This is a genomic window from Azospirillum brasilense (genome assembly GCF_008365405.1).
Classification (GTDB): Bacteria; Pseudomonadota; Alphaproteobacteria; order Azospirillales; family Azospirillaceae; genus Azospirillum; species Azospirillum brasilense_D.
The window spans coordinates 110,349-165,928 of the sequence record NZ_QOKV01000010.1 but is presented as its reverse complement, the minus strand read 5'-3'; the positions used below and the strand labels follow the sequence as shown (position 1 = coordinate 165,928).

Genomic DNA, 55,580 nt, shown 5'->3' with positions numbered 1-55,580 from the left:
AGCGCCCGGAGTTCCAAGCGTCAAGCAGCAGGCGCTCGGCGTCGTCATGGCCGGTCAGTTCGGGGTTGCGGCGCGGGGCGAGGGCATCCTCCTCCGCGACCGGTTCTGGCGCGCGGGCGCGGCTCACCTCAGGAGGCTCCCAGGCGACGGGTCACTTGGTCCAGAATGGCCGCCTGTACCGTTTCCACGGGGTGTCCGGCATCGACGACCGCGCAGCGCTCCGGCTCGCGTGCGGCGATGTCGAGGAAGCCGTCGCGCAGGCGGTGGTGGAAGGCGACGTCCATCCGCTCGTAGCGGTCCTCCCCGCCGCGGCGGGCGGCGGCGCGGGCCAGCCCCTCCTCCACCGGCAGGTCGAGGATCAAGGTCAGGTCGGGCCGGAAGTCGCCCAGGGCCGTGGCCTGGAGCGTGGCGACCAGATCGCGCCCCAGCCCGAGCCCATAGCCCTGATAGGCCATGGTGCTGTCGAAGAAGCGGTCGCAGATGACCCAATGGCCGGCCTCCAACGCCGGCCAGACGGTGCGTTCCAGATGGTCGCGGCGGGCGGCGGTGTGCAGCAGCGCTTCGGTCACCGGACCCCAGCGGCCAGTCTCGCCCGACACCAGAAGGCCGCGGATCTCCTCGGCGCCCGGCGAGCCGCCGGGCTCGCGGGTCAGCACGACCCGCTTCCCCCAACCGATCAGCGCGTCGGCGAGCAGGCGGATCTGGGTGGTCTTGCCCGCCCCTTCGCCGCCCTCCAGCGTGATGAACCGCCCGCGCGTCATGGTCTGCTCCCGATGGTGATGTGGCCCGCCGCGTTCCGGATTCCGGCGGTGACGGGCCGGCTTACACCAATCAACTCGCCCCGAAAATGAGGAACTTCGCCGCCGCCAGGGCGCGGCCGACGAAGCCCAGCTTCTCCACGTCCTGGGCGGCGACCACCGGGAACTCCTTGCCTGGGAAGCCCGGCGCCGACACCACCACCTTGCCGACCACGTCGCCCTTCTTCACCGGCGCCGCGACCGGGGCGTTGCTGACCAGCGACACCTTCATGCCGCCGCGGTCGGCGCGGGCCATGGTGACCTTCATGTCCTCCGGCACGGTGACCGGCACGCTGTCCTGAGCGCCCAGCCAGAGCGGCACCTGATCGACCGTCTCGCCCGCCTTGAACAGGGCGTAGGTGGCGAATTCTCGGAAGCCCCACTCGATCAGCCGGGCCGACTCGTCGGCGCGGGCCTGCATGCTCGGCAGGCCGTTGACCACCAGGACGAGACGGCGCCCCTCCCGCTCCGCCGAGGCGGTCAGACCATAGCCGCCGGCCTCGGTGTGGCCGGTCTTCATGCCGTCGACGTCCATGCCGCGGTAGAGCAGCGGGTTGCGGTTGCCCTGGTTGATGCCGTGGTACTTGAACTCCCGGATCGAATAATAGTGGTAGTATTCCGGGAAGTCCTTGATCAGATGCTCGGCCAGGATCGCGAGATCGCGGGCGGTCATGTAGTGGTTCGGATCGGGCCAGCCCGTCGCGTTGGTCAGGTTGGTGTCCTTCAGCCCCAATTCGCGAGCGCGCTTGTTCATGCGCTCGGCAAAGGCCGATTCGGAGCCGGCGAGACCTTCGGCGAAGACGATGCAGGCGTCGTTGCCCGACTGCACGATCACGCCCTTGATGAGGTCATCCACCTTGATGTTGTTGTGCAACTCCACGAACATCTTGGAGCCCTGCATCCGCCACGCGCGCTCCGACACCGGCAGCGTGCTGTCCAGCGTCACCCGGCCTTCCTTGATCGATTCAAAGACCATGTACATCGTCATGATCTTGCTCATCGAGGACGGCGCCATGCGCTGATCCGGGCTCTTCTCGAACAGCACGGTGTTCGAGGTGATATCGACCAGGATCGCTTGCTTGGCGATGGTTTCGATGCTGGCGGCGTGAGCCACCGGCCCCACCCCCGCCGCGAACAGCGCGACCGCAAGGCCCATGGCGAAACGGGTGCGGGCAACGCGGGTGCGGACGACAGCGACCATGACAACTCCCTTCGAAACGCGGACTGGACAAGACGTGAAACGGAACGAGGCCCGGTGCCGGGCCAAGCTTGGACTGGGCTCGCGGGTGATCAATCAACCACGATTTTGGCGTCGGTAAGGCCGGCTTGGAGGATCTGGTTCAAAACGGCGTCGGCGGATTCCACACTGGCCAGCGGCCCCACCCTCACCCGCTGCAGCCGCTGCCGACCGGCGACCGTCTGGGTGACCTGCGCCTGCTGGCCGAGCGAGGCCAGGCGGGCGCGCACGCGGGTGACGTTGTCCGGACTGCCGAAGGCGCCGACCTGGACATAGATCTGCTCGTAGGGCTTGACCGGCAGCTCGGCGACCACCGGGGCCGGAACGAAGCGGCCGTCCACCATGTCGCCGGCCACCGTGGTGGGCGGCGGCACCGGGGCGCGGGCGACCGCGGCGGAAATGGCGCGGGCGGCGCCGTTGACCTCCACCGCGCTGCGCGGGGCGGCCTTTGGCGACGGGCCGTCCAGCTCCGCCAGCATCGGGGCCGGCGTGCCCTGGCGGGCCGCGGCGGCGACCGCGCGGCTTTCCTCCGCCAGAATCTGCACGCGCACCTTGGCCGTGCCTGTGCCTTCGAACCCAAGCAATTGCGCGCCGCGCCGCGACATGTCGATGATTCGCCCGTTGGCGTAGGGGCCGCGGTCGTTGATGCGAACCACCAACGACCGGCCGTTGTCGAGATTGGTGACGCGCACGAGGCTTGGCATGGGCAAGGTCTTGTGCGCGGCCGTCAGCTCATTTTGGTCGTAAACCTCGCCGTTGGCGGTGACCTTTTGGTGGAATCCCGGCCCATACCAGGAGGCGATCCCGGTCTCGCTGTAGGAGTAATCCTCGGTGGGATAATACCAGACGCCGTTGACCTGATAGGGCTTGCCGACCTTGTAGACGCCGCTGCGCGGCAGTCCGGACGAGGATGGCGCGGGCGGCGCGGTCGCACAGGCGGCGAGCGTCAGCGCTCCTGCGAGCACGGCCGCCCCCCTCAGCATATGCGCGCGTCGCATGGCCCCACCCCGCTAAATCTGGTGGGGCCACTCTAGCCGAGTTACCTCCCCGCGCCAACCGCGCAACACCCGTCAGGATCCCGCCTGTGCTGCATCGCGGTCATGGGCGGGCCCCGGAAACAGCGAATCGGTCCGCCCCATCAGGCGGTAGGCGACGAGGCCGATCCACTCGCGGACCGGGTCCTGGAGCGCGTCGATCTGCTTGTCGAACTCGAAGCGGACGAAGGGGCGCCCGCCGAACCGCGTGCGGTAATCGACCGGATAGGGAATCACCTCCCAGCCGACCTGCCGGAAGATGCCGACCGACCGCGGCATGTGCATGGCCGAGGTCACCAGGACCCAGGTCTCCTCCGGCTTCGGCCGGACGAGCCGCTGGCTGAACAGGGCGTTCTCCCAAGTGTTGCGGGACTCGTTCTCGTAGGTCACGCGGTCTGGGTCGATTCCGACCTGCCGAAGCGCGCCGCGGACGGCGAGGTCCTCGCGCAGGTCCAGGGCGTCCTGCCCGGCCAGCCGCCCCGAGCCGCCGGTGAACACCGCACGCGCTTGGGGGTAGCGGCGGATCAATTCAGCGAAGCCGAGAACGCGTTCCGCCGCGTCGTTGACGGACGGCTCGCCGCGGTCGCGGGTGATCGGCGGGTTCACCGCCCCGCCCAGCATAATGATGCCGTCCACCCGCTCCGGCAACTCGGGGCGGGGAAAGCGCTCCTCCAGCGGCAGCGCGACCCATGAGGCGATCGGCGTGACCATGACGATGACGAAGCCGACGGTGACCGCCACGACCAGCCGCCGCCCCCAATGGGCCAGACGGCGGGTGAACAGCAACACCGTCCCGGCGGTGAGGATCAGCACGAGCAGGTTGCCCGGCGAGACCAGGAGCCACAGCAGCTTCGACAGCACGAAGGACAACAGCCGACCTCCCCTTTCGATTTCCAGCGGTTTCTAGATACGGGCGTTCACCATGAATGCCCAGAGGCGACGGCACGGTAACGAATCCGCCATCAATCCGTAACAGCGGCGTCTTCGGCGGCGGGTAAGGTCCGCGGCGCAACCAAGGATTTACCGCATATGCTGTCGAACATTTCCATCGGCACGCGAATCGCGCTGCTGGTCGCCGCGTCCGTGGTCACCTTGGGCCTTCTGGGCGGGACGGTCACCGTCGGCGCCCAGCGCATGTTCGAGGCGACCGCCGAACTGGACCAGTTCCGCGACGCCTATGAGCACACCGCCGCGATCGAGCGCCGGGCCAGCCGCCTGCGCTTCCAGGCGCTGCGCTTCGTGGCCGACCGCGACGAGACGGCGGCCGAGGCCTTCGCGAAGAACGCGGAGGAAGCCTCGCGTCTGCTGGACAACCTCAAGGAACGCGGTGTGGAGCGCCTGCCGCCGGAAGAGTTGGACCACCTGTCCCAGGGCATCGGCACGCTGAAGGAGCGCTTTTCGTCGGTCGTCGCGCGGGCGAAGGAACTGGGTCTGTCCGACGACAGCGGTCTGCGCGGCGTCCTGCGCGCCTCCGCCCGCGCCATCGAGGACGAGTTGAAGCAGTGGCCGAACGCCGACAAGCTGACCGGCCGCATGGAATCCATGCGGAAGATGGAGAAGGACTTTATCATCTACAGCGACGAATCGCTGCTGTCCGGCCACCGCAAGGCCTTCAACGAGTTCACCTTCTTCCTCGCCGATTCGGGGCTGGACACGGCCACCCAGACCAAGCTGGAGAAACAGGCCCGCACCTACCGCACCGACCTCGGCCGCTTCGTCGACGCCACCAAGGCCTTCCGGGCCGAGGTGCAGACCTTCAACGACGCCTTCCAGGCCATGGTGCCGCGTTTCGAGGCGCTGCTGGAGTCGGCCAACGCCGGCATGGCCGGAGCGGTGGAGACTCAGAACCGGGTGCGCGGCGAGGTGATCGCCAACGTGCTCCAGGTCGGCTCCGTCCTGCTGGTCGGCTTCGCGATCATCAGCCTGCTCGTTGCCCGCAGCATCACCCGGCCGTTGCGCCTGATCGAGGGCGTGATGGAACGACTGGCCGGCGGCGACCGGACGGCCACCGTGCCGGAGACCGGGCGGCGCGACGAGATCGGCGCGATGGCCCGCGCCGTCAGTGTGTTCAAGGAGAATCTTCAGCGCACGCATGAGCTGGAGCAGGAATCCCGCCGGGCCGAACGGCGGGCGGAGGAGGAACGGGAAAACGCGCTCCGCGCCATCGCCCACGACTTCGATTCGGCGTTCGGGCGGGTGCTCCACACGGTTGATCACGCTGCCGACCAGATCCGCAACGGCGCGCACATCCTGCGCGACACCGCGGAGAAGATGAAGGAGCAGGCCCTGGACACGTCGGAAAAGGCGGAGCGGACCTCGGAAGTGGTCGGCATCGTCAACAACGTGTCGCGCACCCTCTCCGCCTCGATCGGGGAGATCGGCGGGCGGGTGACCACCTCCAGCACGGCCATCCGCCGCGCCGTCGATCACGCCCGGCAGAGCGACTCGGCGGTGGCGGCGCTGGCCGACAGCTCGCAGCGGATCGGGGAGATCGTCCGGCTGATCAACGACATCGCCGGACAGACGAACCTGCTGGCGCTGAACGCGACCATCGAGGCCGCCCGCGCCGGCGAAGCCGGCAAGGGCTTCGCCGTCGTCGCATCGGAGGTCAAGGTCCTGGCCAACCAGACCGCCAAGGCGACCGAGGACATCGCCGGTCAGGTCGGGGCCATCCAGGAGGCCACCGGCTCCGTCGTCGAGGCGATCCGGGCCATCCGGACCACCGTGGAGGAGGTCGCCCACCTGTCGGAGGACGTATCCGCCGCCGTGCGCGACCAGCTCGAACAGACCGAGGAGATCGTCGGCGCGGTGGGCCGGGCCAACGACAACACCCACGAGGTGACCGAGAGCGTCAGCACCATGGCGATCACCGCCGCGGAGACCGGCAAGTCGGCCATCGAGATGATCTACTCCGCCGCCCAACTGGCGGACGAACTCCGGCAGCTCGAAGCCGACGCCGACCGCTTCGTGTCCTCGATCAAGATTTGAGTCCTCAGACCGTCATACGGCCGGCGCATGAAGAGTTCCATGATCGACCGGCCGTATGACCCTTTCGCACATGGCTGCGCCATGTGCTGCCGGGTTTGAACCGAAGGCGTTTGATGGAGGCCATCAAACGCCTTCGGTATCAGGCATTCTTCAGACAAAGAGAAAGGGCAGGAACCGAAGCCCCTGCCCTTGCTCACTTTTGGGGTCTGGATGACCAGCCTTACGCGGCCAGCATCTCCAGCGCCTTCTGCAGCTTGTCGCGGGCCTGCGCCGCGGTGTCGCGGCGGTCGCGCTGCTCCTCAATCACCTCTTCCGGCGCCTTGGCGACGAACTGCTCGTTCGACAGCTTGGCGTCGATTTTCTTGATCTCGCCGGACAGCTTCTCGATCTCCTTGGTCAGGCGCGCCCGCTCCTTGTCGAGGTCGACGATGCCTTCCAGCGGCAGGATCAGCGTGGCCTCGTCGAGCACCGCCTGGACGGCGCTCTTGGGCACCGGGCCGGACAGCGGCTCGACGCTGGCCAGACGGCCCATGCGCAGGACCAGGTCGCGGTGCGTGTCCAGCCGCTTCAGGCTCTCCGGACCGGCGTCCTTCAGCTTCAGCTCGATCTGCGCCGCGGGCGGGACGTTCATCTCCGACCGCATGGAGCGGACCGAGGAGATCGCCCGCACCACCCAATCCATCTCGTCGCGGGCGGCGGGGTCGATCAGCTCCGCGCCATGCTCCGGCCAATGGGCGGAGATCAGGCGGTTCGCCCGGTCGTCCGAAAGCTGCTCCCACAGCTCCTCCGTGATGAAGGGCATCAGCGGGTGGAGCATGTGCAGGATCTCGTCCAGCACCCAGGCGGTGGTCGCCCGCGTCTCGGCGATGGCGGCCTCGTCCGAACCGTTCAGGATCGGCTTGGTGAACTCCAGGTACCAGTCGCAGAAGGTGCCCCAGGTGAAGGCGTAGGCGGTGTTGGCGGCCTCGTTGAATTTGTAGGCCTCGATGGACTCGCCAACCTTCTTCGCCGCCTCCGCCAGAGCGCCGACGATCCAGCGGTTGACCGTCTGGGTCAGCCCGACCGGCTTGAAGCCGGGGACCGGGGCCACCCCGTTCATCTGGGTGTAGCGCGCGGCGTTCCACAGCTTCGTCGCGAAGTTGCGGTAGCCCTCGACGCGGCTGACCGCCAGCTTGATGTCGCGGCCCTGGGCGGCCATGGCCGTCAGGGTGAAGCGCAGGGCGTCGGTGCCGTACTGGTCGATCAGTTCCAGCGGGTCGATGACGTTGCCCTTGGACTTCGACATCTTCTGGCCCTTCTCGTCGCGGACCAGGGCGTGGATGTAGACCGTCCGGAAGGGCACGTCCTTCATGAAGTGCAGGCCCATCATCATCATCCGGGCGACCCAGAAGAAGATGATGTCAAAGCCCGTCACCAGCACGTCGGTCGGGTAATAGCGCGCCAGCTCCGGCGTCTCGTCCGGCCAGCCCAGCGTGGAGAAGGGCCACAGGGCCGACGAGAACCAGGTGTCCAGAACGTCCTGGTCGCGGGTCAGCGCCACATCACTGCCGTAATGGGCCTTGGCCGCGGCGATGGCCGCCTCCTCGGTCTCCTCGACGAAGAAATGGCCGTCCGGGCCGTACCAGGCGGGAATTTGATGGCCCCACCAGATCTGGCGGCTGATGCACCAGGGCTGGATGTTGCGCATCCACTCGAAATAGGTGTTCTCCCACTGCTTGGGTACGAACACCGTCTTGCCGGTCTCCACCGCCTCGATGGCCGGCTTGGCGAGCGTGGCGGCGTCGACGTACCACTGGTCGGTCAGCCAGGGCTCGATGGCGACTCCGGAGCGGTCGCCGTGCGGCACCATGTGGGTGTGCGGCTCGATCTTCTCCAGTAGGCCCAGCGCCTCCAGCTCGGCCACGACCTTCTTCCGCGCCTCGTAGCGGTCGAGCCCGCGGTAGGCCTCGGGGACCTCGTCGCCGGTGATGCGGGCGTCGCGGTCCATGATGTTGATGGCCGCGAGGTTGTTGCGCCGCCCGACCTCGAAGTCGTTGAAGTCGTGCGCCGGGGTGATCTTCACCGCACCCGAGCCGGTCTCCGGATCGGCGTACTCGTCGCCGACGATGGGGATCCGGCGGCCGACCAGCGGCAGGACGACGTTCTTGCCGATCAGGTCCTTGTAGCGCTCGTCCTCCGGATGCACGGCGACGCCGGTGTCGCCCAGCATCGTCTCGGGGCGCGTGGTGGCGACCACGATGAAGCGGTCCGCCTCGCCTTCAATGGGATAGCGGAAGTGCCAGAGGTTGCCCTTGATCTCCTTCTGCTCGACCTCGAGGTCGGAGATGGCGGTGTGCAGCTTGGGGTCCCAGTTGACCAGCCGCTTGTCCTTGTAGATCAGACCCTGCTTGTGCAGTTCCACGAACACCTTGCGGACGGCGCGGCTCAGCCCCTCGTCCATGGTGAAGCGCTCGCGCGGCCAGTCGGGCGACGCGCCCAGCCGGCGGAGCTGGCGGGTGATGGTGCCGCCCGATTCGGCCTTCCACTCCCACACCTTGTCGATGAAGGCGTCGCGCCCGAAATCGTGGCGCGTCTTGCCTTCCTTGGCGAGGTTGCGCTCCACGACCATCTGGGTCGCGATGCCGGCGTGGTCGGTGCCCGGCTGCCACAGGGCGTCGCGCCCGCGCATCCGGTTGTAACGGGTCAGAACGTCCTGGAGCGTGAAGGTCAGCGCGTGGCCCATGTGCAGGCTGCCGGTCACGTTCGGCGGCGGCATCATGATGGTGTAGGGCTTGCCGTTCGACTCGGTCTTCGCCGCGAACGCGCCCGTCTCTTCCCACAGCCGGTAGTGCTTTTCCTCGACCTCGGCGGGCCGGTACGTCTTTTCCAACATCACCAGGAACTTTCGCTTACGAATTCAAACGGAATGCGTGGCGGGCGTGGCGCCGCTCAGAATTTTTGGGAGCGCCGGATCATCCGGTCGATTTCCTGCTGCACCAGCCGTTCGACGATGGTCGGCAGATTCTCGTCCAGCCACTCCTTCAGCAGCGGCTTCAACAGTTCGCGGACGACTTCCTCCACGGTGCGGACGCCGACGGGCATCGGGCCGATGGACAGGTCGTCGCCGAGCTGGCGCGCCAGATGCGTGAAATGGTGGGACGATTCCTCGGCCACCCGGCGGGAGATCAGCCCGTCATCGAGTCCCGACGGACGAATGCGTGGTCGCGGCGGAGGCGGCTCGTCGTCGTCGAAATCGTCGAAAGCCGGCGCCGGACGTTTCGCGGTCGGTCGCGGCGGCGGGGGCGGCGGTTCGGGGTCCGGCGCATGATACGCCGGCTCCGGATCGGCCATGCCGCCGAAGGACGGCTCGTCGCGCCACGGATCGGGCTCCGGCTCGTCGGGCTCGTCCCTCCCCTCGTCCTGGAGCATCTGGGTGAGTTCCAGAACGTCATCGTCGTCATCCTCCATGGGAGGCGGCGGCGGGGGCGGCGGAGGAGGTGGTGGTGGCGGGGGTGGCGGCGGGGGCGCCGCTTCCGCCTTCGCGGGTTCGCCATCCTCCGAGATGATGCGGCGGATGGAGGCGAGGATCTCCTCCATCGACGGTTCTTGCTGGCCTTTATCGCTCATCGTGGCAAACCCGGAGACGTCATCCTGACGCGGACACTAGGGCAGGACTGGGTAAAAAGCCACCAGACAAAAACGGCCCGCCGAGGCGGGCCGTTTCGATCATCCGGGGACGATCACCCTTGAAGGGGCGCTCAAGTGCGTTCACTCCGGCACGCCGGTTCCGATCCACTTGTTCCGCACCTGCTTGTAGTGCGTGTCGGCGTCGTAATACTGGACCGGCAGGTTGAGCTGCCGCGCCGTCAACTGGCCGATCGCGCCGAGGACCGTGAAAGCCTGGACCATCTCGGTCCGCTGGGCGCGGACGAGGTTGACGCGGGCGTTGAGCAGTTCCTGCTCCTGGTTCAGCACGTCAAGCACGGTGCGCGATCCGACCTGGGCTTCCTGGCGCACGCCTTCCAGCGCGATCTCGGCGGCCCGGATCTGGGAGTTGTAGGACTCAATGCTCGCCCGCGCGGCCTGCAGCCCCTGCCACGCGCTGATCGCCGCCTCAACCGCTTGGCGACGCGTGTCGTCGATCTGCAGGCGGGCCTGATTCGCCGTGTGCTTCGCCTCGCGGGTCAGCGCTTCCGGCAGGCCGGCCTGATAGAGCGGGATGGTGATCTGCGCGGTGAGCTGAGCGCCGTCCTGCCGCTTGATGTCGATGCCCGACGAACGGCCGGCGTCGATGGTGCGGTTGGCCTGCGCCGACAGGTTGGCCGACGGGAGCAGGCGGCCGAACTGCTGGTCCACCGCCTCGCGCTGCGCCGCTTCCGTGTAGGTTGCCGACAGCACCGACGGGTTGTTGGAGCGGGCCATCTCGACGACTTCGTCGAGCGTCCCCGGCAGCTTGAACTTCGGCTTCGGCGCCTTCAGCTTGCCCGGCATCGAACCGACGACGCGCTCATAGGTCGCGCGCGATGCCTGCAACGTGCCTTCGGCGGAGATGCGGGCGGCGATGGAGGCGGCCAGACGCGATTCCGACTGGCTGACGTCGGTGCGGGTGTATTCGCCGACGCGGAAACGATCGCGCGCGGCGTCGAGCTGGCGGCGCAGGACCTGCTCGTTGTTGGCCTGCAGCTCCAGCACCGCCTGATTCTGCACGACGTCCAGATAGGCCGCCGCGGCGTTCAGCAGGATCTGCTGTTCGTTGGCGAGCACGGTGGCGCGCTGGGCTTCGACGGTACGCTCGGCGCGGCGGACGGCCGGACCTACGGTCGCGTCGTAGAGCGGCTGGGTGGCGGTGACGCCGACGCTCTTGGCGTTGTTCTCGGCGCCGGTTTCGCCACCCTGAAAGGTGCTGTTGGTGGCGTTGCGGGTGATGCCCGCGGTCGCCCGCACCGTCGGACGGTAGCCGGACAGAGCCTGCGGGACGCTTTCGTCCACGGCGCGCTGGCGCGCGCGCTGGGCGGCGAGCGCCGGGTTGTTGGAATAGGCCTGCGCTAGCGCGTCTTCGAGGGATTGGGCCGACGCGGTGTCGATGCCCCCGACGAAGGCAACCCCCAGCGTGAGGGCGGTCGCCATCAAATGGCGCGCGAAACGGCTTCGCACAGTCATGTTCAATAGACCTTCATGTTCGGGTCGATTCGGCGCGCCCAGGCATCCACCCCGCCATTCAGATTGGTGGCGCGGGAAAATCCCTGGGAACGCAACCACATGGTCACCTGCGCGCTGCGTCCGCCGTGATGGCAGACGACCACGATGTCGCGGTCCCGCGGCAACTCCCCGACGCGGGCGGGCAGCGCCCCCATCGGAATGTGGAGGCTGTCGGGAAGGGCGCAGATAGCCACCTCCCCCGGTTCCCGTACGTCGAGCACCAGCGGATCGCCACCCGATGTCCGGATGCGGTCCAGATCCTCGACGTCCATGTCAAACGGCGCCGGCATGCCTTGATTCTCCGCTGCGGGCCGCAGGACCGCGGCCGGTGAAAGGCAAGGTGACAGGCTGGGGGACAAGTCGAAAAGGGCCGAAGCCCCTGGGATCACTCACTCAGAAATCAGAATACGAATTTCGGCTTGGCTTCGAAACCGGGCAGCGGGTGCGTGTGCGCCTCGAACAGCGTGCGGGCCGAGGTGACTCCGCCGCTGCGCTGATACAGCTTCACTTCGCCGACCCCGCGGTCACCGAGAACGGCGGCGACCAGCCGGCCGCCCTCGCCCAGCTGGGCCAGGATGCCCTCCGGCACCTCCGACACCAGTCCCTCGATCACGATCACGTCGTAGGGGGCCTGCTGCGGGTAGCCTTCGGTCAGCGGAGCGGTGATGACGACGGCGTTGTCGACGCCGACCGCGCTCAGCGATTCCGTCGCCTGCCGGGCCAGCTCGGCGTCGGACTCGATGCCAACCACGGTGGCCGCGAGCCGGGCCAGCACGGCGGTCGAATAGCCGGAGCCGCTGCCGATGTCGAGCACGACGTCGGTCGCGTCGATGCCCACTTCCTGGAGCATGCGGGCGAAGACCATCGGCTCCATCAGATAGCGGCCGTTGCCGATGGCGAGATCCTCGTCCACATAGGCGATGCCGCGCGCCGCCTTTGGAACGAACTGTTCACGGGGAATGTCGAGCATGGCATCGACCAGGCGCTGGTCGGTCACCTTGTTCGGTCGGATCTGCCCTTCGACCATGTTGAGACGGGCGGCGGCGTATTCGGACATGGCGGTCGCTTACAATCTGGTGGACGGAGCGCGGCGCCAAGCCGTAGTGCGCGGCCTCGCTGCCTCGTCGCGTATATATCTTCAAAGTCTCACGAACACAACGCCGCACCGGATCATCGAGATAACGCGACGAAGGCGCTTGACCACCCCCATGAACCGCAGTATACGTCCGCTCCCACGCCGCGGCGCTCCCGCTAGGGGGTGCCGGACGCAAGGATGGCGCGGTGGCAGAGTGGTGATGCAGCGGACTGCAAATCCGTGTACGTGGGTTCGATTCCCGCCCGTGCCTCCATCCTTGACCGTTGGATACCTTAGGGTTTTCAGCCTTTCGCCCTGAAGCCCGATGGCCCAGGGCACTCGATTTTCTCCCATTGCTCCCATTGCCCCCAAGGTTTCGGCCTTGCCCGGAGGTGGCCGTTCGTGGTTTGAACCGTCACCCAACGAAGCCCTTTTTCTGCCCTGCCGACTCGCCGTAGTCCTGCCCCTATCCTTCCGGGCGCGAATGGCGGGCTGGGGGTCTTGGGAGCCGAATCCGGGACGGTGCTACACTGCCCCCCTCCCTATCAATTGTGGCTCTTGCCACAGTGTCCGAGTCTGGGGGCGGTAGGCGGGGGATGCCAGCGGCGAAATTCCCGACGCTGCAAGCCGGAACAACAACGAACGACCGACCTTTGCCCCATTCTTTAAAGAAACGGGAAAGAAACGGGGCCTTCAGGAAACCCGGAGCGGTTTTGTCAGTTTGGCTAGCGGCCCCTCCCCCGCAGAAGTAAGCTGCGTGGACAAGAACGCTGGGAGGATTCCCATGGCCCGATGGATCGCGTTGTTCACCGATACGCCGGAGATGCTGGAGGTTCGTCAGCAGCATGGCGCCGCCCATCTCGCCTACCTTGATGCCAACCGCGATAAGATTTTGATCGGTGGCGGTCTCCGTCCGGAATCGGGTGCGCCCTTCGTCGGAGGCTTGTGGGTGCTCGACGTCGAGAGCCGGGACGAAGCGGTGAAACTGGTCGAGGGCGATCCCTACTATCGGCCGGAATTCAGGCGCTACGAGTTGCTGGTTTGGGGCAAGGCCATCGATCGACCGGTCACGTTGTAGCGGTTGCGAGCTGCGCTGACCTCTCCATAGACAGCGTGCTCGTGCCGGAGCGTGCATCACGCGACCGCCATCGCTTTGGCCGCCTGTGACCCGAGCCACGCCCGCACCGCCACACCTCGCCGGTGTATGCAGCGCTATGGTCAGCCCCCCACTGCTGCGCCCAATTCGCTTGGCTTGGGCCTGCTCAACCATGTTGGCATCGACCGTGTTGGCCGTCAGCCACCCGAGGTTTCATGCTCCGCGATGGTGGAGAAGCGGCAGCGTTGGAGCGCCCGCCGCAGGGCGGACACACGAATCGTAAGGCGCTCGGCTTCCCTGCCCCGCTCCGGCCGTCTTTTTTTGCCATCAAAAGACTTGGCAAGCATTGGATGGTCAGCTATACAGCCGCACACGCCGGACGTTGCATCTCGCAAGGCCGGTCAGACTGATCCCGGTTAGCTCAGTCGGTAGAGCAGCGGACTGTTAATCCGCGTGTCGCTGGTTCGAGTCCAGCACCGGGAGCCACTTCGATGAAAAGGCCGAGTCCCTGTGGGCTCGGCCTTTTCTCATAGCGGAATTCTTCTCCACCGCTTCCGGCATCATCCGAAGGAACGAGCGTTCCGACCGAAGGCCTGATGCCGCCGCATGCCTCCCGGCGTTACACTTTCATAGAATACCCTTCGAGTCGGGATTGCGCCTGTTCAGCGGTGGAGGCGACCCATGACCATTTTCCCACTCAACTTTCATTTCCTCGCGCCGAAGGACGGGACTTCACAGTCCGATGGCCGGCAAGGAGGCGGTGGCTGGGTCGGCGCGGTGGCGATCATCGCCCTGTCCATGGCGGTGGCCGTCGCCCTGCTGAGCGTCGATTGGAATCGGATGCTGTTTCGTGGCGAGGCGGTCTTGCCGGAAAACCAGCGCTCCATGGTGGTCACACCGATGCGCCGCTGAACCGAAGCGCAGAAGGGCAACCGACACCAATGCAGCCCCGTCCCGTTCGCCTATCGGGGTTGCGGGTCATCGTAGATCAGGCGGTTGTCCGCGGCCTCGCCGGCGGGGTCGCCGATGTCACGTTTCCATTCGCCGCACCAGTCGGTGGAGAGGGTGATCGGAAAGCGTCCTTCCGTATCGCGGGGGGTCACCTGCGGTGGAAAGCGGCGGCACAGGCCCTTCGGTCCCCTCTGGCGGATGCCCTGCCCTTCCCAGAACAGGCAGGTGTAGCAATTGTCGATTCGCTTCATCGTGGGGACGCGCTCCTTCCTTCAACGGCGGCGTCCCGGGGCGGCGATCCGGCCCGGGAGCGGCGGCAGTGTCGGTCAGCCGCCCCCTCCGCGTCGATGAAGAAATGCGCGCCGGTGTCGGCGGCAGCGCGTCACTCGTGCCGTGGCTTGCCTTTGCGCATGTCATCGGAGTGCTGGACGTAGAAGGCCTTGATCTCCGCATCCAGTTCGAGTTTCCGGCGCTCGCCGGGCGAACCGGCTGGCTCGTCGGCGAGACGCTGAAATTCCTCCACCGCCTGTTCGAGTTCGCGTTCGCTGTTGATGGGCATCGTCCCGTCCTTCGTGGTGTCGCTGATACGGGTAACGTTGCGCGGCGGGCGGAGGTTTCACGGACCGGTCAGAGAGGCTTCGGTCGAATCGGGGAACCCCTTGATGGAAGCGCCCCGACGCTCATGTTTAATCCGGGGATCGAGCAATCCGGCGTCCGCCCGACTCGACTCCGCCAAGGGAGGGAAAAATGACGGGTCGCTGGCGCCGCATCCCCCGGACGATGACCTTGTTTGCGACCTTCTTTGCGGCCTTCCTCACGGTGCTTCTTCCCATCCCTGCGGCGCGGGCCGACCAGCTCGACGCGGCGAAGCTGTCGGGCGCCCTGGTCCGCATCTCCGCCACCATCCTTCCCGACAGCCAGAGCGCTCGCTCGCTCGGCACGGAGCGCGAGGGGACCGGCGTCGTCATCGACGGGGCCGGACTGATCCTCACTATTGGCTACACGATTCTGGAGGCGGCGCAGCTCCAGGTCACCACCGGCGAGGGGCGCGGCTATCCCGCGGAGTTCGTGGCCTACGATCAGGCCAGCGGCTTCGGGCTGCTGCGCGCCGGCATGGGGTTCAGCGCCGCACCCGTCCGGCTCGGCGACTCCGACGCGATCAAGGAGGGGGAGCGCGCCATGGTGCTCACCCGGCAAGGGTCCACCGGGGTGCAGCCGGTGCTGATCGCCGCGAAACGCGAGTTCGCCGGTTACTGGGAGTATCTGCTGGACGAGGCGATCTTCACCACACCACCGATCATGGGTTTCAACGGCGCCGCCCTGATCGACCGCAAGGGCGAACTGGTCGGGATCGGCTCGCTGATCGTGCGCGACGCGGTTCCGGCCCATGGCGGCATTCCCGGCAACATGTTCGTTCCGGTCTCCGCCCTAAAGCCGATCCTGGCCGACCTCCTGGCGTTCGGACGGCGGCAGGAACCCGCGCGGCCGTGGCTGGGCGTCACGCTGCGCGAGGAGCAGGGCCGCCTGATGGTCGAGCGGGTCACCCCACAGAGCCCCGCGGCGACCGTGGGAATCCAACCGGGCGACATGATTGTCGGGGTCGCCGGCCAGCGGCCAAAGGGGTTGGCGGATTTCTATCGCAAAGTCTGGGGCCTGGGCCCGGCCGGCGTCACCGTGCCGCTGGAGCTGCTGCGCGGCCCCAAGCTGGAGCCGGTCGCCGTCCCGTCCGCCGACCGCTACAGCACGCTGAAGCTGAACCCGACCTTCTGAGGGAAAATCCCCGGTCGCCTCGCCCCGGACGGGCGGATGCGCTACATCCTTGGACCGTGCACGCCCCGCAAGCCAAGGAGCCCCGCCCGTGGATCATCCGGACATCGAGGTCCAAGAGAAGAAGAGAGTCTACGACGGCTATCTCAAGGTCGACGTCTACCGCCTGCGCCACAGGAAGTTCGACGGCTCCTGGAGCGGTGTCCTGCCGCCGCGGGAGGTCTGCGTGCGCGGCGAAGCCGTGGGCGTGCTGCTTTACGATCCGGACCGCGACAGCGTGGTGCTGATCGAACAGTTCCGGGTCGGCTCGGCTTCGGCCGGCGGGCGGGGATGGCTCACGGAAATCGTCGCCGGCCTTCTGGACGAGGGCGAAACGCCCGAGCAGGTGGCGCGGCGCGAGGCCATGGAGGAGGCCGGTTGCACCGTCCAGGACATCGAGACGATCTGCGACTACTATCCCAGCCCGGGCGCTTACGACGAGCATGTCACCGTCTTCTGCGGACGGGTGGACAGCCGGGGCCTCGCCGCGACGGGCGGCTGCGCGGACGAGCATGAGGACATCCGCATCATGGTCGTCCCGGCCGACGAGGCGATCCGGCGGCTCGACGAGAACACGCTCAACAACTCCATCGCCATCATCGCGCTGGGATGGTTCGCGCGGAACCGTGACCGGCTGCGTGCCCAGTGGATCGGAAAATAGAGAGGGCTGGGAAGTAGAAAGAACGAAGAAATTTCGTTCAATGCTGCATTTCACAAGCCGACCTTGAATTCCCTGGTGCGCAATCCGATAGTGTTGCCCGGTTCATCATTCGATTCGGGAGACAGTCCGTGGACATCCGCACCGGCTTCATCGGCTCCATCGGCAACACGCCGCTGATTCGGCTGGAAGGGCCGTCGAAGGCCACGGGATGCGAGATCCTGGGCAAGGCGGAGTTCCTCAACCCCGGTGGGTCGGTGAAGGACCGCGCGGCCCTGGCCATCGTCCGCGACGCCGAACGCCGGGGCCTGCTGCGCCCCGGCGGCACCATCGTGGAGGGCACGGCGGGCAACACCGGCATCGGACTGGCGCTGGTCGGCAACGCGCTCGGCTACCGCACCGTCATCGTTATGCCGGAGACGCAGAGCCAGGAGAAGAAGGACATGCTGCGCCTCGTCGGCGCCGACCTTCGTCTGGTGCCGGCGGTGCCCTATTCCAACCCCGACAACTACGTCCGCTATTCGGGGCGTCTGGCCGAGGAACTGGCGAAGACCGAGCCGAACGGAGCCGTCTGGGCCAACCAGTTCGACAATGTGGCGAACCGCGAAGGCCATCGCCTGACCACCGGTCCGGAAATCTGGACCCAGACCGAGGGGCGGATCGACGCCTTCACCTGCGCGGTGGGCAGCGGCGGCACGCTGGCCGGCGTCGGGCTGGCGCTGAAGGAGCGCAATCCGGACGTCCGCATCGTTCTGGCCGACCCGATGGGTGCCTCCCTCTACCATCACTACGCCCATGGGACGCTGAAGGCCGAGGGCAGCTCGATCACCGAAGGCATCGGCCAGGGCCGGATCACCGCCAACCTGGAGGGCGCTCCGGTCGATCAGGCGCTGCAGATTACCGACGAGGAGGCCCTGCCGGTCATCTTCGACCTGATCAAGTCGCAGGGTCTGGTGTTGGGCGGTTCCAGCGGAATCAACGTGGCGGCGGCCACCCGAATCGCCAAGGAGATGGGGCCGGGCCACACCATCGTGACGATTCTCTGCGACGGAGGGCAGCGCTACCAATCGAAACTCTTCAATCCGGCCTTCCTGCGTGAGAAGAATCTGCCCGTGCCCGATTGGCTGGATTCGTAAACGCACCCGAGGTTCCATGGAACTGATCTTCCGCGAGGACGCCTACGCCACCTCCTGCACCGCCACCGTGACATCCGCGGACGAGCGGGGCATCCGGTTGGACCGGACGGTCTTCTACCCCAACGGCGGCGGCCAGCCCGGAGACACCGGGCTGCTGCGCATCGCCGGTGCCACACTGCGTATCGTGGACACGGTGAAGGGCGACGGGCCGGACGACGTCATCCATGTGCTCGAGCCTGGGGCGCCCCTGCCCGCCCCCGGCACGCCAGTGGAAGCCGAGATCGACTGGGACCGCCGACATCGCCACATGCGAATGCACACCGCGCTGCATCTCGTCTGCGCGGTCCTGCCCGGCGCCTCGATCACCGGCGCTCAGGTCGGGGCGGAGCGCAGCCGCGTCGATTTCAACGTCCCGACCGAGGGGCTCGACAAGGAGGCCATCGCGGCGGCCCTGAACCGGCTGGTTGCCGCGGACACGCCGGTCGGCTCGCTGTGGATCACCGACGAGGAACTGGACGCCAACCCCGAGTTGATCCGCACCCTGACGGTGAAGCCGCCGCGGGGTCACGGCCGCGTCCGGCTGGTGGACATCGCCGGGGTGGACCGCCAACCCTGCGGCGGCACCCATGTGAAGCGTCTGGGCGAAATCGGCGGGCTCGACGTCGTGAAGATCGAGAACAAGGGCAAGCAGAACCGGCGCGTGATCGTCGCGCTGCGTGATTGAACGGGGAGATACTTCATGACCGAGTCGCAAACCACGCTCACCCTCCCCGGCCCGATCGTCCCGACGGCTTGGCTGGCGGAACGGCTGGGCCAGCCGGGCCTGCGCGTCCTCGACGCCTCCTGGTTCATGCCCGGTTCCGACCGCGACCCGGGCGCCGAGTTCCTGGAGCGGCACATTCCCGGCGCCGTGCGCATCGACATCGACGACGTGGCGCAGCCGGACACCCACCCCCTGCCGCACATGGTGCCGGACGAGGCGACCTTCGCGGCCAAGGTCGGGGCGCTCGGCGTCGGCAGCGGCGACACGGTGGTCGTCTATGACAGCGCTGGCATGGCCACCGCCGCCGCGCGTGTCTGGTGGATGTTCCGCCTGTTCGGGCACGGCCCCGTCGCCGTTCTGGACGGTGGCCTGCCGAAATGGATCGCGGAGGGCCGTTCCCTGGAAGCCGGCCCGGCCGACCCGGCCCCGGCGGCGTTCACGGCGGCGCTGCGGCCCGGCTTGCTGCGCCGAGCCGACGACGTGCTCGCCAACATCGACTCGCAAGTGGATCAGGTGGTGGACGCCCGCGGCGCCAACCGCTACGAGGGCGCTGTCGTCGAGCCCTGGCCGGGCCGCCGCAGCGGGCGCATCCCCGGCAGCCTGAACCTGCCCTTTACGGACCTGATCGACGCGGAGAGCAAGACCCTGCTGCCGCCGGAAACCATCGCGGAGCGGGCGAAGGGCGCCGGTCTCGACCTGGAGCGTCCCATCGTCGCCTCCTGCGGCAGCGGCGTGACCGCCTGCGTGCTGGCACTCGGGCTGGCCGCGGCCGGCAAGGAGGACGTGGCCGTTTATGACGGGTCCTGGGCGGAATGGGGGCTGCGCAGCGACCTTCCGCTTGAAACCGGGCCGGCGAAGCGGTGAGCGGTGCGCTGAGCATCCGCCATTATGAGGCGGCGGACCGCGACGACGTGGTGGCGCTGTGGACCGCCTGCAACCTCGTGGTCCCGTGGAACGACCCGGTAGCGGATATCGAGCTCGCGGTATCGAAACCGAACGCCACGATCCTGATCGGCCGCGACGGGGACCGTACCGTCGCATCCGTCATGGTCGGTCATGACGGACACCGCGGCTGGTTTTACTATCTGGCGGTCGATCCCGCCTGTCGCGGGCGCGGCCATGGCCGGGCGATGGTCCGGGCGGCGGAGGGCTGGCTTGTGGAGGCAGGCATGCCCAAGGCGCAACTCATGGTGCGCGCGACGAACCACGCCGTGGTGGCGTTCTATGAGCGGCTGGGCTATGCCACCGGTCCCGTTACCGTGATGCAGAAATGGCTGAAGACCGATTCTCCCTGACGCCGCCTCCCCGGACGTCCCTGTCGCACTCCCAGCTCGCGGCGCCGGCGCCGCCCGGCTGCCTGTCCGTCATCGTCACCTATCTGGAGATGACGACGCCACCGGCCCACGCGGCGCTGCCCCGCCCGGCGGGCGACGTGGCGCTGGTGCGGGCCAACCCGCCGACCGCCTCCTACTACCGCTATCTCTACGACACGGTGGGCGAGCCCTGGCTGTGGCACGAGCGGCGGCGGATGCCGATGCCGGAACTGGGGCGTGTCGTCACCGACCCGCGGGTCGAGATCTGGGTCCTCTACGTGAACGGCACGCCGGCCGGCTACGCCGAGATCGACCGGCGGGAGGAGGACACCGATCTGGCCTATTTCGGGCTGATCCCGGACTTCATCGGCCTGAAGCTCGGCCCCTGGCTGCTCGACACGGCGATCCGGCTGGCCTGGCAGGGCGGGACGACGCGGCTTCTCGTCAACACCTGCACCTTCGACCATCCGAAGGCGCTGCCGCTCTACCAGTCGATGGGGTTCGTGCCCTACCGGCATGTGACCCGCGAAATCCGCGATCCCCGGCTCCTCGGCTGGCTGCCGCGGACCTCGGCCCCGCACATTCCGATCAACGAGTGACGGGCCGTCCAGGTTCGCTCTTCGCCGTTCCGAACGCCGGGAGTCCGTCGCCATGACGAAGGGCATTCTGTTCGCGTTCCTGGCCTTCGCCTTCTTCGCCTGGGGCGATGCGCTGGTAAAGGCGATCGGGCATGGGCTGGACCCCTTCGAGGTCACGTTCTTCGCCTACATCCTGCCGTTGCTGCTCTCCCCGGTCTTCATGACCAGGGGCGACCGGGTCGGTGATCTGCTGCGCTGGAACCGGCCCTGGCTGATGACGGTGCGGCTGGTCTTCGTGGCGGCGTCCACCCCGCTCAGCGTCATGTCGTTCCGAAGCCTACCCTTTGCGGAAGCCTTCGCGATGATCTTCCTGATGCCCAGCCTCGTGACGCTGCTCTCGATCGTCGTGCTGAAGGAGCCGGTGCGCTGGCGTCGGCGGCTGGCCATCGGGGCGGCCTTCATCGGCGTGCTGATCGTCGCCCGCCCCGGCTTCCGCGAACTGCTGCCCGGCCATTTCGCGGCGCTCGGCTGCGCCTTCAGCTCCGCCGTCGTGGTCATCACCGGGCGGATGATTGGGCATTCCGAGAAGCGCTTCACCCTGATCGGGACGGTGTTCCTGTCGACCGCCGTCGCGTCCGGCCTGCTGATGATCCCCGGCTTCGAGTGGCCGACGCGGGAGCAGTGGATTCTGACGGTGGGCTTCGCCACCACGACCTTCGCCGCCCAGGCCCTGTTCACCCTGGCCGCCGCCTTCGCCCCGGCCGACCGGGTGGGGGCGGCCCAGTACAGCCAGATCCTGTGGGCGCTGGCCATCGGGGCGATCTTCTTCGACGAGTGGCCGGACCTGCTCTCGCTGGTCGGCATCGTCATCGTGGTCGGTTCCGGGCTGTTCATCTTCGCCCGCGAACACGCCCAGCATCCAGATCCTATCCCTGATCTCATCCCCGAGCCGGTTCCCGGCGAGGAGCCGGAAATCAGTTCAGAATCTCTCCCAGAGCCGCGACCAGAGCCCGGTTTTCGTCCTCCCGCCCGACCGTGATGCGCAGGCAGTCGGCCAGCCCGTAATCCTGGGTGGGCTTCACCAGGATGCCGCGGCGCGCCAGATGGTCCAGCACCGCCTGGACGCCGAGCGACGGGTCGGTCGGGATGCGCGCCAGGATGAAGTTGCAGACGCTGGGATAGACGCGCACGCCGAGCTGCTCCAGCTCGTGGCTCAGCCAGGGCAGCCACGCGCTGTTGTGGGCGAAGGTCGCCTCCTCATGCTCGATGTCGGCGATGGCGGCCTCCGCCGCGGCCTGGGCGGCGATCCCGACGTTGAAGGGGCCGCGCGTCTGGTTGACCGCCTCGATCACCCCCGCCGGGCCATAGGCCCAGCCGACGCGCAGCCCGGCCAGCCCATGCAGCTTGGAGAAGGTGCGCACCATCAGGACGTTGTCGGAAGACTCGACGATCTCCGTCCCGTTGCTGTAGTTGTCGCGGCGGCAATAGTCGGCGTAAGCCGAGTCCAGAACCAGCAGAGTGTGCGACGGCAGGCCGGCGCGCAGCCGCAGGACCATGTCCGACGGAATGTAGGTGCCGGTCGGGTTGTTCGGGTTGGCGAGGAAGCAGAGCTTCGTCTTCTCGTTCGCCCGGTCGATCATCGCCTCGACATCGACGACCAGATCCCGTTCCGCGGCGACGACCGGGGTCGCCCCGGCGGCGCGGATCGCCTTCATGAAGCCGCGGTAGCCGTGCTCGTGGCACAGCACTTCGTCCCCCGGCCCGGCGAAGGCCTGGGTGACGAGGTGGATCATCTCGTCGGAGCCGTTGGCGCAGGTGATGTGGCCGGCGTCCAGATCGTAGCGCCGGGCGATCGCGTGGCGCAGGCGGTCCTGCGACCAGTCGGGATAGCGGTGGATTTGCGCCGCCACATGGCGGTAGGCGGTGAGCGCCTTCTTGCCGGGTCCCAGCGGATTGACCGTCAGCGACAGATCGACCCAGGCGGCCCCGTCCTCCGGTGGTCGGGCGGGACGGTAGGGCTTGATCTGGCCAATTCCGGGACGGGGACTCAGCAGCTCCATCAGGCAGGCTCCGTTGTGCATAGCGGCAAACAGCACGAACGGACTGCATTCAACCCGAAACCGGCACAACCCGCCAGCGTTCGTTGCGGGTTGCGCTGGTTTACCGCGCCGGAACAAGCCACTCCGACGCGGTCGGCGGGTATCAGTGGTTCAGGATCTGGCTGAGGAACAGCTTCGTCCGCTCCGACTGCGGGCTGTTGAAGAACTCGTTGGGCGTGTTCTGCTCGACGATCTCGCCGCGGTCCATGAAGATGACGCGGTCGGCGACCGACTTGGCGAAGCCCATTTCGTGCGTCACGCAGAGCATGGTCATGCCGTCCTCGGCCAGACCGATCATGACGTCCAGCACCTCCTTCACCATCTCGGGGTCCAGCGCGGAGGTCGGCTCGTCGAACAGCATCACCTTCGGGCTCATGCACAGCGAACGGGCGATGGCCACACGCTGCTGCTGCCCGCCGGAGAGCTGGCCAGGGTACTTGTGCGCCTGCTCCGCAATGCGCACCCGCTTCAGGTAGCGCATCGCCATTTCCTCCGCCTCGGCCTTCGGCTTCTTGCGGACCCAGATTGGGGCGAGCGTGCAATTCTCCAGCACGGTCAGGTGCGGGAACAGGTTGAAGTGCTGGAACACCATGCCGACTTCGCGGCGGACCAGCTCGATGTTCTTCAGATTGCCGGTCAGCTCGATGCCATCGACGACGATGGAGCCCTTCTGGTGCTCTTCAAGCCGGTTCAGGCAGCGGATCATGGTCGACTTGCCGGAGCCGGAGGGGCCGCAGATCACGATCCGCTCCCCCTTGGCGACCGACAGGTCGATGTTCTTCAGGACGTGGAACTCGCCGTACCACTTGTGCACGCCCCGGCACTGGATGATCGGCTCCCCCTGGGGGAAGCTGCGCGCGGCGCCGGCGGTTTGGGCCATGGTCATCTCTTTTCCCTTTCCCTCAGCGACGGTGACCGCGATGCAGGTCGCGTTCGAGCTTTTGGCTGTATTTGGACATCGAGTAGCAGAACACCCAGTAGATCACGCCGATGAACAGGTAGGCCTCGCGGTAGAAGCCGCGCCACGCCGGGTCGGACAGCGCCGCCTTGGCGGTGCCCAGCAGATCGTAGAGGCCGATGATGATGACCAGCGACGTGTCCTTGAAGAAGCTGATGAAGGTGTTCACCAGCGGCGGGATGGAGATGGCGAGCGCCTGCGGCAGGATGATCTTGCCCATCGCCTGCCAGTAGTTCAGGCCGAGCGCGTCCGCCGCCTCGTACTGGCCCTTCGGAATGGCCTGAAGACCGCCGCGGATCGCTTCCGCCATGTAGGCGGCGGCGAACATGATGAAGGCGATCTGGGCACGCAGCAGCTTGTCGAAATTCACGCCGGTCGGCAGGAACAGCGGGAACATCACCGAGGCCATGAACAGCAGGCTGATCAGCGGCACGCCGCGGATCAACTCGATGTAGGTCACCGAAATCACGCGGATGGCCGGAAGCTGCGAGCGCCGACCGAGCGCCAGCAGGACCGACGCCGGGAAGGCCACGGACAGGCCGACCACCGAGAGCATCAGCGTCAGCGGCAGGCCGCCCCACAGCGTGTTCTCGACATAGGTCAGGCCGAGCACGCCGCCCCACATCAGCACGCCCACCGCGGTGAGGCCGGCGATCCAGACGAGGGCAAGCCAGGGCTTCCAGAAGCGGCGGTCGCAGCTCGCCAGCACCAGCGCGATGATGATCACGATGGTGATCAGCGGCCGCCACTGCTCCTCGTACGGGAAGGTGCCGAACATGACGAAGCGCAGCTTCTCGCTGACGAAGGTCCAGCAGGCGCCGCCCTCCTGCCGGCACACCTGGGGCGGCGTGCCGAAGCTGTTGGCGCTGAAGATCAGCCAGTCGAGAAGCGGCGGGATCGCCTTGAACAGCAGCCAGGCGATCAGGATGGTCAGAAGCGCGTTGTACCAGGTGTTGAACAGGTTGTTGCGCAGCCACGCCACGGGGCCGACGGTGTTGGACGGCGGACGCTCGTCGGGGATGCTTCCGGTGGGGACGTTGCCGGTATGGACGTTGTCTGTCATGGCCGTCAGCGCTCCACCAGCGCGATGCGCTTGTTGTACCAGTTCATGAAGATCGAGATGCCCAGGCTGATGACCAGATAGGTGCCCATGATCATCGCCACGCCCTCGATCGCCTGACCGGTCTGGTTCAGCGTCGTGTTGGCGATCGACACCAGATCCGGATAGCCGATGGCGAGCGCCAGCGAGCTGTTCTTGGTCAGGTTCAGATACTGGCTGGTCAGCGGCGGCACGATCACCCGCAGGGCCTGCGGCAGAACGACGAGCCGCAGCGTCTTGCCGCTGTCGATGCCGAGCGCCCTCGAAGCTTCCGTCTGGCCCCAGTTGACCGCCAGGATGCCGCTGCGCACCACCTCGGCGATGAAGGCGGCGGTGTAGACGACCAGCCCGACCAGGATCGCGAAAAACTCCGGAGTGAGGACCACGCCGCCGACGAAGTTGAATCCCTGCAGCTTCGGCACGTCCAGCGCCGTCGGCGCGCCGCCGGCGATGTAGGCGATCAGCGGCAGGCCGATCAGCAGACCCAGGGTCGCCGATCCGATCGGGAAGGGTTGACCCGTCCGCTCCTGCCGGGCCTTGGCCCAGCGCCGCAGGAAGATCACGCCGATCACCGCGATGGCGAGCGCGAAGCCCATTGTGCCCCACACCGGGTCGGCAGAGGGCACCGGCACGAACAGGCCGCGCTGCGACAGGAACACGCCGGGAATCGGGTTCAGCGCCTGCCGCACCGGCGGCATGCTTTCCGAGACCAGCGCGTACCAGAAGAAGAGCTGGAGCAGCGGCGGGATGTTGCGGACGATCTCCACATAGGTGGAGGCCAGCTTGGCGATCAGCCAGTTGCTGGACAGGCGGGCGACGCCGATCAGGGTGCCCAGCACGGTCGCCAGCACGACGCCGATGATCGACACCTTCAGCGTGTTCAGCACGCCGACCAGGAAGGCCCGGCCGTAGCTGTCCCGCGGATGATAGTCGATCAGGCTCTCACCAATGCCGAAGGAGGCCTCGCGGTCCAGGAATCCGAATCCCGTCGCGATGGACCGCTTCGACAGGTTGTCGAGCGTGTTGTGAATAAGGAACCAGCCGACCGCGATGACGATGCCGACCACCAGAACCTGGTAGAACACGGCACGGACCGTCGGGTCGCTGAGGGAAAATGAAACACCGCCAGGCGCGCTTGGGCGCGCGGTGTCCCGGGTCTCGCTGGCCACGGTTCTCTCCCCTCACCAGCATGGCGTAAGGGCGTCGGCCGCCTCCCGAACGTCCGCCGCAACTTGCGCCACGTATATCGTCTCCCAAACGGGCCTGCGGCACGGGCATTGATTCTTGTCGCCCTGTGGCCGCCCCGCCCGTCGTCAAAAAAGGAAGGACCGCGGGCCTCCCTGTGGTCCGCGGTCCCCCTTTCCGTCCTCAGCGGATCGGCATCGCGTACTGCAGACCGCCATTGGTCCACAGCGCGTTCAGGCCGCGCTCCAGCTTCAGCGGGGTCTTCATGCCGACGTTGCGCTCGAAGATCTCACCATAGTTGCCCATGGTCTTGATCACGTTGTAGGCCCACTTCTCGTCCAGGCCCAGCGCCTTGCCCATGCCCGGTGAGGTGCCCAGGATGCGCTGGATCTCCGGGTTCTTGCTGTTCACGAACTCGTCGACGTTCTTGGACGTGATGCCCATCTCTTCGGCCTGGATGGTGGCGTAGACGGTCCACTTCACCACATCGAACCACTGGTCGTCACCGTGGCGGACGGCGGGGGCCAGCGGCTCTTTGGAGATGATCTCCGGCAGGATGACGTGGTCGTCCGGAACCGGCGCCACGCCGGCGCGGGTGCCGGCCAAGCCGGAGGCGTCCGTCGTCAGCACGTCGCAGCGGCCGGCGAAGTAGGCGGCGTTCACCTCGTCGTTCGACTCGATGACGACCGGGTTGTAGGACATGTTGTTGGTGCGGAAATAGTCCGCCAGGTTCAGCTCGGTCGTGGTGCCGGCCTGGACGCAGACGGTGGCGCCGTTCAGCTCCTTGGCGCTCTTCACGCCGAGCTTCTTGTTCACCATGAAGCCCTGGCCGTCATAGTAGGTGACCGGGGCGAAGTTCAGGCCGACCGAGGTGTCGCGGGTCAGCGTGACGGTGGTGTTGCGCGACAGCAGATCGACTTCGCCGGACTGGATGGCCGGGAAGCGCTGCTGGGCCGACAGCGGGGTGAACTTGACCTTGTTCGGGTCGTTGAACAGCGCAACCGCGACCGCGCGGCAGTAATCGACATCGAGACCGGTCCAGTTGCCCGAGCTGTCGGGGTTGCCGAAGCCCGGAAGGCCGGCGTTCACGCCGCACTGGACGAAGCCGCGGCCCTTGACGGCGTCCAGCGTCGGACCGGCCTGCGCGCCGGTGACGGCGCCGAACACCACGGCCGCGGCAGCAGCGGCGAGGATTCCCGATTTCATATTAAGCTCCACCCTGTTCTTGCGTTTTTACGCTTAGGTTCATGCATTGCGCGCCCCGCATGGCGGACACGCGCGTGTGACAAGAGTGCACCAACCGCATCCGGCTTGTCGAATCATCCTTAAGCCGTGCATTTGGCTTGGTTATCCCTTACAGAGGCTTTGGGAAAAGAAATCTTTGGTGGCCGGGTCCATCTTGGAATGTCGGGATACGGGCGCCATCACTGTTGTTGCGGGAAGACCCATGAACGACGCACGAAAAGATACGATCCTCGGGCACGCCGGGCGCAGCCCGCGCGAGAATCACGGAATCGTGAATCCGCCGGTCTACCATTGCTCGACGGTGCTGTTCCCGACGCTGGAGGAGTTGGAGGCGAGCGACCGCACCCCCTTCGACAGCATCAACTATGGGCGCGTCGGGACGCCGACCACGCTGGCCTTCGAACAGGCGGTGGCGGAGCTCGAGGGCGCCTATCGCGCGGTCAACACCGGCTCGGGCCTGAACGCCATCGCCACGGCCTTTTTCGCCTTCAGCAAGGCGGGCGACCATGTGCTGATCACCGACAGCGCCTACGGTCCGACCCGCCGATTCGCCAACGACACGCTGGCGCCCTACGGCGTGGAAGTCGAATACTTCGATCCCACCATCGGCGCCGGGATCACCGCCCTGCTGAAGCCGAACACCAGTGTCGTGTTCCTCGAATCGCCGGGCTCCCTGACCTTCGAGGTGCAGGACGTCCCGGCGATCGCCGCAGCGGCCAAGACGGTGGGCGCCACGGTGATGATCGACAACACCTGGGCCACCCCCCTCTTCTTCCAGCCGCTGCGGCACGGGGTGGATGTTTCGATCCACTCGGCCACCAAATACATCGTCGGGCATGCCGACGCGATGCTGGGCGTGATTTCCTGCGCCAACGAGGCGCAGTGGCTGGCGGTGAAGAAGGCCGCGACGCGGACGGGCACCTGCGCCGGACCGGACGACATCTATCTGGGTCTGCGCGGCCTGCGCACCCTCTCCGTCCGCCTGAAGCAGCACGAGGCAAGCGCGCTCGCGCTGGCCGGTTGGCTGTCGAAGCAGCCCGAGGTCACCCGCATTCTGCATCCGGCCTTCCCCGAGTGCCCGGGCCACGCGCTGTGGAAGCGCGACATCGGACGCTCCTCCGGTCTGTTCTCCATCGTCATGAACGCGGTGCCGAAGCCGGCCCTGTCGGCCATGCTGAACTCCCTGGAGCTGTTCGGGCTGGGGTACAGTTGGGGCGGGTTCGAGAGCCTGATCCTGCCGGCACGCCCCGCCGCCGTCCGCACGGCGACCCGCTGGACCGATCCCGGCACCGTCCTGCGCCTGCACGCCGGGCTGGAGGACGTGGACGATCTCATCCGCGACCTGGACGGCGCCTTCACCCGCCTGAGGGCCGCCCTGTAACGGGCGGGTCCGGACACGCGGCACACACGAGGATTGGACATCATGACGGACGCCACCGCGTTCGAGCCTGCATTTGAACCCTCATTCGAGGACGTGATCGCAGCCATCGCCTTCAACGCCGACGGGCTGGTCCCGGCCATCGCACAGGCGGAGGGAAGCGGCGAGATCCTGATGATGGCCTGGATGAACCGCGAGGCCGTGCTGGAAACGCTGCGCACCGGCCGCGTCTGCTACTGGTCGCGGTCCCGCAAGGGGTTGTGGCGCAAGGGCGAAACCTCCGGCCAGATGCAGAGGCTGAAGGATTTCCGCGTCGATTGCGACGGTGACACCCTGCTGATGATCGTGGAACAGGACGGCGTGGCCTGCCACACCGGACGGCGCAGTTGCTTCTACCGCGCGCTGCGTGATGGGAAACTCGAAGTTATCCAGGATGTCGAGACCGACCCCTCGGTTCTCTACGGACACACGCATAAGTAAGACGCTAAACCTTCGCTGCAATGCGAAAAGTGTTTGATCTATGTCAACGTAGCTTGGGGCGGGAAGAGGTAGAAAGCTCTTGTCTCTAACCCTCCCTGTATTCGCCTATGCCGGGGGTTCCAATGGAACCCTCGGCTATTTTTTTGCCCAAAGTCAAAGCCTGTCCGGTTGCAGCGCATCGATAAAATTATCGCAGATTGATGCAGATCAACGAAGCAGGTCGCCCGAACAGTTAAACAGATCTTGTCTCTAACCCTCCCTGTATTCACTTAGCCGGAGATTCACTGGATCTCCGGTTTTTTCTTGTACGGACGGCGGAGATTGGGATTGCGTTACGGACGGTGCCGCGTGCGGGTCCAGCGCATGACGGCTCCGATCACGGACAGAGGGACGACAATCACCGCTCCGATCAGGATGTAGGGCAGCGCCCAATGGAACATGTCCGCGGCGAGCCGGGCGATGTCCTGGATGGTGGCCCAGCTGTTGGTCAGGATGCTGGCCGGATTGATGTCCAGAAAGGACAGAGCCAACCCGACCACGAAGCACAACAGAAGCGTTCTGACGACCCAACCCACCAAGACATCACCTCGTGCTGACGCCGAACGGCGTGGGATTGATCAAGCGCCCCATGAAACGTCACCGGCACGGAGGCCGTTCCTTGCGGTAGATGGTTATGGTGGTGGCGCATGAGAACGCCTTGCTCCCGCCTCGCGCAGGTGCTTTCGGGTTATCCCCATTTTCTGTGGATAACTTTGTGGATGAGTCTTCAAGCCTGTTGGAGGGGCGGCGACTTGCCATCATGCCCCCAAATTGGGCATGGTCATCACGTGGCGAAACCATTGGATACACTGCAAATCGTCAGCGTTGTGCCGCAACCAAAGGCTTTGCCACCCCTTCGCCTGCGACACACGGGATATGGGGATAACTGTGTTGAGCGTTTTTGGAATCGGACCTGAGTCCGCCAATGGTGTCCAGCGGACCCACAGGCCGATGATGAGCAAACGATACTGCAGAGAAAGGTGGCGACCCCAGCAGGATTCGAACCTGCGACCTATCGCTTAGAAGGCGATTGCTCTATCCAACTGAGCTATGGGGCCCCGGTCCGGATCAGAAGCGCGGACGATCCATACGGAAATTGTCGGCGTAGTTGCGCGGACGGACGCGGCGCACCGGCGCATCCTGAACCGTATAGTCCCAGCCCTTGCGCTGGGCGAAGGCGACCGCCTCCTCCGACGTCTCGAAACCGATGCGCACCTGGTTCAGCGTGTCGCCGGAGCTGATCCAGCCCATCAGCGGCTCCGGACGGCGCGGGGTTTCGATCTCGTATTCGAGCAACCAACGATGCGTCTTGGCACGCCCGGACTGAGTGGCCGCTTTGCTCGGCTGGTAGATCCGGACCTTCATGACGCGGCATCTCCTCTGATACGTGCGTGGTGCATCGTTCGAATTTCGTTGGTCGGGGCGCCCGGATTCGAACCGGGGGCCTCCAGTACCCAAAACTGGCGCGCTGACCAGACTGCGCTACGCCCCGACGTCGCGCAGTGGAATACACGAACCCTGAGCGGACGGCAAGACGCTGCCGCATCTATCCCGCAGGGTGGACCTTTCGTATGATGCCGCCCCTTTCGACCGCGCCGATTGCTCCCTCCGTGAACGCCACCTCCTCGTCCCCTCCCCGTCTCGCCGTCTTCGTGTCCGGTCTGGACGACACCCCGGCCGGGCGTGCCGCCGTGGCTCTGGCCGATGCCCTGCGGCGGCGAGGATATGGGCTCGATGTCATGGCCCCGATGGGGGGAGGATTGTTGCGGGCGGCGCTGCACCCGGGCATCGGCCAGATCGACCTCGCCAAGCGCCACACCGGCACTTCCGTCCTCGCGCTTGCGCGGATCGTCGCGGAGCGGCGGCCGGCCGGCCTGATCGGGGTGGGAGGGGACGCCGGACTCGTCACCCTTGGCGCCGTCCGGCTGGCGCGGCAGGGCACGCCCGCGGCGGTGCTGGAGGACCAGCCGCCGTCCGTCGGTGGGGTGCGGCGCGCCTTGCGGAGGTGGCTGCACCCGCGCGCCTGCATCGTGGTGAGCGGCGCCGCCACGCCCCCTGAGGAGGCGGCCCGGCTCGTCCTGACCGCCTTCGGGTTGCCCGATGAGGCTCGTTAGGGCCGCCGCGCCGTCACTTTGCGGTGCCGAAGACCGGGTGCACCACGCGGTCGCCCGGGCGGATGCCCAGTCGCGCGCTCATACCGCCGTTGATCTCCAGAATGGCCTTCACCGGACCGGCCGAGTTCACCGCGTCCAGCGATCGCGGCACGGCGTTGGCGTGGATGTTCACGATCCGGCCGTCCGTGCCGATGAAGATCATGTCGAGCGGGATCAGCGTGTTCTTCATCCAGAAGCTGGCCGGCTGCGGGCGGTCGTAGATGAACAGCATTCCGGAGTCGGCGGCCATCTTCTCGCGGAACATCAGCCCCTGCGCCTGCTGCGCCGGGGTTTCCGCCAGTTCCACGTCAAAGCGGTACTTGCCGCCGCCGGCCGTCTCGACGGTCAACGAGGAGCGCGCGAAATTCTCCAACGCCGACGCCGGCAAGGCCGGCAGCAGAATTGCGACCCCCATCAGAAACCCGCCCAAAAGGCCACGCACAGCCCGTCCGATCATCGCGACCAACCCATTCCATGACATCCAGAGCTGGGACGATGCCGTCGCGACGTGCGGCTGTCCAGCAGGCTCTTCGACGGAGTCACGCCGCCGTCCGGTCGGTGGCGGTGGTGTAAATGTCCTTGGTCAGCGGCTTGATCTGCTTGATCTGGTAGCCGGGGCGGGCGCTGAAGCGGCGGATGGCCCGCTCCCCGGCTTCCCGGTCGCTCTCGGCCCAGACCAGATAGTCGCGGCCGCGCGCCCATTCGACGGCCAGCGGGTGCAGGGCGTCGATCTCGCCGATCTGGGTGTTGACGACGGTCACCAGCCATTCCCTGTCGTTCGGATTGCGCCGGTCGGTCAGGATCAGGAGTTGGGGCCGCTGTTTGGTCTGCGCCTCGGACAGGCGCCGCTGGATGTCCGACTGCTTGCGGCGCGCCTCGACGGTGTCGGCCATACACTCCTCGATCTCCTTAACGATGTGCTCCTCCTCATGCTGAAGCCGGCGGATCGTCGCCTCCAGCTTGCCGATGGTGTCCTTGGCGGCGCGCATCCGGCTGCGGCTCTGCGCAACCTGCGAATCGACCGCAAGCAGCACATTGCCCAGCCACGCCCCGATGGCGATGATCCCCAGGATGATGAGGAAGTTGATCATCATGATGAGGGCGCCTTGATGCGGGCGGGGTTGAGGCGGCCCTGCGTCTTCTGGAACGTCTTGGTGAAGCCCATCTTGAAGGGGAACGCCACCTCGACGAGTTGCTTGGCCTCCTCCGCGTTGGACGCCCAGACCTCCGCCACGTTGGCGCAGCGCCAGATCGGGTTGACCTGGGACTTGTCGCCACCGGAAGAGGCCTTCTCCTGGGCGACGTTCACCATGAACTTCGACAGGCCGGCCTGAGGGTCGCCCACCTCGTGCACGAACACGGGCGGCTGGAGGGCGATTTCCGCGATTGCCCGCTCCATCTTGCGGTTTTCGGTTTCGGCGCGGTGCTTCTCGGCGGACGCTTGGTTGCGCCGCTGCACCTTGCCGTTCACCCGGTCCTGAAGTTCGTGGATCTCCGCATGCAGGACGTAGATGCGGTTCTCAAGCTGGTCGATGCCTGCGGAGCGATGAAGAAAGTCGGGCAGGAAACGCTTCAGCATCATGGCGACCGGCACCGCGGCCAGCATCATCGCGGCGATGGTCAGCAGGAGCAAGGTGGTGTTGGACATCGGCGGCCTGCCCCTCTCCCTCTCCGGCTCCCGGCATGGCGTGATTCATCGAAATGACCAGCGGACAGCGCGAGTCGCGCAAATCAGGCTGTCCGATTCGTCCCAATACGTCAACTGCGTGACATACGTGAATGAAAAACTTTCCAAAGATTATCCAGTGCGGACCATCTTCGTGATTGCCGCAGCGGCAACGCGACGCACCTCGTCGCGCAGCGGACCGGGACGCGGCGCGTCGGCCAGGGTGGTGAACCAATGCGCCGGCGGATTGCGCCCGGCGGCGCGCGACCAGGACAGCGCCCGCAGCACGCCCTCGGCCTCCGGCGTCGGCGGCACCGCCGGGTCGATGCCGTTCAGCACCGCCCAGATCCCGGCCCAGCAGCGTCCGACGGACCAGGGATTGTAGCCCCCGCCCCCAACCACCATCAGGCGCGGCGCCAGCCCCATCAACGCCCTCACCGCCTGCCACAGCGCGCTGTTCGACAGCTCCAGCCGGCTCAGCGGGTCTTCGGCGAGCGCGTCGGCCCCGGTCTGAATGACCAGCGCCTGGGGGCGGAACGCCTGTCCCAGCGGCAGGATCACCGTCTCCAGAAGGTAATCCATCTCCGTGTCGTTGAACGCCGGCGGGACCGGCAGATTGAAAGCCAGAGCGCCGGGCCGATCCTCGGCCTTGCCGGTGAAGGGCCAGCGCCCGTCCTCATGGACCGACAGGGTCAGCACACGATCGTCGTCGGCGAAGGCGTCCTCAACCCCATCGCCGTGGTGGGCGTCGAGGTCCACGTAAAGCACCCGTTCGATTCCGGAATCGAGCAGAGCCAGAATGCCCAGCACCGGGGCGTTGAGGTAGCAGAAGCCGCTGGCCCGCCCCGGACGGGCGTGATGGGTGCCGCTGGCCGGGCTGTAGACGATGCCGGCGGGCGCCTCCGCCAGCAGGCGCCCGGCCAGGACGGCGGCACCGGTGCTGATGGCGGGACGGCGGTACATCTCCGGAAAGACCGGATTCTCCATCCGGCCGAGGTTGTAGCGCTCCCCTGTTTCGGCATCCACCCGCTGATCCGCCTCTGCGCGGTGGAGGGCGGTGATGTAATCCGGGGTGTGGAAGCGGCCCAGTTCCTGCGGCGACGCCAGCGGGCTGTCGCGGTAGACCGCGTCGGGCAGCCATCCCATGGCACGGCTGAGGTCGATGGCGGTGGACACCCGCGGAATGGCCAGCGGGTGCTTCGCTCCATAGCTGGAGCCCCGGTAGATCTCGCTGCCCAGGAACAGCGGGCGGGCGGGAAATTCGTTCGGAGAATCGGTCGGCATGGGGTGGAGAGGTGGAGCGGCGACAACCGTCCGTCAACGTCTTGTGCACAAGGCCCCTTGTCGTGGCCTCATGGCGATCTCTTTTCTTGAGGGGGCTTGGCCCTTGGGGTCTGGGACATCCGCGGGGGGAGGCACGGCATGGACGGTGCGTGGCGTCTGGCGGGGATGGCCGCCGCGGTTCTTGTCGTCGGCGGAGCGGGCGCGCCGGCCCAGGCCGACACGCCGGTCGATCTGGAATTGGTGCTGGCCGTGGACGTGTCCGGCAGCGTGGACGCGGAGGAAGGCCGCCTCCAGCGGGAGGGTTACGTCGCCGCCCTCACCGACGCGAAGGTCCAGGCGGCCATCCGTGGCGGCCCCTATGGGCGCATCGCCGTCACCTATGTCGAATGGGCCGGGGACAGCTTCCAGCGCATCACCGTGCCCTGGACCCTGCTGAGCGATCACGGCAGCGTCGAGGCCTTCGCCTCCTCCGTCGCCGAATCTCCCTATCTCAGCGCGCAGTGGACCTCGATCAGCGCGGCCATCGACTTCAGCGTCCGCCTGTTCAACGACAACGGGTTCGAAGGGGCGCGGCGGGTGATCGACGTGTCGGGCGACGGGGTCAACAACCGCGGGCGCCCGGTGCAGTGGGCGCGCGACGAGGCGGTCGCCGCCGGGATCACCATCAACGGCCTGCCGATCCTCAACGACCGGCCCAATCCCTGGGGCGGGGCGGCGCCGACGAATCTCGACGGCTATTACGAGGAGCATGTGATCGGTGGGCCGGGCGCCTTCCTGGTGCCCGCCGTCAGCTTCGAAGCCTTCGCCGACGCCATTCTGAGCAAGCTGCTTCTGGAAATCTCCGGCCTTCCTCCCGGACACGGCGTGGGCGGACGCACAGGCTTCGCCAGCCGCTAGCCGGGTCGTTGCCAGATTGGCTCAACAAACATTACCTATGGAGTGCCGGTCATCCGGTTCGAAACCTGCGAGCGAGACCATGCCGATCAAGACGATCCTGCTGCACATGTCGAACGACGACCGCCATTCCCAGCGGCTGGCGGTGGCCGCCATCCTCGCCAAGCGATTCTCCGCCTTCGTCGAGGTGCTGTTCGTCGCCACGCCGGTGTCCATGCCCGCCGCGGTGACCGGACGCGCCGCCTCCTACGCCTACATCGCGGAGGCCACGGCCATTGCCCACGAGAAGGCCGAGCAGATCGAGCAGGAGGTGCGGCAGACGCTCAAGGACTGCTCCTACTCCTGGACGATCGAGGAAGGCGACCATGTGGAGTTGCTGGCCGCCCGCGCTGTCTACGCCGATCTGGCCGTGGTGACACAGAGCCACGACGACGAGCGCGGCGACCGGGTGGCACTCCAGGTGCCGGACCGGCTGCCGCTGACCAGCCCCTGCCCCACGTTGGTTCTGCCCTACGCCGCTCCGCCCACCGCGGCGATCGGGCGCCACGTCGTGGTGGCCTGGAAGAACACGCGGGAGGCGGGTCGTGCCGTGCGCAACGCCCTGCCCTTCCTGAAGGAGGCGGAGAAGGTCACGGTGGTCACCATCGACCCGCCGGGCCACAGGCTGGACAGCGGGCGCGATCTGATGATCTGGCTGGAGCGCCACGGCGTGCGCAGCCAGCATCAGGCGACCATCTTCCAGGGCGGCGACGTCGGGGACGTCCTGATCAGCTCTTGCCGCGAGTTGGGCGGCGATCTTCTGGTGATGGGGTCCTACGGCCATTCCCGCCTGCGCGAGATGGTCCTCGGCGGCGCCACCCGAACGGTTCTGGCGAATCTGGACGTGCCGGTGCTGATGTCCCACTGACGGGGAAACGCCGGGCGGCGACGGGCCGCCCGGCATCCGAGCCCAGATATCCGGGGCTAGAGGAAGAACACCCAGGTCACCAGGACGAACAGCGGCACCAGGATGCCGAAGGACCACAGCATGTAGCCGAAGAAGCTCGGCATCGCCACGCCGCGCTCCTCCGCGATGGCCTTGACCATGAAGTTCGGCGCGTTGCCGATGTAGGTGTTGGCACCCATGAACACCGCGCCCGCCGAAATGGCCGCCAGGGTCACGGCAAGGTCGGTCATCAACACCTGCGCGTCGCCGCCCGCCGTGTTGAAGAAGATCAGGTAGGTCGGTGCGTTGTCGAGGAAGCTGGACAGGATGCCCGCCGCCCAGAAATAGGCCGCCGGGACCGGCTGGCCGTCCTGGTTCACCGCCGCGATGATGGCGCCCAGCGCGCCGTCGGTGCCCGCCTTCAGGATGGCGATGGCCGGGATGATGGTCAGGAAGATCGCCGCGAACAGCTTCGCCACCTCCAGGATCGGCCCCCAGGTGAAGGCGTTCAGGCGGCGGCTGCGCGCGCTGGTCAGCACCAGCGACAGACCGGTGATGCCGAGAAGCAGCAGGTTGCTCACGATCGTCTCCAGCGGCACGTGGATGTGGTAGATCTCCACCCCCACTCCCGGATGCCAGACGCCGCTCAGCAGCACCGCGCCGACGATGGCGACGAGGAGGAGCAGATTGACCGCCCCCTCGATGCGCACCGGCTCCCGCTCATGCACGCCCTCGATCAGCGGATGCTTGCCGGGGTCCTTGGTGTGCAGGTAGAGGTCGACCAGGAAGTAGATCGCCAGCAGGCAGCCCGCCACCAGCACCATCGGCCAGAACAGGTGCACGGTCGGCCAGAAGAAGCCGACCCCCTTCAGGAAACCGAGGAACAGCGGCGGATCGCCCAGCGGCGTCAGCGAGCCGCCGACGTTCGACACCAGGAAGATGAAGAAGACGACGGTGTGCACCTTGTGCCGCCGGTGCTCGTTGGCGCGGATCAGCGGCCGGATCAGCAGCATCGAGGCGCCGGTCGTTCCCATGAGGCTCGCCAGCAGCGTGCCCAGCCCCAGCCCCAGCGTGTTCGCCAGCGGCGTTCCCACCAGGGTGCCGCAGATCCGCACGCCGCCCGCCACTGTGAACAAGGCGGTCAGCAGCACGATGAAGGGAATGTATTCGAGAAGCAGGGTGTGCAGCAGCTCGTAGGTGGCGAGCCCCGCCCCGAAGGTCAACGCGAAGGGCAGCAGGAAGGCGATGGCCCAGCCGGCGGCGACCTTGCCGAAATGATGGTGCCAGAAGGACGGCGCCAGCAGTGGCATCAGCGCGATGGACAGCAGAATCCCGACGAAGGGAATCACCCAGAAGACGTTCAGGTCGCGCCCGTCGAGATGTGGTGCCCCCGCCGCTTCCGCCGCCAGGGCCAGCCCCGGCACTCCGGCGACAGCGAGGCCTACCAGGGGAGCGGCAAGTGAACGGGCGAGGCGATGTCGGGTCGGTCGGGCGTCGGTCATAACACGCATTCATCTGTAATATCAGTTACCGAAGTATGCGTCTCCGAAAGGGCTAAGCCAAGCCGGAACGCCCCTTCGGGATTCCCTTATCGGCCGTGCGTGAATAACGTGTCTCTAGCCGCAGGGCTTCAGTTCGAGGGGACTCGGCATCGGCCCGCCGATCCAGCCGTGGAGCGGACGGCAGGTCCCCTCCACGCACAGTTCGTGCTCCGGCGTGAAGGAGGAAGCGGCCAGAACCACCCGTTCCAACGGCGGCACCGCCGGCACCCAGACCCACCAGCCGGCGGCCAAGCGGGCGCCCGCGGGCGGCTCCATCCCGGCGCCGCCCCCCTTCACACGGGCTTCGGCCAGGACGAGACGTCCGTCCTCGATGCGCCATTCCTCCCGCCATTCGGTCTTCTCCACCGAATGGGTCCAGGAGAGCGAGAAAGCGGACCCTGGCAGGGCGGCGAGAACCGCCCCGCCGAGCGCCGACAGGCATAACGCTGCACTCATGCCGGGGCGCTGCTCCGCCGCACGCGGCGCAGGCGATGGCGCTGCCACAGCAGGAAGGCCGCCGTCATGACGAATCCGGTCTCGTCGGTTACCGGAAGCGCCACGACGAACAGGAAGGCGGCCGCTGCCGCGAACACCCGCTCCGCCAGGTTGAGAGGCGTCCAGAAGAAGCCGATGGTCGCCGCCCCCCACAGCCCGATGGCGATCAGCGCCTTGATCAGGACATAAGCGACGGCCAGCGGATCGGTGGTCTGGAGCATCAGCGCGGGGGAATAGACGGCCATGAAGGGCACGACATAGCCGGCCATGGCGATCCGCGTGGCGATCCAGCCGACCTGCATGTGTCCTGCCCGGCAGATCGACGAGGCCGCCAGCGCCGCCAGCGCCACCGGCGGTGTCAGGTCGGCCATGATGCCGAAGTAGAAGACGAACATGTGCGAGACGATCAGCGGAACGCCCATCTGCAGCAGGGCCGGCGCCGCGATGGCCGCCGTGACGATGTAGTTGGCCGTCGTCGGCAGTCCGGTGCCCAGCAGGATGCAGGCCAGCATGGTGAGGATCAGCGCGACCAGCAGGTTGCCGCCGGAAAGCTGAACAATCGTGCCGGCGAAGCTGGAGGCCAGACCGGTCAGCGTCAGCATGCCGATGAGCACCCCCACCAGCGCGCAGGCCACGCCAACGCCAACGGCGTTCTTGGCGCCGTCGGCGAGGCTGTTTACAAGCACGGCCAGAGTCTCCCGCCCGCCTTTCACGATCAGGCAGGGGATGACCAGAAGCCCGACGATGGCGAAGGCCAGATGCTCCGTCCGCCAACCCATCCGCCACAGCGCCGCCGCGACGAGGCCCAGCACGACCCAGAAGGCGACGCGCAAGGCCATCGGCCCGATGGAGCCGACGATCCTGGTGCCGAGGATCAGCGCGATGGTCGACGCGATGCCGATCACCCCCGCGAACAGCGGCGTGAAACCGGAGAACAGCAGGTAGACCAGCGCCGCCAGCGGCAGGATCAGGTACCAGCCCTCGATCAGCGCGCGCGACACGCTGGGGCACTGGTCCTTCGGCAAACCGACGAGGTTGCGCTTGCCGGCTTCCAGATGGACCATCCAGAAGGCGCTGCCGAAATAGAGAATCGCCGGGATCGCCGCGGCGATGGCGATGTCGCTGAAGGGGACGCCGATGGTCTCGGCCATGATGAAGGCCGCCGCCCCCATGACCGGCGGCATGAGCTGCCCGCCCATGCTGGCCGTGGCCTCGACCGCTCCGGCGAAGGCCGGGCGGTAGCCGAAGCGCATCATCAGGGGAATGGTGAACTGGCCGGTGGTCAGCACATTCGCCACGCCCGAGCCGTTGATCGTCCCCATGAAGCCGGAGGAGATCACCGCCACCTTCGCCGGCCCGCCCTTGGCATGGCCGACGAGGCCCAGCGACACGTCGTTGAACAGCTTGATCATGCCGGCGCGCTCCAGGAAGGCGCCGAACAGGATGAACAGGAAGATGAAGGTCGCCGACACGAAGGTCGGCGTGCCGTAGATGCCCTCGGTCGACAGGTACAGGTTGTCGATGACCTGATCGATGTCGTAGCCGCGGTGGGCCAGCCCGAAGGGCAGGTGCCGCCCGAACAGTGCGTAGGGAATGAAAACGCCGCAGATGATCGGCAGCGCCCATCCCATGATCCGTCGTGCGCCCTCGAACACCAGCGCGATGGTGATCGCGCCGACGATCAAATCCGTGGTGTTCGGATCACCCGCCCGCTGGATGAGATCGACCTCGAACACGTAATGGTAGAGGCCGAGCGCAAAGGCCCCCAGGCCGAGCAGCCAGTCGTACCAGGGCACGCTGCGCCGTTCCCCGTGCGAGCGGAAGCCGAACAGGGTGAAGGTCATCAGAAGCAGGAACCCGACATGGACCGACCGGACGACCATGCTGGACAGCGGGTTGAACGCCGCCGTCCAGATCTGGAACAGGGAGAAGGCGACGGCGATGGCGAAGACGGCCTTGCCGGCGACGCCTTCGAAGGCCACGACCGTCGAGGGATTCTCGCGGTCGATGGCCTGGCGGATCTTGTTGTCCGCGTCTTGGGAGGATGCGCTCATCGCACGGGGGCTCCGGGACGACGGGGCGCGCTTACATCAGACCCTTTTCCTTGTAGAACTTCTCCGCACCCGGATGCAGCGGCACCGGCGACTGGGTGGCGGTCGCGTCCAGCTTGATCTGCTTGGCGGCGGCGTGGGCCGCGGCCATCGCGTCGAGATTCTCGAACATCGCCTTGGTCATCGCATAGACCGCGTCGTCCGACACGCCGGCGTGGGTGACCAGCAGGTTGCGCACCGCCGCGGTCGGCACCGGCTCGCTCTGGCCGCTGTAGCTGTTGGCCGGGATGGTCTCGGCGATGTAAGCCGGGTCGCCGACCTTCTGGATCACATCCGCCGGGATCGACACGATGGTGATGTCCTGCGAGGTCGCCAGATCCTTGATCGCCGCCACGCCGAGGCCCGCGGAGATCAGCGTCGCGTCGAGCTGCCGGTTCTTGATCAGGTCCACCGATTCGGCAAAGGGCAGATACTCGGTCTTGGCGAAGTCCTTGTAGCCCAGCCCGGCGGCGGCGAAGATCGCGCGGGCGTTCAGCTCGGTGCCCGACTTCGGCGCGCCGACCGACACGCGCTTGCCCTTCAGGTCGGCCAGCGTCTTCACGCCGGAGTCCTTGCTGGCGACGATCTGGATGTAGTTGGGGTAGATCGCGGCGACGGTGCGCAGCTTGGTCAGCTTGGTCTTAAAGCCGGCCTCCTCGTCGCCCTTCCAGGCGCCGCTCAGCGAATCGCCGAGCGAGAAGGCGATCTCGCCGCGCTCCGACTGGAGGAGGTTCAGGTTCTCGACCGACGCCTTGGTCGCCTGGACCGTAACCTTGGCCCCCGGGATGGCCTTGCCGTAGATGCCCGACAGCGCCACGCCCAGCGGGTAATAGACGCCGCTGGTGCCGCCGGTCAGGACGGTGACGAACTGCTCGGCCTGGGCCGGCAGCGCGGTGAGCATGCAGACGCCGACCGCGGCCAGGAAACGCTTCATTCTACTTCCCTCCCAAAAGGCTGTCCGTCTCGGATCGTTCGTAAGACGCTTTGGTTTGCGTCGGATTGTTGGGTATCCTAACTTGCGGGCGGTGGGTCCGCCAGTCCGTAGGATCCGAAAGAAACGCGGCGGTTCGGCGCAAGCATTCTCCCTTCGGAGGAGGCCGAACGGCGTCTTGACCGGATAGGACGACGCCCCCCTATCCTTGTTCCGGTAGGTCCTGCGCCACACTTTATCCCGCAGAGTTGGAAGAACCGTCGAAAGAAGCGTCGCGAAGGTCGGGGCAACAGAACGTCACCAACAATGGGAGGACAGCGGATGCCGTGTACCGTTTCCATGACCGTCAACGGAAAGGCGGTTTCGCGCGAGGTGGAGGAGCGGACCCTGCTGGTCACCTTCCTCCGTGACCAGCTCGGCCTGACCGGCACCCATGTCGGTTGCGACACCAGCCAGTGCGGCGCCTGCGTCGTCCATATCGACGGGCGGTCGGTGAAGTCCTGCACCATGCTGGCCGCGCAGGCGGACGGCGCCGCGGTCACGACCATCGAGGGGCTGGCGGCGGCGGACGGCACGCTGCACCCGATGCAGGCGGCCTTCCGCGAGCATCACGGCCTGCAATGCGGCTTCTGCACGCCGGGCATGGTGATGAGCGCCGTCGATCTGGTGACGGCCAACCCGTCGCCCAGCGAGCACGAGGTCCGCGAAGGGCTGGAGGGCAACATCTGTCGCTGCACCGGCTACCACAACATCGTCAAGGCGGTGATGGCCGGGGCGGAGGCGATGCAGGGCGGCACGATGAAGGCCGCCGCCGAATAAGCAACGGGCAAAGGCTCTCATGGGAGGAACACGAAGATGGCGAACCCCACCGGCATCGGCGCTTCCGTGCGCCGGCGCGAGGACGCGCGCTTCCTGACCGGGCGCGGTACCTACACCGACGACATCAACCGGCCCGGCCAGACCCACGCGGTCTTCGTCCGGTCCCCCTACGCCCACGCCCGCATCACCGGAATCGACGCGGCCGAAGCCATGCAGGCCCCCGGCGTGATCGCCGTGCTGACCGGCGCCGACATGGAGACCGACAAGGTCGGCAGCCTGCCCTGCGGCTGGCAGATCCACTCCAAGGACGGTTCCCCGATGAAGGAGCCGCCCCACTTCCCGATCGCCCGCGACCGCGCGCGCTACGTCGGCGATGCCGTCGCCGTGGTGATCGCCGAGACACGCGAGCAGGCGAAGGACGCCGCCGAGCTGGTCATGGTCGATTACGAGGAGCTGCCGGCCGCGGTGACCTCGCTGAAGGCGCTTGAGGGCGGCGCGCCGTTGGTCCATGACGACGTCGGCGGCAACCTCTGCTTCGACTGGCATCTCGGCGACGCGGCGGCGGTGGACGCCGCCTTCGCGCAAGCGGCCCACATCGCCAAGCTCGATCTGGTCAACCAGCGGCTCATCCCCAACGCCATGGAGCCGCGGGCGGCGCTCGGCGAGTACGACCGGGCGACCGGCGAGCACACGCTGACCACCACCAGCCAAAATCCGCACGTCATCCGCCTGCTGATGGGCGCCTTCGTTCTCGGAATCCCCGAGCACAAGCTGCGCGTCGTCGCCCCCGATGTCGGCGGCGGCTTCGGCTCCAAGATCTTCCATTACGGGGAGGAGGCCGTCGTCACCTGGGCGGCGAAGAAGGTCGGGCGCCCGGTGAAATGGACCGCCGAACGCTCAGAGAGCTTCCTGACCGACGCCCACGGCCGCGACCATGTCAGCCACGCCGAGTTGGCGATGGACAAGGACGGCAACTTCCTGGCGCTGCGCGTCGCGACCATCGCCAACATGGGCGCCTATCTGTCGACCTTCGCGCCGTCGATCCCGACCTACCTCTACGCCACGCTGCTGGCCGGCCAGTACAAGACCCCGGCGATCTATGCCGAGGTGAAGGCGGTCTTCACCAACACCGTGCCGGTGGACGCCTACCGCGGCGCCGGGCGTCCGGAGGCCTGCTATCTGATCGAGCGGCTGGTCGAGGTCGCCGCGGCCGAGACGGGCATCGACAAGGCGGAGCTGCGCCGCCGCAACTTCGTGCCGGCCAGCGCCATGCCCTACCAGACTCCGGTGGCGCTCCAGTACGACACGGGCGACTTCGCCAAGAATCTCGACATCGCCCTGCCGCTGGTCGACTACGACGGCTTCGCGGCGCGCAAGGCCGAGTCCGCCCGGCGCGGCAAGCTGCGCGGCATCGGCTTCGCCACCTACATCGAGGCCTGCGGCATCGCGCCGAGCAACGTCGCGGGCGCACTCGGCGCGCGGGCGGGGCTGTACGAATCGGCGGAGGTGCGCTTCCACCCCACCGGCTCGGTAACGGTCTTCACCGGCTCCCACAGCCACGGGCAGGGGCACGAGACGACCTTCGCGCAGCTCGTCTCCGAGCGTTTCGGCGTGCCCATCGAGAATGTGGAGATCGTCCACGGCGACACCAGCAAGATCCCCTTCGGCATGGGCACCTACGGCTCGCGCTCCCTGGCGGTCGGCGGGTCGGCCATCGTCAAGGCGATGGACAAGGTGGAGCGCAAGGCCAAGAAGATCGCCGCCCACATGCTGGAGGCCGCCGAGGCCGACATCGAGGCCAAGGATGGGCGCTTCGTCGTGGCGGGCACCGACAAGGCCCTGACCATCGGCGACATCGCCCTGCAGGCCTACGTTCCGCACAACTTCCCGCTGGACGAGTTGGAACCGGGGCTGGACGAGCAGGCCTTCTACGACCCGAAGAACTTCACCTACCCCAACGGCTGCCACGTCTGCGAGGTCGAGATCGACCCCGACACTGGCGTGGTCCAGGTGGTCAGCTTCGCCGCCGTGGACGATTTCGGGCGGGTCATCAACCCGCTGATCGTCGAGGGGCAGGTCCATGGCGGGCTGGTCCAGGGCATCGGGCAGGCGCTCTACGAGAACTGCGTCTATGACGAGGAATCCGGTCAGCTCATCACCGGCTCCTACATGGACTATTGCATGCCGCGGGCGGACGACGTGCCGTCCTTCACGGTGCGCTACCACGAGGACCAGCCCTGCACGCACAACCCGCTGGGCGTGAAGGGCTGCGGCGAGGCCGGGACCATCGGCGCCTCGGCCGCCGTGATGAACGCGGTGGTGCACGCCCTGTCCGAGTACGGCGTCACCCATCTCGACATGCCGGCGACCCCGGAGCGGGTCTGGCAGGCGATCCGGCGCCACACCCCCGCCCAGGCGGCCGAGTAAGAGGGAGGAGACATCATGTACGCCTTCACCTATCACCGCCCCAAGAGCGTCGCCGACGCCGTCGCCCTGCTCGGCCAGTTCGAGGACCCGAAGCTGCTGGGCGGCGGGCAGACGCTCCTGCCGACGCTCAAGCAGCGCCTCGCCCGGCCGAGCGACCTGATCGACCTCGGCCAAATCCCGGAGCTTCAGGGCATCCGGGAGGAGGCCGGCGGCCTGACCGTCGGCGCCTTCACCCGCCACGCGGATGTCGCCCACTCTGACACGGTGCAGCGCGTCATCCCGGCGTTGGCCAGCCTCGCCGAGGGCATCGGCGACCGGCAGGTGCGCAACATGGGCACGCTTGGCGGGTCGATCTGCAACGCCGACCCCTCCGCCGACTACCCCGCCGCGGTCGTCGCGCTGAAGGCCACGGTGCGGACCGACCGACGGGAGATCGCGGGCGACGACTTCTTCACCGGCATGTTCGAGACGGCGCTGGAGCCCGGCGAGATCGTCACCGCCGTTCACTTCCAGAAGCCCGACAAGGCCGCCTACGCCAAGTTCCGCAACCCGGCCAGCCGCTACGCCATCGTCGGCGTCTTCGTGGCCGTGTTCGGGAACGAGGTGCGGGTGGCGGTGACCGGCGCCGGCCCGTCGGTCTTCCGGGCGGACGACATGGAGGCGGCGCTGGCCCAGGACTTCCGCGCCGACGCCCTGAACGGCGCGTCGGTGTCGGCGGCCGGGCTGAACGCCGACATCCACGCCAGCGCCGACTACCGCGCCCATCTGGTGCGGGTGATGGCAAGGCGCGCGGTGGAGGCGTGTGGGTAACCATCGTCCCTCTCCCGCCCCGGGAGAGGGTGGCGCGAAGCGCCGGGTGAGGGTACCGTCGAGGATCGGTGCCGGATTCTTGTCGGCACCCTCACCCTTCCCACTGCGTGGGCCCCTTCCCTCTCCCGGGGCGGGAGAGGGAGTTTTCCCGCTGGATGACGGATTGTCATGCCCAACACCCTCCCCGCCTCCGTCGATGACACGCTGGACCTGCTGCGGCGGGGGAACTACGTCGCCGACCGCTCGCTAGCGACGGCGCTGTACCTCGCGCTGAAGCTGCGGCGTCCGCTGTTCCTTGAGGGCGAGGCCGGGGTCGGCAAGACCGAGATCGCCAAGGTGTTGTCCGCCACGCTGGGCCGGCGCCTGCTGCGGCTGCAATGCTACGAGGGGCTGGACGTCGCCGCGGCGGTCTATGAGTGGAACTACGCCCGGCAGATGATGGAAATCCGGCTGGCCGAGGCGTCGGGCGACCGCGACCGGGACGCGCTTAGCGCCGATCTCTTCTCCGAGCGCTTCCTTATCAAGCGCCCGCTGCTCCAGGCGTTGGAACCCGACTTGGCCGGTCCTCCCGTCCTGCTGATCGACGAGTTGGACCGCACGGACGAGCCGTTCGAAGCCTATCTCCTCGAAATCCTCTCCGACTTCCAGGTTTCGATTCCGGAGTTCGGCACGGTCACGGCGCCGGAGCCGCCCATCGTCATCCTGACTTCCAACCGCACCCGCGAGATTCACGACGCGCTGAAGCGGCGCTGCTTCTACCACTGGGTCGATTACCCCAACGCCGAGCGTGAGCGCGCCATCCTGGCGGTGAAGGCGCCGAACGCCGACGCGCGGTTGGCCGCCCAGGTGGTCGGCGTCGTGCAGAGCCTGCGCGGGATGGACCTCTACAAGGCGCCGGGCGTGGCGGAGACTCTGGACTGGGCGCAGGCGCTGGTGGAACTGAACCAGCTGGAGCTGGAGCCCTCGGTCATCAACGACACGCTGGGCACGCTGTTGAAGTACCAGGACGACATCGCCCGCATCCAGGGCAGCGAGGCCGCGCGCATCCTGGCCCAGGTCAAGACGGAACTCGCCGCCTCCACGGCGCGGTGAGCGGCCATGCAGGGCGGCCTCGCCATCAACCTGATGCACTTCGCCCGCGCGCTGCGGGCGGCCGGGCTGCCGGTCGGGCCGGGCAAACTGCTCCAGGCCGTGGAAGCCGTCGAGGCGGTGGGGATCGGCAACCGGGCGGACTTTTACTGGGCGCTGCACGCCGTCTTCGTGAATCGGCGCGACCAGCGCGAGATCTTCGACCAAGCCTTCCACGTTTTCTGGCGCAACCCGGACATCCTGAAGCGGATGATGGGCATGATGCTGCCGACCATCCGTACCGAGTCCGCGGATGCCCAGGACCCGCTGTCCCGCCGCGTCGCCGACGCGCTGCGCGGCACCGCGCCGGAGGCCGAGGGGCCGGAGAAGTCGGAGATCGAGGTGGACGCCGCCTTCACCGTTTCGGCCCAGGAACGGCTGCAGGAGAAGGATTTCGAGAAGATGTCGGCGGCGGAGATGGCCGAGGCCAAGCGGATGCTCGCCCGCATCGCCTTGCCGGTCGCCGAGGTGACGACCCGCCGCCACCGTCCCGACCCGCGGGGGCCGCGTGTGGACCCGCGGGCGACGCTGCGGCGGATGCTGCGCTCCGGCGGCGATCTCGCCGATTTGGCGCGGCGCAGCCGCCGCACGCGGCCGCCGCCGCTGGTGGTGCTGTGCGACATCTCCGGCTCCATGACGCGCTACTCGCGGATGCTGCTGCATTTCATGCACGCGGTCAGCAACGACCGCGACCGGGTGCACAGCTTCGTCTTCGGCACCCGCCTGACCAACATCACCCGCCATCTGCGGCACAAGGACGTGGACGTGGCGCTGGACGCCGTGTCGGCGGCGGTGGCCGACTGGTCGGGGGGAACGCGCATCGGCACGGCTCTGCACGCCTTCAACCGGACCTGGGCGCGCCGGGTCCTCGGCCAGGGGGCGGTGGTCCTGCTCATCACCGACGGGCTGGACCGGGATGCCGGCGAGGGGCTTGCGGCGGAGGCGGAACGGCTGCACAAGAGCTGCCGCCGTCTGGTCTGGCTGAACCCGCTCTTGCGGTGGGAGGGGTTCGCACCAAAATCCAGCGGTATCCGGGCCTTGTTGCCGCATGTGGACGACTTCCGCCCGGTCCACAACCTGAACAGTCTGGCCGGGCTCGCCGACGCGTTGAACCGCGACGGGCCGCGACGGGCCGAAAGCCTGCGCAAGTGGCTGAAGGAGGCCGCATGAAGGACGATATTCTGGAGCAGGCCGCGGGCTGGCGCGCGGAGGGCCGCAAGGTAGCCCTGGCGACGGTGGTCGCCACCTGGGGATCCTCCCCCCGCCCGGTGGGCAGCCAGATGGCGGTGGACGACGCCGGTTCGATGATCGGCTCGGTCTCCGGCGGCTGCATCGAAGGGGCTGTGGTGCATGAGGCGCGCAAGACCATGGAGGATGGCGAGCCCCGGATGATCTCCTTCGGGGTCAGCAACGAAATGGCCTGGGAGGTTGGGCTGGCCTGTGGCGGCCGGGTGCAGGTCTATGTCGAGGCCGTGGAATGAAGCGCGACATCACCGAACGGCTGCTGGCCGCCCGCAAGGCCGGGCGTCCCGTAGCCCTGGTCACCGACCTCGGCACCGGTTTGCAGACTCTCGTCTACGAGGACGCCATCCACGGCGGCTTTGGGCTGGAGGACGACCTCCTGGACGAGGTGCGGGAGCGGCTGCGCCAGGATCGTTCCGGCCTCGTCAGCGATTTGGAGGATGAGGAGGACGGCGTCCAACTGTTCGTCCAGACCCACAACCCGCCGCTGCGTCTGCTGGTGGTCGGCGCCGTGCACATCGCCCAGGCGCTGGCCCCACTCGCCGCGCTGACCGGCTACGCCGTCACGGTGATCGACCCGCGTGGCTCCTTCGCCACGGAATCGCGCTTCCCCGGCGTTTCCCTGCACGATTCCTGGCCGGACGAGGCGCTGTCCGCCTTGACGATCGACAACCGCACCGCCGTGGTGACCCTGACCCACGACCCCAAGCTGGACGACCCCGCTCTGCTGGTGGCGCTGCGCTCCCCGGCCTTCTACGTCGGGTCGCTCGGCAGCAGGCGCACCCACGCCAAGCGGCTGGAGCGGCTGAAGGAGCAGGGTGTGACCGACGCGGAGCTGGCGCGCATTCACGCCCCGGTCGGGCTGGACATCGGCGCCGTGACCCCGGCGGAAATCGCCCTGTCGGTCATGGCCCAGATCACCGCCGTGCGGCGCAAGGCCAGCGCGGCCTGACAGGAGTTCATCGCCATGTTTTTCGGCCCGCTGCCCCTGCGGGAGTTGGAGGGCGCCATCCTGGCGCATTCGGTCCGCCGCGGCTCCGTCAGCTTCAAGAAGGGCCGCGTCCTCAGCGCCGAGGACGTGACGGCGCTGCGCGACGCCGGCCTCACCACGGTGACCGTCGCCAAGCCCGGTCCTGACGACGTGGGCGAAGACGCCGCCGCCGCCCGCATCGCCGCCGCCCTGAAGGGGCAGGAGATCACCGTTGGCGCCGCCTTCACCGGCCGCGTCAACCTGTTCGCCGAATCGCGCGGCCTGTTCGTTCCGGATGTCGAACGGATCAACGCGCTGAACCTCATCGACGAAAGCGTAACGGTCGCCACCCTGCCCGCCTTCGCGCCGGTCGAGCCCGGCCAGATGGTCGCCACAGTCAAGATCATCCCCTTCGCCGCCCCCCGCGGTGCGGTGGAGGGGGCGGAGGTCGAGGCGTCCGCCGGGATGCCGGCGCTGCGCGTCGCTCCCTTCCGTCCGCTGACCGCCGCGCTGATCCAGACCCGCCTGCCCGGCGTGAAGGACAGTGTCCTCGACAAGACCGTGAGCGTGACGCGGCAGCGTCTGGAAGCGATGGGCGGAAGGCTGGTCCGCGATTCGCGCTGCTACCACGGCGAGGCGGCTCTGGCCGACGCCATCGCGGCGGCGGGGCGTGTCGATCTGCTGCTGATCGCCGGGGCCTCGGCCATCACCGACCGGCGCGACGTGCTGCCGGCGGGCATCGAGCGGGCGGGCGGCGTGATCGAGCATTTCGGGATGCCGGTCGATCCCGGCAACCTGCTGCTGATCGCGCATATCGGGGAGACGCCGGTGCTCGGCCTGCCCGGCTGCGCGCGGTCGCCCAAGCTGAACGGGTTCGACTGGGTGCTCCAGCGCATCGCCGCGGGGATTCCAGTGACTCGGGCCGACGTCATGCGGATGGGCGTCGGCGGCCTGCTGGCCGAGATTCCCAGCCGGCCCCTGCCCCGCGCCGGCGCCGGCGCCGTCGCGGCGGAACCGCCGCGCGCGCCGCGCATCGCCGCGCTGGTTCTGGCCGCCGGACGGTCGAGCCGGATGGGCGGCAGCAACAAGCTGCTCGCCGATGTCGGCGGGGAGCCGCTGGTCGTCCGCACGGTCGAATCGGTGCTGGCCTCGCAGGCCAAGCCGGTGGTGGTGGTGACCGGCCACATGGCGGAGGCGGTGTCCGCGCCGCTGGCCGGGCGCCCGCTGACCATTGTCCACAACCCGTCCTTCGCCGACGGACTCAGCGCCTCGCTGCGCGCCGGGCTGGCCGCCCTGCCGGCGGATGTCGACGGAGTGGTGGTGTGCCTCGGCGACATGCCGCGCGTCACGCCGCAGGCCATCGACCGGCTGATCGCCGCCTACAACCCGCTGGAAGGCCGGACCATCTGCGTCCCGACCGTCCATGGCAAGCGCGGCAACCCCGTTCTGTGGGACCGTGGTTTCTTCGCGGAGATGGCGAAGCTGAGCGGCGATGCCGGAGCCAAGGCCCTGCTGGCCACCCACGCCGATCAGGTGGTCGAGGTGCCGGTGGAGGACGGCGGCATCCTCTACGACGTGGACACGCCGGAACTGCTGGCGGAGCTTCGCGGCTAACGTTCAGGCCGCCCGTTCGATCACCAGATCCAGCCAGCGGCGGGAGATCGTGCGGGCGACCGTCTCGGCGGCGGGCAGGTGCCGCTCCAGCGCGGCATCGAGCCCGTCGAGGATGGCCCGGTTGCGCTCCCGCGAGTCGACGCCGAACTTCTCCGCCCAGCCGCGGACGATGGCGGCGTCGGCCTCCGGGTGGAACTGGAAGGCGTAGAGGTTGCGGCCGAGCCGGAAGGCCTGACGCATGCAGGCCTCGCTCCAGGCCAGCGGCACGGCGCCCTCGGGAAACTCGAAGGTGTCGTAGTGCCACTGCACCATGTGCAGCTCCGGCGCCAGCCCGCCGAGCAGCGGATCGTCCGAAGCGGCGTTGAACAGCCGGACCGCGCCCACGCCGATCTCCGCCACCGAATGGCGGTAGACGCGGGCGCCGAAGGCACGGGCGGCCAACTGCGCGCCCAGGCAGATGCCCATCACCGGGCGCTCCTCCGCCGCGAAGGCGCGAATCAGCGCCATGACTTCCGGAAAGTGCGGACCCTGCGCGTCGTTCCAGGCGTCCTGCGGGCCGCCGAGGACCAGCAGCCCGTGATAGCCCTCCGGCGTGGCGGGCAGCGCCTCCCCTTCGTCCGCGGCGACGGTGACGAGCGTCGCGCCGAACTCGGCCAGTGCGTCCCCGACGAGTCCGGCGGGGGCGTTTCGGTTGTTCTGAACGACCAGGATGCGCATGGAGGGGCCACGTCGATGAAAGCGGATGCCCCGTTCATGAGCGGCGGAGGCGGCGAAATCAAGCGGCGCAAGGCGGCTATGCGCCGCGCCGCGGGACGGCGTACAGTGCGAGGACGCGAAGGAAGCCTTCAACGTCCCCAGGGAGACGAGATCGATGCTGACCCGGATTCGCACGCTGGCGGGGGCCGCCGCCCTTGCCGGCACCCTGCTTTTCCCGACACTCGCCGCCGCGCAGAACGGCACCGTGACCTTCCTGCACTTCAACGACATCTACGAGATTTCCCCGGTGAAGGGCCGCGGCGGTTTCGCCCCCCTGATGACGGTGCTGAAGGCGGAGCGGGAGCGCAGCGCCGGCGCGCTGACGACGGTCGGCGGCGATTTCCTGTCCCCATCACTGCTTTCCGGAACGACGCGGGGCGCACAGATGCCCGACCTGTTCAACGCCATGGGCATAGACGTCGTCGGCTTCGGGAATCACGAGTTCGATTTCGGTACGGAGGTGCTGAAGGCCCGCATCGCCGAATCGAAGTTCCCCTGGGTCGGCACCAACATCGCCGGACCGGACGGCCAGCCGCTCCCCGGTTCGGTCGCCACCTGGACGAAGACCGTCGGAGACGTCAAGGTCGGCTTCCTCGGCGTCCTGACTCCGGAAACCGCGCATCTGTCCAGCGGCGGGGCGGAGGCGACCTTCACCAACGTGCAGGCCGCCGCGGCCCTGGCGGTGAAGGCTCTGCGCGACGCGGGGGCGAACGTCGTCGTGGCGCTGACCCACCAGACCATCACGGAGGACCGCGATCTGGCGGTCAAGGTGAAGGGCATCGACCTGCTGCTGGGCGGCCACGACCACGACCCAATCAGTTTCTACGAAGGATCGACCCTGATCCTGAAGGCCGGGGCGGACGGCCATTATCTCGGCGTCATCGATCTGGCGGTCAGCACCAAAGCCACGGACAAGGGACCGGCGACCACCATCGCTCCCGCCGGCTGGCGCTTCGTCACCACCGCCGGGGTGGCTCCGGACGCCGAGGTCGGGGCGCTGGTCAAGCGCTACACCGACCAGCTCGACGCCACGCTGGCCGGGGTGATCGGGCGGACGGAGACTGACCTGGACAGCCGCAAGGACGTCGTCCGCTCGCAGGAGACGACGATGGGCAACCTGATCGCCGACGCGCTGCGCGACGGGCTGAAGGCCGACATCGCCATCACCAACGGTGGCGGCATCCGCGCCGACACGCTGCACCCGGCGGGCAGTTCGCTGACCCGCAAGGACATCTTCGCGGAGATGCCCTTCGGCAACGTCGCCGTGCTGACGCTGCTGTCCGGCGCCGATATTCTGGCCGCGCTGGAGCATGGCGTGTCGAAGGTGGAGGACAAGGCCGGGCGCTTCCCCCAGGTGTCGGGCCTGACCTTCACCTATGACCCGACGCTGCCGTCCGGCACCCGTGTGACCGGCGTGACGGTGGGCGGCCAGCCGCTCGACCCTGCCAGGACCTACCGCGTGGCGACCAACGACTACATGCTGAAGGGCGGCGACGGCTACGCCGCGCTGACCCGCGGCCGGACGGTGGTGGACGCGTCCGGCGCTGTGCTGATGGCGACGATGGTCATGGATTACGTGGAGGCGAAGAAGACGGTCGCCCCGAAAGTCGAAGGCCGCATCGTCGCGAAGTGACCGGAGCGCGCGCAAAAAAGAACGCCCCTGGACCGGCCGGTCCGGGGGCGCAAGGCCAGGATGGATCGTTGGTGAAGCGTCAGGCGCTGCGGCGCACGTGGCGCGCGGCCCCTTCGGCCCGCGCGTTCAGCCGCCGCACCGCGTCGTTCGCGGTTTTCGCCGACAGCTCCGACACCTTGACGCTGCGGTTCAGCAGAAGTTCCATCTCGTCTTTGACCATGCTGCTCTGCGCGGCATAGAGGTCCTGAACGGACCGGCTGCGCATCATCGCGTTGATGCCTTCCGCATTGCGGGCCATGGCCTCCTGGGCGAAGCCCATCCATTCGCGCATGATGGACTGCATTCCGTCCATCAGCACGGACCCGCACTGCGTCATGACGTCCATGTTCTCGCGGGCCTGCTGGGCAACCTCGCCCTGGGCTTCCGCGGACAGGCCCATCATGCGGTTGAGTTGATCGGTGGTCTGGCCGGCGACCTGGCCGGCGACCTGGGTCGCCTTTCCCATCATGTCGCTGGCCGTATCGGCGCCGCGCTGGGTCGTCTCCGCGGCGGTTTCCGCCATGCGGCGGGTGGTGTCCTCGGCAACATTCCGGCCTTTGGCGGCGGTGTCGCGCGCGATGGTCTGCGCGTCCTTCTCTGAAGCCATCTGCCTTGCTCCTGGTTTCGTTCCGTCCGAATCGGACGCTCCCCCCAATTTTTCTTGAGTGCCGCGATTTTTGTGCAGTGCGACACAAACAACCATATACCATGGTGGCGAAGAATAGTTCCACAACTCTAAAAACTAACCTTACCTACTTTTTTGCGGATACAGAGAAGTCTCCGCCGGGATTTATTGAAGAGAGTTTCGTATCAAATTTCATGAAGTGTTTTAATTGATCCAAAGAAAATCACCAAGCCGTGCCGTAAGAGAGATGCGGATGGCCGGCGCACACCCCAAATTCTGAGGTACGACACCCTGAGCCGGCGCGCTGCCCGTCCTGGTCCGGCACCGGCCCACCCGCGGAGGATGCCCATGCTCATCGGCGTGCCGACGGAAATCAAAAACCACGAATACCGCGTCGGGCTGACCCCGGCCTCGGTCCGTGAACTGACGCATCATGGGCACAGCGTGCTCGTGCAGGCGGGAGCCGGCGCCGCCATCGGGCTGGACGACGAGCACTATGAAGCCGTCGGGGCGAAAATCGTACCAGACGCCGCAACCGTCTTCGCCCGTGCGGACATGGTGGTAAAGGTGAAGGAGCCCCAGCCGCAGGAATGCGCGATGCTGCGCCGGGGTCAGATCCTGTTCACCTATCTGCACCTCGCCCCCGATCCGAAGCAGACCAAGCTGTTGCTGGACTCCGGCGCCGTCGCCATCGCCTACGAGACGGTGACCGATCCCCGCGGCGGCCTGCCGCTCCTGGCGCCGATGAGCGAGGTGGCGGGCCGCATGTCGGTGCAGGCCGGCGCCCATTGCCTGGAGAAGGCGCAGGGCGGGCGCGGCGTCCTGCTCGGCGGGGTGCCCGGCGTTCCGGCGGCCAAGGTGGTGGTGCTGGGCGGCGGCGTGGTCGGCACCAACGCCGCCCGCATGGCCATGGGGCTGGAGGCGAAGGTGGTCGTCATCGACAGATCCTTGCCCCGGCTGAAAGAGCTGGACCTGCAATTCGGCGCCAAGCTCCAAACGCTCTATTCGACCGTCGACACGATCGAGGAGCATGTGCTCGACGCCGACCTCGTCATCGGCGCGGTTCTCGTGCCGGGGGCGGAAGCGCCGAAGCTGGTCACCAGGGCGATGGTGGAGCGGATGCGGCGGGGCGCCGTGGTGGTGGATGTCGCCATCGACCAGGGCGGCTGCTTCGAAACGTCTCACCCCACCACCCACGCCGAGCCGACCTATCTGGTGAACGGGGTGGTCCATTACTGCGTCGCCAACATGCCGGGGGCGGTCGCGCGCACCTCGACCTTCGCACTGAACAACGCCACCCTGCCCTTCACGCTGGCGCTGGCCGACCAGGGTTACCGCGCGGCGCTGGCTCGCGACCCGCATCTGCGAGCCGGCCTGAACATCCACGCCGGGGCGGTCACCTGCAAGGCCGTGGCCGATGCGCAAGGGCTGGATTACCAGCCGTCGGAAGAGGCGTTACGGCTGTAAATTCTGTTTCCGGAGGGTGGCGACGCCATCGCCCCCTTCCGCAACCGGCGTTCAGGCCGACCGCAGCCGCGAGAATCGGAAATCGCAGTGGCTGGCGCCGCCGGCCAGGGTTTGCGTTCGATCCAAGTGAATGCCGCGTGTCGCGTAAGCGTCGAAATCAAGGCCGCAGATGTTCGGCAAAAGGTCCTTGTCGCCATGACGGGCCGCGAATTTGCAGAAACCGCAGGCTCTGTAGTTGATGCCGAACGTGAAATCATCCCCCGGTCCCGGCTCGACGAAGTCGTAGACGAAATCCTCGGGAAACTGCTCCTGACGACTTTTCTCCGCCTGCTCGCGCAGAAACGCCTGATTCTCCGGTGACAGGAACTGTTCGCCCGCGGCGAGCCGTTCCGCTTCCAGAACGGTGAGCAGCTGGGCCTTGTAGGTTTCCCGCTCGATCTCGCCGATCACGTGCAGCGACACGCCGTGCCGCCGGAGCACCCGGCTGATGGCCATGAAACCAAGGAGACGCATGAAGAAATCGCTCATGCGACTGTCCGCGCCCCCGACATAGGGCATTTGCGTGAGCACGATGCCGAACTCGTCCATCACCTCCCGCTTGATCCCATCAATGCTGGATGGATGAACGTGCTCGCCCAACATCGCTTCGGCAAGATCGAGGCGATGGCGCATGGCGGCCTCCATCGCGCTGCGATGATCCTCGTAAAATGGATGGACCATCTCAGCCATTGGGTGCTCCAAAATGAATAACTGCAGTCATCTCCTGGCTCATGGGCGTTTTCCGCCGAAGCGGGCGGCGATCTCTCCGACGATTCCGCGCCTGAACAGCAGCACACAGGCGACAAAGATCACGCCGATCACCACCGGCACCGGCAGGTTGCTCGCGGCCAGATAATTCTCCAGTGCCACCACCAGCGCCGCCCCGACCACCGGCCCGAACAGCGTTCCGATGCCGCCCAGCAGGGTCATCAGCACCAC

General features: G+C 67.3%; 56 protein-coding genes, 4 tRNA genes and 1 pseudogene (2 of these 61 cut by a window edge). 28 read left to right on the top strand and 33 right to left on the bottom strand.

Going from position 1 to position 55,580, the window contains the following annotated elements; translation table 11 throughout:
* The 5 genes from DS837_RS17175 to DS837_RS17155 form a co-directional block, all read right to left on the bottom strand.
* Nucleotides 1-127, bottom strand: the start of a protein-coding gene (locus DS837_RS17175; protein ID WP_149165874.1) for a DNA polymerase III subunit delta'. It extends 992 nt beyond the left edge of the window; the window shows 127 of its 1,119 coding nt (coding positions 1-127); it begins with the start codon at nt 125-127; the stop codon falls past the left edge of the window.
* A gap of 1 nt (nt 128) precedes the next feature.
* Nucleotides 129-761: a dTMP kinase gene (gene tmk, locus DS837_RS17170; RefSeq protein ID WP_149165873.1), complete on the bottom strand. Its 633-nt coding sequence runs from the start codon at nt 759-761 to the stop codon at nt 129-131.
* Between the two features lie 70 nt (nt 762-831).
* Nucleotides 832-1,998 (bottom strand): D-alanyl-D-alanine carboxypeptidase family protein, encoded by a 1,167-nt coding sequence (locus DS837_RS17165; protein ID WP_149165872.1) that lies wholly within the window; start codon nt 1,996-1,998, stop codon nt 832-834.
* 89 nt (nt 1,999-2,087) lie between these two features.
* On the bottom strand, nt 2,088-2,999 hold the full coding sequence (locus tag DS837_RS17160; protein WP_247889982.1) for a septal ring lytic transglycosylase RlpA family protein: 912 nt from the start codon (nt 2,997-2,999) through the stop codon (nt 2,088-2,090).
* Between the two features lie 105 nt (nt 3,000-3,104).
* A complete protein-coding gene (locus DS837_RS17155; RefSeq protein ID WP_247889989.1) occupies nt 3,105-3,929 on the bottom strand; it encodes a YdcF family protein in 825 nt (274 codons plus the stop codon).
* Between the two features lie 1,077 nt (nt 3,930-5,006).
* Between DS837_RS17155 and DS837_RS33340 the strand changes: the two are divergent.
* Nucleotides 5,007-6,056 (top strand): annotated as a pseudogene (locus tag DS837_RS33340) (methyl-accepting chemotaxis protein); the annotation flags it as partial.
* A 220-nt stretch (nt 6,057-6,276) separates the two neighbouring features.
* On the opposite strand, the gene DS837_RS17145 reads toward DS837_RS33340, so the two are convergent.
* From DS837_RS17145 to DS837_RS17125, 5 genes are all read right to left on the bottom strand, one after another.
* Nucleotides 6,277-8,928 carry a valine--tRNA ligase gene (locus DS837_RS17145; RefSeq protein WP_211102283.1) on the bottom strand — a complete coding sequence of 884 codons (2,652 nt, stop codon included), beginning with the start codon at nt 8,926-8,928 and terminating at the stop codon, nt 6,277-6,279.
* 56 nt (nt 8,929-8,984) lie between these two features.
* Nucleotides 8,985-9,662 (bottom strand): DUF2497 domain-containing protein, encoded by a 678-nt coding sequence (locus DS837_RS17140; RefSeq protein ID WP_149165867.1) that lies wholly within the window; start codon nt 9,660-9,662, stop codon nt 8,985-8,987.
* A gap of 141 nt (nt 9,663-9,803) precedes the next feature.
* Nucleotides 9,804-11,162, bottom strand: coding sequence for a TolC family outer membrane protein (locus DS837_RS17135; RefSeq protein ID WP_247889981.1), 1,359 nt, complete (start codon nt 11,160-11,162; stop codon nt 9,804-9,806).
* Nucleotides 11,163-11,197: 35 nt separating this feature from the next.
* Nucleotides 11,198-11,524 (bottom strand): rhodanese-like domain-containing protein, encoded by a 327-nt coding sequence (locus tag DS837_RS17130; protein WP_014240448.1) that lies wholly within the window; start codon nt 11,522-11,524, stop codon nt 11,198-11,200.
* 110 nt (nt 11,525-11,634) lie between these two features.
* A complete protein-coding gene (locus DS837_RS17125; protein ID WP_149165865.1) occupies nt 11,635-12,291 on the bottom strand; it encodes a protein-L-isoaspartate O-methyltransferase family protein in 657 nt (218 codons plus the stop codon).
* A 218-nt stretch (nt 12,292-12,509) separates the two neighbouring features.
* Between DS837_RS17125 and DS837_RS17120 the strand changes: the two genes are divergently transcribed.
* The 4 genes from DS837_RS17120 (at nt 12,510) to DS837_RS17105 (ending at nt 14,317) form a co-directional block, all read left to right on the top strand.
* Nucleotides 12,510-12,583, top strand: a tRNA-Cys gene (locus DS837_RS17120).
* Between the two features lie 510 nt (nt 12,584-13,093).
* Nucleotides 13,094-13,387, top strand: a complete 294-nt coding sequence (locus DS837_RS17115; RefSeq protein WP_149165864.1) for a YciI family protein — start codon at nt 13,094-13,096, stop codon at nt 13,385-13,387.
* Nucleotides 13,388-13,815: 428 nt separating this feature from the next.
* Nucleotides 13,816-13,891 (top strand) — tRNA-Asn (locus DS837_RS17110).
* A 195-nt stretch (nt 13,892-14,086) separates the two neighbouring features.
* Nucleotides 14,087-14,317 (top strand): hypothetical protein, encoded by a 231-nt coding sequence (locus DS837_RS17105; RefSeq protein ID WP_149165863.1) that lies wholly within the window; start codon nt 14,087-14,089, stop codon nt 14,315-14,317.
* Nucleotides 14,318-14,367: 50 nt separating this feature from the next.
* On the opposite strand, the gene DS837_RS17100 is transcribed toward DS837_RS17105, so the two are convergent.
* Nucleotides 14,368-14,607, bottom strand: coding sequence for a hypothetical protein (locus DS837_RS17100; protein ID WP_014240444.1), 240 nt, complete (start codon nt 14,605-14,607; stop codon nt 14,368-14,370).
* Between the two features lie 131 nt (nt 14,608-14,738).
* The gene (locus DS837_RS32090; RefSeq protein WP_170295887.1) at nt 14,739-14,915 is read right to left on the bottom strand and encodes a hypothetical protein; all 177 of its coding nucleotides are present in this window, start codon (nt 14,913-14,915) and stop codon (nt 14,739-14,741) included.
* 188 nt (nt 14,916-15,103) lie between these two features.
* On the opposite strand from DS837_RS32090, the gene DS837_RS17095 reads away from it, so the two are divergent.
* From DS837_RS17095 to DS837_RS17060, 8 genes are all read left to right on the top strand, one after another.
* Nucleotides 15,104-16,126 carry a S1C family serine protease gene (locus DS837_RS17095; protein WP_149165862.1) on the top strand — a complete coding sequence of 341 codons (1,023 nt, stop codon included), beginning with the start codon at nt 15,104-15,106 and terminating at the stop codon, nt 16,124-16,126.
* 88 nt (nt 16,127-16,214) lie between these two features.
* The gene (locus DS837_RS17090) at nt 16,215-16,823 is read left to right on the top strand and encodes an NUDIX domain-containing protein (protein ID WP_149165861.1); all 609 of its coding nucleotides are present in this window, start codon (nt 16,215-16,217) and stop codon (nt 16,821-16,823) included.
* Nucleotides 16,824-16,951: 128 nt separating this feature from the next.
* Nucleotides 16,952-17,956 (top strand): cysteine synthase A, encoded by a 1,005-nt coding sequence (locus DS837_RS17085; RefSeq protein ID WP_149165860.1) that lies wholly within the window; start codon nt 16,952-16,954, stop codon nt 17,954-17,956.
* A gap of 16 nt (nt 17,957-17,972) precedes the next feature.
* Nucleotides 17,973-18,680 (top strand): alanyl-tRNA editing protein, encoded by a 708-nt coding sequence (locus tag DS837_RS17080; protein WP_149165859.1) that lies wholly within the window; start codon nt 17,973-17,975, stop codon nt 18,678-18,680.
* Nucleotides 18,681-18,695: 15 nt separating this feature from the next.
* Entirely contained in the window at nt 18,696-19,583 is an 888-nt protein-coding gene (gene sseA / locus DS837_RS17075; protein ID WP_149165858.1) for a 3-mercaptopyruvate sulfurtransferase, read from the top strand.
* Entirely contained in the window at nt 19,580-20,014 is a 435-nt protein-coding gene (locus DS837_RS17070; RefSeq protein ID WP_149165857.1) for a GNAT family acetyltransferase, read from the top strand. Before sseA ends, DS837_RS17070 begins: the two co-directional genes overlap by 4 nt.
* Nucleotides 19,990-20,631: a GNAT family N-acetyltransferase gene (locus DS837_RS17065; protein ID WP_149165856.1), complete on the top strand. Its 642-nt coding sequence runs from the start codon at nt 19,990-19,992 to the stop codon at nt 20,629-20,631. Before DS837_RS17070 ends, DS837_RS17065 begins: the two co-directional genes overlap by 25 nt.
* A gap of 52 nt (nt 20,632-20,683) precedes the next feature.
* Entirely contained in the window at nt 20,684-21,649 is a 966-nt protein-coding gene (locus DS837_RS17060; protein WP_149165855.1) for a DMT family transporter, read from the top strand.
* Here the strand turns inward: DS837_RS17060 and DS837_RS17055 are convergent.
* From DS837_RS17055 to DS837_RS17035, 5 genes are all read right to left on the bottom strand, one after another.
* Entirely contained in the window at nt 21,585-22,670 is a 1,086-nt protein-coding gene (locus DS837_RS17055) for a pyridoxal phosphate-dependent aminotransferase (RefSeq protein ID WP_149165854.1), read from the bottom strand. The genes DS837_RS17060 and DS837_RS17055 overlap by 65 nt on opposite strands.
* 142 nt (nt 22,671-22,812) lie before the next feature.
* Nucleotides 22,813-23,589 carry an amino acid ABC transporter ATP-binding protein gene (locus DS837_RS17050; protein WP_149165908.1) on the bottom strand — a complete coding sequence of 259 codons (777 nt, stop codon included), beginning with the start codon at nt 23,587-23,589 and terminating at the stop codon, nt 22,813-22,815.
* Between the two features lie 22 nt (nt 23,590-23,611).
* The gene (locus DS837_RS17045) at nt 23,612-24,730 is read right to left on the bottom strand and encodes an amino acid ABC transporter permease (protein WP_149165853.1); all 1,119 of its coding nucleotides are present in this window, start codon (nt 24,728-24,730) and stop codon (nt 23,612-23,614) included.
* 5 nt (nt 24,731-24,735) lie between these two features.
* Nucleotides 24,736-25,935, bottom strand: a complete 1,200-nt coding sequence (locus DS837_RS17040) for an amino acid ABC transporter permease (protein ID WP_149165852.1) — start codon at nt 25,933-25,935, stop codon at nt 24,736-24,738.
* Between the two features lie 199 nt (nt 25,936-26,134).
* On the bottom strand, nt 26,135-27,157 hold the full coding sequence (locus DS837_RS17035; protein ID WP_149165851.1) for an amino acid ABC transporter substrate-binding protein: 1,023 nt from the start codon (nt 27,155-27,157) through the stop codon (nt 26,135-26,137).
* A gap of 241 nt (nt 27,158-27,398) precedes the next feature.
* On the opposite strand from DS837_RS17035, the gene metC reads away from it, so the two are divergent.
* Together metC and hisI are read left to right on the top strand one after the other, a co-directional pair.
* Nucleotides 27,399-28,577, top strand: a complete 1,179-nt coding sequence (gene metC / locus DS837_RS17030) for a cystathionine beta-lyase (protein ID WP_149165850.1) — start codon at nt 27,399-27,401, stop codon at nt 28,575-28,577.
* 42 nt (nt 28,578-28,619) lie between these two features.
* Nucleotides 28,620-29,054, top strand: coding sequence for a phosphoribosyl-AMP cyclohydrolase (hisI, locus tag DS837_RS17025; RefSeq protein ID WP_149165849.1), 435 nt, complete (start codon nt 28,620-28,622; stop codon nt 29,052-29,054).
* Nucleotides 29,055-29,386: 332 nt separating this feature from the next.
* Here hisI and DS837_RS17020 read toward each other — a convergent pair whose 3' ends face one another.
* From DS837_RS17020 to DS837_RS17005, 4 genes are all read right to left on the bottom strand, one after another.
* On the bottom strand, nt 29,387-29,629 hold the full coding sequence (locus DS837_RS17020; RefSeq protein WP_247889980.1) for a DUF6460 domain-containing protein: 243 nt from the start codon (nt 29,627-29,629) through the stop codon (nt 29,387-29,389).
* 445 nt (nt 29,630-30,074) lie between these two features.
* Nucleotides 30,075-30,151: transfer RNA gene (locus DS837_RS17015), tRNA-Arg, on the bottom strand.
* Between the two features lie 10 nt (nt 30,152-30,161).
* Nucleotides 30,162-30,458 (bottom strand): ETC complex I subunit, encoded by a 297-nt coding sequence (locus DS837_RS17010; RefSeq protein ID WP_014240426.1) that lies wholly within the window; start codon nt 30,456-30,458, stop codon nt 30,162-30,164.
* A gap of 49 nt (nt 30,459-30,507) precedes the next feature.
* A tRNA-Pro gene (locus tag DS837_RS17005) sits at nt 30,508-30,585 on the bottom strand.
* Nucleotides 30,586-30,664: 79 nt separating this feature from the next.
* On the opposite strand from DS837_RS17005, the gene DS837_RS17000 reads away from it, so the two are divergent.
* Nucleotides 30,665-31,207 carry a hypothetical protein gene (locus DS837_RS17000; RefSeq protein WP_149165847.1) on the top strand — a complete coding sequence of 181 codons (543 nt, stop codon included), beginning with the start codon at nt 30,665-30,667 and terminating at the stop codon, nt 31,205-31,207.
* 13 nt (nt 31,208-31,220) lie between these two features.
* Here DS837_RS17000 and DS837_RS16995 read toward each other — a convergent pair whose 3' ends face one another.
* From DS837_RS16995 to DS837_RS16980, 4 genes are all read right to left on the bottom strand, one after another.
* Entirely contained in the window at nt 31,221-31,661 is a 441-nt protein-coding gene (locus tag DS837_RS16995) for a DUF192 domain-containing protein (RefSeq protein WP_247889979.1), read from the bottom strand.
* Between the two features lie 124 nt (nt 31,662-31,785).
* A complete protein-coding gene (locus DS837_RS16990; RefSeq protein WP_149165845.1) occupies nt 31,786-32,340 on the bottom strand; it encodes a hypothetical protein in 555 nt (184 codons plus the stop codon).
* Nucleotides 32,337-32,894: a hypothetical protein gene (locus DS837_RS16985; protein ID WP_149165844.1), complete on the bottom strand. Its 558-nt coding sequence runs from the start codon at nt 32,892-32,894 to the stop codon at nt 32,337-32,339. The genes DS837_RS16990 and DS837_RS16985 overlap by 4 nt, the downstream gene beginning before the upstream one ends.
* Nucleotides 32,895-33,044: 150 nt before the next feature.
* The gene (locus tag DS837_RS16980) at nt 33,045-34,196 is read right to left on the bottom strand and encodes an acetoin utilization protein AcuC (protein ID WP_149165843.1); all 1,152 of its coding nucleotides are present in this window, start codon (nt 34,194-34,196) and stop codon (nt 33,045-33,047) included.
* A 138-nt stretch (nt 34,197-34,334) separates the two neighbouring features.
* Between DS837_RS16980 and DS837_RS16975 the strand changes: the two genes are divergently transcribed.
* Both DS837_RS16975 and DS837_RS16970 read left to right on the top strand, forming a co-directional pair.
* On the top strand, nt 34,335-35,093 hold the full coding sequence (locus DS837_RS16975) for a DUF1194 domain-containing protein (RefSeq protein ID WP_149165842.1): 759 nt from the start codon (nt 34,335-34,337) through the stop codon (nt 35,091-35,093).
* 79 nt (nt 35,094-35,172) lie between these two features.
* Nucleotides 35,173-35,997 (top strand): universal stress protein, encoded by an 825-nt coding sequence (locus DS837_RS16970; protein WP_149165841.1) that lies wholly within the window; start codon nt 35,173-35,175, stop codon nt 35,995-35,997.
* A 56-nt stretch (nt 35,998-36,053) separates the two neighbouring features.
* Here DS837_RS16970 and DS837_RS16965 read toward each other — a convergent pair whose 3' ends face one another.
* The 4 genes from DS837_RS16965 to DS837_RS16950 all read right to left on the bottom strand — a co-directional run bounded on the left by DS837_RS16965 (nt 36,054) and on the right by DS837_RS16950 (nt 41,075).
* Complete coding sequence (locus tag DS837_RS16965) at nt 36,054-37,517, bottom strand: sodium:proton antiporter (protein WP_149165840.1); 1,464 nt, start codon at nt 37,515-37,517, stop codon at nt 36,054-36,056.
* Nucleotides 37,518-37,631: 114 nt separating this feature from the next.
* Entirely contained in the window at nt 37,632-38,012 is a 381-nt protein-coding gene (locus tag DS837_RS16960; protein ID WP_149165839.1) for a DUF1850 domain-containing protein, read from the bottom strand.
* On the bottom strand, nt 38,009-40,105 hold the full coding sequence (locus DS837_RS16955) for a TRAP transporter permease (protein ID WP_149165838.1): 2,097 nt from the start codon (nt 40,103-40,105) through the stop codon (nt 38,009-38,011). Before DS837_RS16955 ends, DS837_RS16960 begins: the two co-directional genes overlap by 4 nt.
* Before the next feature lie 31 nt (nt 40,106-40,136).
* A complete protein-coding gene (locus DS837_RS16950) occupies nt 40,137-41,075 on the bottom strand; it encodes a TAXI family TRAP transporter solute-binding subunit (RefSeq protein WP_149165837.1) in 939 nt (312 codons plus the stop codon).
* Nucleotides 41,076-41,393: 318 nt separating this feature from the next.
* Between DS837_RS16950 and DS837_RS16945 the strand changes: the two genes are divergently transcribed.
* The 8 genes from DS837_RS16945 to DS837_RS16910 all read left to right on the top strand — a co-directional run bounded on the left by DS837_RS16945 (nt 41,394) and on the right by DS837_RS16910 (nt 50,082).
* Nucleotides 41,394-41,891, top strand: coding sequence for a (2Fe-2S)-binding protein (locus DS837_RS16945; RefSeq protein WP_035673773.1), 498 nt, complete (start codon nt 41,394-41,396; stop codon nt 41,889-41,891).
* Between the two features lie 36 nt (nt 41,892-41,927).
* Complete coding sequence (locus DS837_RS16940) at nt 41,928-44,318, top strand: xanthine dehydrogenase family protein molybdopterin-binding subunit (protein WP_149165836.1); 2,391 nt, start codon at nt 41,928-41,930, stop codon at nt 44,316-44,318.
* 15 nt (nt 44,319-44,333) lie between these two features.
* Nucleotides 44,334-45,128, top strand: coding sequence for an FAD binding domain-containing protein (locus DS837_RS16935; RefSeq protein WP_149165835.1), 795 nt, complete (start codon nt 44,334-44,336; stop codon nt 45,126-45,128).
* 168 nt (nt 45,129-45,296) lie between these two features.
* On the top strand, nt 45,297-46,220 hold the full coding sequence (locus DS837_RS16930; RefSeq protein ID WP_149165834.1) for an AAA family ATPase: 924 nt from the start codon (nt 45,297-45,299) through the stop codon (nt 46,218-46,220).
* A 6-nt stretch (nt 46,221-46,226) separates the two neighbouring features.
* Entirely contained in the window at nt 46,227-47,426 is a 1,200-nt protein-coding gene (locus DS837_RS16925; protein ID WP_149165833.1) for a vWA domain-containing protein, read from the top strand.
* Nucleotides 47,423-47,737, top strand: a complete 315-nt coding sequence (locus DS837_RS16920; protein WP_035673760.1) for an XdhC family protein — start codon at nt 47,423-47,425, stop codon at nt 47,735-47,737. The genes DS837_RS16925 and DS837_RS16920 overlap by 4 nt, the downstream gene beginning before the upstream one ends.
* Entirely contained in the window at nt 47,734-48,450 is a 717-nt protein-coding gene (locus tag DS837_RS16915) for an XdhC family protein (protein ID WP_149165832.1), read from the top strand. The genes DS837_RS16920 and DS837_RS16915 overlap by 4 nt, the downstream gene beginning before the upstream one ends.
* A 15-nt stretch (nt 48,451-48,465) precedes the next feature.
* Nucleotides 48,466-50,082 (top strand): NTP transferase domain-containing protein, encoded by a 1,617-nt coding sequence (locus DS837_RS16910; protein ID WP_149165831.1) that lies wholly within the window; start codon nt 48,466-48,468, stop codon nt 50,080-50,082.
* A gap of 3 nt (nt 50,083-50,085) precedes the next feature.
* On the opposite strand, the gene DS837_RS16905 is transcribed toward DS837_RS16910, so the two are convergent.
* A complete protein-coding gene (locus DS837_RS16905) occupies nt 50,086-50,799 on the bottom strand; it encodes a type 1 glutamine amidotransferase (protein ID WP_149165830.1) in 714 nt (237 codons plus the stop codon).
* Nucleotides 50,800-50,953: 154 nt separating this feature from the next.
* Here DS837_RS16905 and DS837_RS16900 point away from each other — a divergent pair, with 154 nt between their 5' ends.
* Nucleotides 50,954-52,471 (top strand): bifunctional metallophosphatase/5'-nucleotidase, encoded by a 1,518-nt coding sequence (locus DS837_RS16900; protein WP_149165829.1) that lies wholly within the window; start codon nt 50,954-50,956, stop codon nt 52,469-52,471.
* A gap of 79 nt (nt 52,472-52,550) precedes the next feature.
* Here the strand turns inward: DS837_RS16900 and DS837_RS16895 are convergent, their stop codons facing one another.
* On the bottom strand, nt 52,551-53,117 hold the full coding sequence (locus DS837_RS16895) for a phasin family protein (protein WP_149165828.1): 567 nt from the start codon (nt 53,115-53,117) through the stop codon (nt 52,551-52,553).
* Between the two features lie 366 nt (nt 53,118-53,483).
* Between DS837_RS16895 and ald the strand changes: the two genes are divergently transcribed.
* Nucleotides 53,484-54,602: an alanine dehydrogenase gene (gene ald, locus DS837_RS16890; RefSeq protein WP_149165827.1), complete on the top strand. Its 1,119-nt coding sequence runs from the start codon at nt 53,484-53,486 to the stop codon at nt 54,600-54,602.
* A 51-nt stretch (nt 54,603-54,653) separates the two neighbouring features.
* Here the strand turns inward: ald and DS837_RS16885 are convergent, their stop codons facing one another.
* Nucleotides 54,654-55,331, bottom strand: a complete 678-nt coding sequence (locus tag DS837_RS16885; RefSeq protein ID WP_149165826.1) for an L-2-amino-thiazoline-4-carboxylic acid hydrolase — start codon at nt 55,329-55,331, stop codon at nt 54,654-54,656.
* A gap of 39 nt (nt 55,332-55,370) precedes the next feature.
* Nucleotides 55,371-55,580: the end of a branched-chain amino acid ABC transporter permease gene (locus tag DS837_RS16880; RefSeq protein ID WP_149165825.1), read on the bottom strand. It continues 774 nt past the right edge of the window; only the last 210 of its 984 coding nucleotides appear in the window; the start codon falls outside the window, past its right edge; it ends in the stop codon at nt 55,371-55,373.

Bases quoted from the DNA above. Each gene is read 5' to 3' on its own strand.
- DS837_RS16995 (WP_247889979.1), bottom strand. From the start codon at position 31,661: ATGGGGGTCGCAATTCTGCTGCCGGCCTTGCCGGCGTCGGCGTTGGAG.
- DS837_RS17145 (WP_211102283.1), bottom strand. From the start codon at position 8,928: ATGTTGGAAAAGACGTACCGGCCCGCCGAGGTCGAGGAAAAGCACTAC.
- DS837_RS16940 (WP_149165836.1), top strand. From the start codon at position 41,928: ATGGCGAACCCCACCGGCATCGGCGCTTCCGTGCGCCGGCGCGAGGAC.
- DS837_RS16965 (WP_149165840.1), bottom strand. From the start codon at position 37,517: ATGACCGACGCCCGACCGACCCGACATCGCCTCGCCCGTTCACTTGCC.
- DS837_RS16925 (WP_149165833.1), top strand. From the start codon at position 46,227: ATGCAGGGCGGCCTCGCCATCAACCTGATGCACTTCGCCCGCGCGCTG.
- metC (WP_149165850.1), top strand. From the start codon at position 27,399: ATGAACGACGCACGAAAAGATACGATCCTCGGGCACGCCGGGCGCAGC.
- DS837_RS17140 (WP_149165867.1), bottom strand. From the start codon at position 9,662: ATGAGCGATAAAGGCCAGCAAGAACCGTCGATGGAGGAGATCCTCGCC.
- DS837_RS16945 (WP_035673773.1), top strand. From the start codon at position 41,394: ATGCCGTGTACCGTTTCCATGACCGTCAACGGAAAGGCGGTTTCGCGC.
- DS837_RS17165 (WP_149165872.1), bottom strand. From the start codon at position 1,998: ATGGTCGCTGTCGTCCGCACCCGCGTTGCCCGCACCCGTTTCGCCATG.
- DS837_RS16990 (WP_149165845.1), bottom strand. From the start codon at position 32,340: ATGATGATCAACTTCCTCATCATCCTGGGGATCATCGCCATCGGGGCG.
- DS837_RS17045 (WP_149165853.1), bottom strand. From the start codon at position 24,730: ATGACAGACAACGTCCATACCGGCAACGTCCCCACCGGAAGCATCCCC.
- DS837_RS16985 (WP_149165844.1), bottom strand. From the start codon at position 32,894: ATGTCCAACACCACCTTGCTCCTGCTGACCATCGCCGCGATGATGCTG.
- ald (WP_149165827.1), top strand. From the start codon at position 53,484: ATGCTCATCGGCGTGCCGACGGAAATCAAAAACCACGAATACCGCGTC.
- hisI (WP_149165849.1), top strand. From the start codon at position 28,620: ATGACGGACGCCACCGCGTTCGAGCCTGCATTTGAACCCTCATTCGAG.
- DS837_RS16915 (WP_149165832.1), top strand. From the start codon at position 47,734: ATGAAGCGCGACATCACCGAACGGCTGCTGGCCGCCCGCAAGGCCGGG.
- DS837_RS16955 (WP_149165838.1), bottom strand. From the start codon at position 40,105: ATGAGCGCATCCTCCCAAGACGCGGACAACAAGATCCGCCAGGCCATC.
- DS837_RS17130 (WP_014240448.1), bottom strand. From the start codon at position 11,524: ATGCCGGCGCCGTTTGACATGGACGTCGAGGATCTGGACCGCATCCGG.
- DS837_RS16910 (WP_149165831.1), top strand. From the start codon at position 48,466: ATGTTTTTCGGCCCGCTGCCCCTGCGGGAGTTGGAGGGCGCCATCCTG.
- DS837_RS17100 (WP_014240444.1), bottom strand. From the start codon at position 14,607: ATGAAGCGAATCGACAATTGCTACACCTGCCTGTTCTGGGAAGGGCAG.
- DS837_RS16920 (WP_035673760.1), top strand. From the start codon at position 47,423: ATGAAGGACGATATTCTGGAGCAGGCCGCGGGCTGGCGCGCGGAGGGC.
- DS837_RS32090 (WP_170295887.1), bottom strand. From the start codon at position 14,915: ATGCCCATCAACAGCGAACGCGAACTCGAACAGGCGGTGGAGGAATTT.
- DS837_RS17060 (WP_149165855.1), top strand. From the start codon at position 20,684: ATGACGAAGGGCATTCTGTTCGCGTTCCTGGCCTTCGCCTTCTTCGCC.
- DS837_RS17105 (WP_149165863.1), top strand. From the start codon at position 14,087: ATGACCATTTTCCCACTCAACTTTCATTTCCTCGCGCCGAAGGACGGG.
- DS837_RS16980 (WP_149165843.1), bottom strand. From the start codon at position 34,196: ATGCCGACCGATTCTCCGAACGAATTTCCCGCCCGCCCGCTGTTCCTG.
- DS837_RS17010 (WP_014240426.1), bottom strand. From the start codon at position 30,458: ATGAAGGTCCGGATCTACCAGCCGAGCAAAGCGGCCACTCAGTCCGGG.
- DS837_RS16960 (WP_149165839.1), bottom strand. From the start codon at position 38,012: ATGAGTGCAGCGTTATGCCTGTCGGCGCTCGGCGGGGCGGTTCTCGCC.
- DS837_RS16895 (WP_149165828.1), bottom strand. From the start codon at position 53,117: ATGGCTTCAGAGAAGGACGCGCAGACCATCGCGCGCGACACCGCCGCC.
- DS837_RS16935 (WP_149165835.1), top strand. From the start codon at position 44,334: ATGTACGCCTTCACCTATCACCGCCCCAAGAGCGTCGCCGACGCCGTC.
- DS837_RS16950 (WP_149165837.1), bottom strand. From the start codon at position 41,075: ATGAAGCGTTTCCTGGCCGCGGTCGGCGTCTGCATGCTCACCGCGCTG.
- DS837_RS17125 (WP_149165865.1), bottom strand. From the start codon at position 12,291: ATGTCCGAATACGCCGCCGCCCGTCTCAACATGGTCGAAGGGCAGATC.
- tmk (WP_149165873.1), bottom strand. From the start codon at position 761: ATGACGCGCGGGCGGTTCATCACGCTGGAGGGCGGCGAAGGGGCGGGC.
- DS837_RS17065 (WP_149165856.1), top strand. From the start codon at position 19,990: ATGGCTGAAGACCGATTCTCCCTGACGCCGCCTCCCCGGACGTCCCTG.
- DS837_RS16900 (WP_149165829.1), top strand. From the start codon at position 50,954: ATGCTGACCCGGATTCGCACGCTGGCGGGGGCCGCCGCCCTTGCCGGC.
- DS837_RS16930 (WP_149165834.1), top strand. From the start codon at position 45,297: ATGCCCAACACCCTCCCCGCCTCCGTCGATGACACGCTGGACCTGCTG.
- DS837_RS17055 (WP_149165854.1), bottom strand. From the start codon at position 22,670: ATGGAGCTGCTGAGTCCCCGTCCCGGAATTGGCCAGATCAAGCCCTAC.
- DS837_RS17050 (WP_149165908.1), bottom strand. From the start codon at position 23,589: ATGGCCCAAACCGCCGGCGCCGCGCGCAGCTTCCCCCAGGGGGAGCCG.
- DS837_RS16975 (WP_149165842.1), top strand. From the start codon at position 34,335: ATGGACGGTGCGTGGCGTCTGGCGGGGATGGCCGCCGCGGTTCTTGTC.
- DS837_RS17135 (WP_247889981.1), bottom strand. From the start codon at position 11,162: ATGGCGACCGCCCTCACGCTGGGGGTTGCCTTCGTCGGGGGCATCGAC.
- DS837_RS17080 (WP_149165859.1), top strand. From the start codon at position 17,973: ATGGAACTGATCTTCCGCGAGGACGCCTACGCCACCTCCTGCACCGCC.
- DS837_RS17115 (WP_149165864.1), top strand. From the start codon at position 13,094: ATGGCCCGATGGATCGCGTTGTTCACCGATACGCCGGAGATGCTGGAG.
- DS837_RS17000 (WP_149165847.1), top strand. From the start codon at position 30,665: ATGATGCCGCCCCTTTCGACCGCGCCGATTGCTCCCTCCGTGAACGCC.
- DS837_RS16970 (WP_149165841.1), top strand. From the start codon at position 35,173: ATGCCGATCAAGACGATCCTGCTGCACATGTCGAACGACGACCGCCAT.
- DS837_RS16905 (WP_149165830.1), bottom strand. From the start codon at position 50,799: ATGCGCATCCTGGTCGTTCAGAACAACCGAAACGCCCCCGCCGGACTC.
- DS837_RS17035 (WP_149165851.1), bottom strand. From the start codon at position 27,157: ATGAAATCGGGAATCCTCGCCGCTGCTGCCGCGGCCGTGGTGTTCGGC.
- DS837_RS16885 (WP_149165826.1), bottom strand. From the start codon at position 55,331: ATGGCTGAGATGGTCCATCCATTTTACGAGGATCATCGCAGCGCGATG.
- DS837_RS17095 (WP_149165862.1), top strand. From the start codon at position 15,104: ATGACGGGTCGCTGGCGCCGCATCCCCCGGACGATGACCTTGTTTGCG.
- sseA (WP_149165858.1), top strand. From the start codon at position 18,696: ATGACCGAGTCGCAAACCACGCTCACCCTCCCCGGCCCGATCGTCCCG.